This is a genomic window from Mycobacterium sp. NGS59 (assembly GCF_059812345.1).
In genome coordinates this window covers 57,672-115,342 of the sequence record NZ_JCALCN010000015.1, presented here as the reverse complement: position 1 = coordinate 115,342, position 57,671 = coordinate 57,672, and the positions used below count along the sequence as shown (strand labels likewise).

Below are 57,671 nucleotides of genomic sequence, written 5' to 3'. Positions count from 1 at the left end.
AGGCGTCAGGCGTTCTGCGCGGACAGCTTCCGGTATTCGAGAACGGTGTCGATGATCCCGTAGTCCTTGGCGTCCTCGGCGGTAAGGATCTTGTCGCGGTCGGTGTCCTTGCGGATCACCTCGGCGTCCTTGCCGGTGTGCCGGGCCAGCGTGGTCTCCATCAGCGTGCGCATCCGCTCGATCTCGGCGGCCTGGATCTCCAGATCGGAGAACTGCCCCTGGATGACACCGGACAGCGACGGCTGATGAATCAGCACCCGCGCGTTCGGCAGCGCCATCCGCTTACCCGGGGTTCCGGCGGCCAGCAGCACGGCGGCCGCCGACGCGGCCTGGCCCAGGCACACCGTCTGGATGTCGGCCCGCACGTACTGCATGGTGTCGTAGATCGCCATCAGCGACGTGAAACCGCCGCCCGGGGAGTTGATGTACATGGTGATGTCGCGGTCCGGATCGAGGGACTCCAGCACCAGCAGCTGCGCCATGATGTCGTTGGCCGACGCGTCGTCGACCTGCACCCCGAGGAAGATGATGCGTTCCTCGAACAGCTTGTTGTACGGGTTGGATTCCTTGACGCCGAAGCTGGAGTGCTCGATGAACGACGGCAGGATGTAGCGCGCCTGAGGCTGGGTCTGAGGATTCACTGGACTTCTCCGTTGCTGATGTGAGCGGCGCGGGTGATGATGTGGTCGACGAAGCCGTATTCGAGGGCTTCCTGCGCGGTGAACCAGCGGTCGCGGTCCGAGTCCGCTTCGATGCGTTCGATCGACTGGCCGGTGAATTCGGCGTTGAGCCGGAACATTTCCTTCTTGATCACGGCGAACTGCTCGGCCTGGATCGCGATGTCGGCCGCACTACCGGTGACGCCACCGAGCGGCTGGTGCATCAGGATCCGCGCGTGCGGCAGCGCGTAACGCTTGCCCTTGGTGCCCGCCGCCAACAGGAACTCGCCCATCGACGCCGCCATACCCATCGCGTAGGTGGCGATGTCGCAGGGCGCCAGCACCATCGTGTCGTAGATGGCCATGCCGGCGCTGATCGATCCGCCCGGCGAGTTGATGTAGAGGTTGATGTCCTTGTCGCCGTCCTCGGCCGCGAGCAGCAGGATCTGGGCGCACAACCGGTTGGCGACCTCATCGTTCACCTCCGAACCCAGGAAGATGATTCGCTCGGCGAGCAAGCGCTCATAGACCGAGTCCGTGAGGTTGAGACCCACCGAGTTCGAACGCATGTCAGTCATTTTGCCCACCGCGGGGACACCTACTTTCTTTTCTGCTCGTTGCACCGACACTAACCAACCGGACCCGCCCGTGGACTACTCGAGACGGGCGCGTTCGCTCACAGCGTCATGCAGTGGGGTTGTCTGCCTCGCCGGCCTCGTCGGTTTCATCCGCGTCGTCGGTTTCGTCCGCGTCGTCGGTTTCGTCCGCGTCGTCGGTTTCGTCAGCCTCGTGGTCATGGTCGTGATCGTGATCGTGGTCATGGTCGTGCCCGGCGTGCCGCTTGCCGAAGAACTCGCTGGCGTCGATCTCGTTGCCGTCCTTGTCGGTGACCGTCGCCTTCTCGATCACTGCCGCGAGGGCCAGACCGCGTCGCACGTCGGCGAACATGGCCGCCAGCTGGTTGTTCTCCTGCAGGTAGGCGAACAGCTGCTGCGGCTCGATGCCGTATTGCCGCGATGTCATCACCAACCGTTCGGTGAGGTCCTCCTGCCCGACCTGAACGTCGAGTTCGTCGGCGATGGCGTCCAGCAGCAGCTGGCGCTTGACGTTCTTCTCCGCGGCGACCCGAGCTTCGGCGTCGAACTCCTCGCGGGAGGAACCCTGCTGCTCGAGCACCTCGGCGAACTTGGCCTGATCCTGGTTGAGACCGCTCATCGCGGCCTGCAGGGTCTCCTCGATCTGGGAGCGCACCACCGCGTCCGGGACCGGCACGTCGACCCGTTCGAGCAGCGCGTCCAGCGCCGCCTCGCGGATCTGGTCGGCCTGCTGCGCCCGCTTGGTGTTGCGCACCTGCTCGCGCAGACTGTCGCGGAGTTCGTCGATGGTGTCGAATTCGCTGGCGAGCTGGGCGAATTCGTCGTCGGGCTCAGGCAGTTCGCGTTCCTTGATCGACCTGACGGTGACCGTCACCTCGGCGTCCTTGCCGGCGTGCTCGCCGGTGGCCAGCTTGGCGGTGAAGGTCTTGGACTCGTCCACCCCCAGTCCGATGACCGCGTTGTCCAGACCTGCGATGAGCCGCCCGGAACCGACTTCATGGGACAGTCCCTCGGCCGCGGCACCGGGCACGTCCTCGCCGTCCACCGTCGCCGACAGGTCGATCGAGACGAAGTCCTCCATCAACACCGTCCGGTCCACCCCGGTCAGCGTGCCGAACCGGGCGCGCAGCGAATCCAGTTCGGCCTCGACCTGGGCGTCGGTGACCTCGATCGGATCGACCGAGACGCTCAGCGCGTCCAGGTCGGGAATCTCCAGGTTGGGACGGACGTCGACCTCGGCGAAGAACTGCAGCTCCTCGCCGTACTCCTTCTTGGTCACCTGGATGTTGGGCCGACCGATCGGTTGCACGTCGGACTCGGTGAGCGCCTGGCCGTAACGGCTGGGCACCGCCTCTTCGATGACCTGGTCGAGCAGCGCTTCGCGACCGAAGCGGGCCTCCAGCAGCCGGGCCGGCGCCTTGCCGGGCCGGAAGCCGGGCAGCCGGACCTGCTTGGCCAACTCTTTGTAGGCGCGCTGGAAATCGGGTTCGAGTTCGGTGAACGGCACCTCCACGTTGATGCGAACCCGGGTGGGGCTCAACTGCTTGACGGTGCTTTTCACGGCGTGCTCCTCGATGTGTTGGTTCCGGCGCGCTGGGTGCGCTTTGTCTGGCTGGTCGGGGTGACAGGATTTGAACCTGCGGCCTTCCGCTCCCAAAGCGGATGCGCTACCAAGCTGCGCTACACCCCGCGCTGACCTCGCGATCCTACGGCCCGGCAACGCCGGGCACGCACCGACCTCCAGGCACCCAGAACCTCACGGAGCGGTCACGCGACAGCGTCGATTAGATTCGATGTCCGCCACCACGTAATGTCTTGCTCGACTGATTCACGCGGGCGTAGCTCAATGGTAGAGCCCTAGTCTTCCAAACTAGCTACGCGGGTTCGATTCCCGTCGCCCGCTCTGGGCGAATTTTTGCTTGACAGAAAGGCGCCATGAGCGACGTCGATATCAAAGGCTCATGCGCGTCGGAGTACGCCGGGGTGCGCGACGCGTTCGAGCGCAATTTCGTGCTGCGCGACGAGGTCGGCGCGGCGGTCGCGGTCTGGGTCGACGGGAATCTGGTCGTCAACCTGTGGGGCGGTTTCGCCGACGCCGCCCGCACCCGGCCGTGGCAGGTGGACACGCTCACCACGGTGCTGTCCGGCACCAAGGGTCTGACGTCCACCTGCGTGCATCAGCTCGCCGACCGCGGCGAACTGGACCTGCACGCCCCGGTGGCCCGCTACTGGCCCGAGTTCGGGCAGGCCGGCAAGCGCGACATCACGCTGGCCATGGTGATGAGCCACCGATCCGGCGTAATCGGGCCGCGTACCCGGCTGACCACCGAGCAACTGCTCGATTGGGATTACGTCTGCGAGCAGCTCGCCGTCGCCGAACCGTGGTGGGAGCCGGGCACCGCGCAGGGCTACCACATGACCACCTATGGCTTCATCCTCGGCGAGGTGTTCCGCCGCGTCACGGGCCGCACCGTCGGCCAGTACCTGCGCACCGAGATCGCCGAACCGATCGGCGCCGAGGTCCACATCGGTCTGACCGACGCCGAGCAGTCGCGTTGCGCCGAGCGGGTGAACAAGCCGACCGGTCGGCAGTTGCTGGCCGAACTGAACGCACCCGGCTACCCGACCAGCCTGCAAGAGCACCCCAAGGCGGGGATGGCGATCTCGATGGGATTCCTCGCCGACGACGACCTGGACACCGAGAACCTGCAGCTGTGGCGCCGACTGGAGTTCCCCGGCACCAACGGCCAGGTGTCCGCGCTGGGCATGGCGACGTTCTACAACGCGCTGGCCCAGGAGAAGCTGCTCAGCCGCGAGCACATGGACCTGGTCCGCGAATGCCAGGGCGGATTCGAGCCCGATCTCGTGCTGGGACCCCGCGTCGCCGACCACGGCTGGGGTCTGGGCTACATGCTCAACCAGCGCTGCATCAACGGCCCGAACCCGAAGATGTTCGGCCACGGCGGACTGGGCGGATCGTTCGCGTTCGTCGACTTAGAACACCGGATCGGATACGGGTACGTGTCCAACCGGTTCGACGCCAGCAAAGCCAACGCCGACCCGCGCAGCGTCGCCCTGAGCAACGAGGTCTACCGGGCACTCGGTGTGATCCCGAGCGGCGACTGAACGACCTGGCCGTCAGGTTTGACAGGTTGGGCACCAGAACAGATTTCGGCCTTCCAGCACCTCGGTCCGGACCGTCTCTCCGCACACCCGGCACGGATCGCCGGCGCGCCGGTACACGTAGGTGCGGGGTCGTCCGGATGCGTAGGAAGGTGCGCCGTGGTCGTGTTCCGGCCGGACCACGATGATCTTGCCGCGGCGCAACCCGACCTTCATCAAGGCCAGCAGGTCGGTCCACGCCGCGGCGAACTCCGCCTCGGAGATGTTCTGGCCGGTCCGGTGCGGGTCGATGTTGTGCCGGAACAGCAACTCGTTGCGGTAGACGTTGCCTACCCCGGCGATGACGGTCTGGTCCATCAGCAGCGCGCCAATCGGCCTGCGCGACTTGCTGATTCGTGCCCACGGCCAGGCCGGGTCGGCGTCGGCGCGCAGCGGGTCGGGACCCAGCCTGGCGACCACGTCGTCGACCTGACTCACGTCCAGCAGTTCACACACCGTCGGGCCGCGCAGGTCGGTGCCGTATTCGGACCCGACCATGCGCATCCGGACCTGCCCGACCGGTTCCGGCACCGACCCGTGGTCGGGTCGCTCCCATTCGGTGAAGGCGCCGTACAAACCCAGATGCACGTGTACCACTGAGCCGTTGGCGTAGTGGTGGAACAGGTGCTTACCCCACGCGCTGGCACGACGCAGCACTTGCCCGTCGACGACGGCGGCGTCGGTGAACCGGCCCTGCGGGCTCGATACCGCCACCGGAGCACCGCCGAACCGGCGCTGGTGCAGCCGGGCGAGCCGGTGCAGGGTATGCCCCTCGGGCACAGGCGCTCACACCTTTCAGGACGTCGAACCGGGCACCGGCGGGGCTTGGTGGGTGCGCTCGTACTCGGCGAGAATGTCGATACGTCGTTGGTGGCGTTCGACTTTCGACCACGGCGTGGACAGAAACGCGTCGACGATCGCCAGCGCCTCGTCGACGGTGTGCATGCGCCCACCGATCCCGATCAGCTGGGCGTTGTTGTGTTGGCGGGCCAGTGCCGCGGTCTCCACACTCCATGCCAGCGCGCACCGTGCTCCGGGCACCTTGTTGGCCGCGATCTGTTCACCGTTGCCGGACCCGCCGAGCACGATGCCCAAACTGTCCGGATCGGCCACCGTGCGGGCGGCGGCAGCGATGCAGAAGCCCGGGTAGTCGTCTTCGGCGTCGTAGCTGAAGGCGCCGCAGTCGATCGGCTCGTGTCCGGTCTTCTTCAGGTGCTCGATGATCTGCTGTTTGAGCTCGAATCCGGCATGGTCGGCACCCAGGTAGACGCGCATGCCGGACATTGTGCATCAGCGCGCGACCGGCGCCCGCATCGGCTAGTCGAACTGGGGCGACTCGGTGCGAGTTCGCTTGAGCTCGAAGAAATGTGGATAGGACGCGAAAATGACCGAGGCGTCCCACAACTTGCCGGCTTCCTCGCCGCGCGGGATCTTCGACATCACCGGACCGAAGAACGCCACCCCGTTGACGTGGATGGTCGGGGTGCCCACGTCAGGGCCCACCGCGTCCATGCCGGCGTGGTGGCTCTTGCGCAGGGCTTCGTCGTAGGCGTCGCTGGTGGCGGCTTCGGCCAGTTCGGCGGGTAACCCGGCGTCGGCCAGGGCCAGCTGGATGACTTCGTCGAGGTCTTTGTTGCCTTCGTTGTGGATCCGAGTGCCCATGGCGGTGTAGAGCGGGTCCAGCACCTTGGCACCGTGGGCCTGTTCGGCGGCGATCGCCACCCGCACCGGGCCCCAGGCCCTGGCCATCATCTCCCGGTACTGCTCGGGCAGGTCTTCGCGGTTCTCATTGAGCACGGCCAGGCTCATCACGTGGAAGTTCACCTCGATGTCGCGGACCTTTTCCACCTCCAGGATCCAGCGGGAGGTGATCCAGCACCACGGACACAGCGGGTCGAACCAGAAATCGGCTTTGTCTTTCGAGGCGGACTCTTCGGGCATGCTGCGGTCCTCTCCTAGGCGGTCAGGGACGGGACGGTCCGCTCAGACACAACCGTAGTCGCGGGCCGACTGTTCCCGCTCACCCGGAACGCCGCACGCCCAGCCGATATGTTGGAGCGCGTGGCACTTCCCAACCTCACCCGGGACCAGGCGGTCGAACGCGCCGCACTGGTCACCGTGCACAGCTATCAGATCAACCTCGACGTCACCGACGGTAGGGGCGCCCCCGGCGCACGCACCTTCCGCTCCAGCACCACGGTGGTGTTCGACGCACTTGCCGGTGCCGACACGGTCATCGACATCGCCGCCGACACCGTGCACAGCGCGACCCTCAACGGGCACGCCATCGACTTGTCCGGCTACGACGAATCGACCGGAATCCCGTTGCACGGGTTGGCCGATCGCAACGTCGTGGTGGTGGACGCCGACTGCCGCTATTCCAATACCGGCGAGGGACTGCACCGCTTCGTCGACCCGGTCGACGACGAAACGTATCTGTACTCCCAGTTCGAAACCGCCGACGCCAAGCGCATGTTCGCCTGCTTCGACCAGCCCGACCTCAAAGCCACCTTCGACATTCAGGTGACGGCGCCCGCGCACTGGCAGGTGGTCTCCAACGGGGCGCCCAGCAGCGTCTCGGACGCCGAGACCGCCAAAGTGCACACCTTCGCCACCACTCCACAGATGAGCACCTATCTGGTGGCATTGATCGCCGGGCCGTACGCCGTGTGGAACGACACGTACAGCGACGAGCACGGCGAAATCCCGTTGGGCATCTACTGCCGCGCCTCGCTTGCGCCGTTCATGGACGCCGAGCGGTTGTTCACCGAGACCAAACAGGGATTCGGCTTCTATCACAACAATTTCGGGCTGCCCTACGCCTTCGGTAAGTACGACCAGCTGTTCGTGCCTGAATTCAACGCCGGCGCAATGGAAAACGCCGGCGCGGTGACGTTCCTGGAGGATTACGTCTTTCGCAGCAAGGTCACCCGCGCCTCGTATGAGCGGCGCGCGGAGACGGTGCTGCACGAAATGGCCCACATGTGGTTCGGCGACCTGGTCACCATGACGTGGTGGGATGACTTGTGGCTCAACGAATCTTTCGCCACGTTCGCCTCGGTGCTGTGCCAGGCCGAGTCGACGGAGTACACCGAAGCGTGGACAACCTTTGCGACCGTGGAGAAGTCGTGGGCCTACCGCCAGGACCAGATGCCCTCCACCCATCCGATCGCCGCCGACATCCCCGACCTGCACGCGGTCGAGGTGAACTTCGACGGCATCACCTACGCCAAGGGCGCGTCGGTGCTCAAGCAGCTGGTCGCCTACGTGGGTCTGGACCATTTCCTGGCCGGCTTGCGGGACTACTTCCAGACGCACGCCTTCGGCAATGCGACTTTCAGCGATCTCGTCGCAGCGTTGGAGAAGGCGTCGGGACGCGACCTGTCCGACTGGGGGCAGCAATGGTTGCGGACCACCGGGTTGAACACCCTGCGTGCCGATTTCGACGTCGACGACGACGGCAAGTTCACCCGGTTCGCGGTCACCCAGAGCGGTGCCGCGCCGGGCGCGGGTGAGACCCGGGTACACCGGATAGCGATCGGCATCTACGACGAAGATTCTTCTCAGGGCAAGCTGGTCCGGGTCCACCGGGAGGAACTGGACGTCGACGGTCCGAGTACGGAAGTTCCTGCGCTGCTTGGTATCTCACGCGGCAAACTGGTCCTGGTCAACGACGACGACTTCACCTACTGCGCACTGCGCCTGGACCCGGAATCGTTGCGGACGGCCCTGGACCGTATCGCCGACATCGCCGAGCCGTTGCCGCGCACGCTGGTGTGGTCGGCGGCCTGGGAGATGACGCGTGAAGCCGAACTGCGCGCCCGCGATTTCGTGTCACTGGTACTGGGTGGGATCCAGGCCGAGAGCGAGGTCACGGTGCTGCAGCGGCTGCTGCTGCAGGCGCAGACGGCGGTCGGCTCCTACGCGGATCCGGGTTGGGCACGCGAGCACGGTTGGCCGCAACTTGCGGATCGGTTGCTGGAATTGGCGCGCGGCGCCGAACCCGGATCCGACCATCAGCTCGCATACGTCAACTCCCTGCTGTCGTCGGTGCTGTCACCGCGGCACACCGACGTCTTGGAAGCCCTGCTCGAGAGCGATCCCGCCGAGCAGGGACTGGCCGGTTTGGACGTCGACACCGACCTGCGGTGGCGGGTGGTGATCGCGTTGGCCGCCGCCGGCGTTATCGATGCCGACGGCCCGGAAACCCCGCGTATTGATGCTGAAGTACGGAGCGACCCGACCGCGGCCGGCAAGCGACACGGTGCGCAGGCCTCGGCGGCGCGCCCGCAGATCGGCGTCAAGGAGGACACGTTCACCACCGTCGTCGAGGACGACACCCTGGCCAATGCCCTCAGCCGGGCCATGATCGCCGGTATCGGCGCGCCGGGACAGGGCGAGTTGCTCAAGCCGTTCACCGAGCGCTATTTCGCCGCGATCGCGGGCGTCTGGGCGCGGCGGTCCAGCGAAGTCGCGCAGTCGGTGGTGATCGGCCTGTATCCCTACTCCGACATCTCCGAGGAGGCGATTGCCGCCGCCGACAGGTTCCTGGCGGACCCGGAGGTTCCTCCCGCCCTGCGCAGGCTGGTGCTGGAAGGTCAGGCCGGCGTGAAGCGATCGCTGCGCGCGCGCAAGTTCGACAGCGCGGAAAGAGATTAGGGCCGGGAGATTCCCCCGCTGAGCACCCGGATCGCGTCGACCAGCCCGTCGATCAGGTTGCCCTGCTCGAAAGCCGAGGACGCGGCTGCGACGCCGAGCGGCGCCGCGGACTCCGCCCCACGACCACGCACGTCTGCTCCGTAGACGACCTCGATCACGCTCTGGTTCGGCGACACCGCGAGCAGCACCGCATTGTTCGGTGTGGGGACCTTGGCCAGGATCTCGCGTGCCCGGGCGGCGGTGTCGCTGCCGAGGTCACCGAGGTAAACGGCGAAGCGCGCCTTGGACGCCCGCGACGCGTACACCAACGCGTCGTCCACCTTGACCAGGTCGTTGATCGGGAACGGGTAGTGCACCGAGAGCTCACCGGGTTCGGTGACCGCCGAAATCCGTCCGCTGGCGGTGATCACCGACCCCTTCGGCAGGTCGGCAGGATCGATCGTCGCAACCTCACCATGTGCCACTTGCGCCACCTCCTACCGTGAACTCCGCGCCGTGTCCGCCGTGGGCACCACCGACGGCCTCGTCGGTAGCCGCCCACAGAATCGGCGGGTGGGTCCACTTTTCCGACAGGTCATAGGTTGCGGGGTGCGGCCCTTTGCGGGTCATGTACGCCAACATCAGCAAGCCGAACAGCAACAGGGGAATCCCGACAATTATCAGGTGCATCTCCATAGAGTTCACGAGGCAAACCGTATCCCACCCGAGGCGCGACCGGCACACCTGGCGCCCAAGAAATCAGGCCGCGCCCTCACCCAGATAGCGCGCCCAGTGCGGGTCCAACTCTTTGACCGTCGACAGCAGCCGCCAGTGCTGGCCGGTGGGTGGCAACGGCGCCCGTCGCAACGACCAACCGAGTTCGGTCAACAACTTGTCGCCCTTGCGATGGTTGCACGTCGAGCAGCAAGCGACGCAGTTCTCCCAGGAGTGGCCACCGCCCCGGCTGCGGGGCACCACATGGTCGACGGTGTCGGCCTTGGCGCCGCAGTATGCGCAGCAGAACCGGTCGCGATGCATCAGCGCCGCCCGCGTCATCGGCACCCGGGCCCGATACGGCACCCGGACATAGGTCCGCAACTGAATCACCGACGGGACGGCGATCGACCTGGTCGCGGAGTGGATGACCGGGCCGGTGGGGTCGGCGTGCACCACGTCGGCCTTGCCGCAGATCACCATCACGATGGCGCGGCGCAACGGCAAGGCGGTGAGCGGCTCGTAGGTGGAGTTCAGCAGCAGCACCCGGCGGCGATTCCAGATCGAAGCGTTCTGGGTGGGGGTGGTCGCGTTTTCCGAGGTGACGCTGTGCAGACATGACGCGGTCGCTGGCCCGGTTCCATTTGCCCCGACACCGACATTGCGGTGGCCACGACGTTTGTTGCGCTGCGCCATAAATCCTCCGCCGACAGTCCACCATGATTTGCTGCCGATCGCACGACATTTGTGTCGGCCACGCCGTGTCGAGCCGGTGAACAGCGGGCGGTGTCTGTGCCTCGTCGCGGGGGTGGCCCACATCGTTTGTTCCAATGGAAGACGATGGAACAAACACCAGAGTCTTTTTACGACGCAGTCGGCGGCGCCGCGACCTTCGACGCGATCGTGGCGCGCTTCTACGAGCAGGTCGCCGAGGACGAGATCCTGCGGCCGTTGTATCCGGAGGAGGATCTCACCGGCGCCGAGGAACGCCTACGGATGTTCCTGGAGCAGTACTGGGGTGGGCCGCGCACCTATTCGGACCGGCGCGGGCATCCCCGGTTGCGGATGCGGCACATGCCGTTCCGGATCACTCCGATCGAACGCGACGCGTGGTTGCGCTGCATGCACACCGCGGTCGCGTCCATCGATTCGCAGACCTTGGACGACGAGCACCGGCGCCAGTTGCTGCAGTACCTGGAGATGGCGGCCCACTCTTTGGTCAACTCCGCGTTCTGATGACGACTCAATGGTGGCGGTCCGCGGTGTTCTACCAGGTCTATCCCCGCTCGTTCGCCGACAGCAACGGTGACGGCGTCGGCGACCTCGATGGCCTGGCCGACCGTCTGGACTACCTGCGACAGCTCGGCGTGGACGGGATCTGGGTCAACCCGGTGACCGTGTCGCCGATGGCCGACCACGGTTACGACGTCGCCGACCCCCGCGACATCGACCCGCTGTTCGGCGGGATGGCCGCCTTCGAGCGGTTGATCGCCGCGGCGCATGCCCGCGGCATCAAAGTCACCATGGACGTGGTGCCCAACCACACCAGTTCGGCGCATCCGTGGTTTCAAGCGGCGCTGGCCGCCGGGCCCGGCAGCGAGGCTCGCGACCGGTATTTCTTCCGTGACGGGCGCGGTCCCGACGGATTGTTGCCGCCCAACAACTGGGAGTCGGTGTTCGGTGGGCCGGCCTGGACCCGGGTGGTCGAACCGGACGGCAACCCCGGGCAGTGGTATCTGCACTTGTTCGACACCGAACAGCCGGATTTGAACTGGGACAACCCGGAGATCTTCGACGACTTCGAAAAGACGCTGCGGTTCTGGCTGGAACGCGGCGTGGACGGCTTCCGCATCGACGTGGCGCACGGGATGGCCAAGCCCCAGGGGCTGCCGGACTGTCCGGACGTCCCCGAGGTGCTGCGGCACACCGACGACGACCCGCGCTTCAACCGGCCGAACGTGCACGCGATCCACCGCGACATCCGCGCGGTCATGGACGACTACCCCGAAGCGGTCACCGTCGGCGAGGTGTGGGTGCACGACAACGCGCAGTGGGCCGAGTACCTCCGCCCGGACGAACTGCACCTCGGCTTCAACTTCCGGCTCACCCGCACCGAGTTCGACGCCACCGAAATCCGTGACGCCATACAGAATTCGCTGGACGCGGCCGCACTGGAAAACGCCACCCCGACCTGGACGCTGTCCAATCACGACGTCGGCCGCGAGGTCACCCGGTACGGCGGCGGCCAACGGGGACTGCGCCGTGGGCGGGCCATGGCAATGCTGATGCTCGCCCTGCCCGGCGCGGTGTTCATCTACAACGGAGAAGAGCTCGGACTGCCGGACGTGGATCTGCCCGACGAGGTACTGCAGGATCCGACGTGGGAACGCTCCGGGCACACCGAGCGCGGCCGCGACCGCTGCCGGGTGCCGATGCCGTGGTCGGGCGACGCTCCCCCGTTCGGCTTCTCGGCGAATCCGGACACCTGGCTGCCGATGCCGGCGGACTGGGCCGGGCTCACCGTCGAAGAGCAGCTCCGTGACGACGAGTCGACGTTGTCATTTTTCCGTCGAGCGATCGAATTACGCAGGGCGCGTAACGGATTCGACGGTACCCAGATCGACTGGCTGCCGGGCCCCGAGGACGCCTTGGTGTTCGCCCGCCGCCGCGGGGAGCTGATCTGCGCACTCAATGCCGGCGACAGCCCGATTTCGTTGCCGCCCGGCGAAGTCATCCTCGCCAGCGCTCCGTTGACGGACGGCCGGTTGCCGGCGGACAGCGCGGCCTGGCTGGTCGGGTAGCCGTTTCGCAATTCGTCGCCCGTGCTCTATATGTGGTGCATGGCGCGCTACGAGTGGACAGTGATCGGAGCCGGCCCGGCGGGAATCGCGGGCGTCGGACGGCTCCTCGATTACGGGATAGCGCCGGAGCAGATCGCGTGGATAGACCCAGCATTCACCGCCGGTGACCTCGGTGGCAGATGGCGGTCGGTCTCGAGCAACACCATCGCCGGTACGTTTCTGGAATACCTGAACGGTTCGGACGCCTTCCGGTTCTCCGAGGCGCCCCCGTTGCCGCTGCGGGAAGTCGATCCCGAGGAGACGTGTGCCCTTGCGCTGGTTGCGGATCCGCTGCTGTGGGTCACCGGGCACCTGCGCGACCGGGTGGCGGCGTGTCAGACGACGGCGACCGCGCTGTATCTGGAGAACCGGCAGTGGCGGATCGAGACCGACGACGGCGAAATCGTTTCCGCCAACGTCATTCTGGCGGTCGGTGCGGTTCCGACCAAGCTCGACTACCCGCAGCTGAAAGAGATTCCGGTTCAGGTCGCCCTCGATCCAGAGCTGTTGGCGCAGGAGCCGTTGGAGGGTGCGACGGTGGCGGTGTTCGGCTCGTCGCACTCGTCGATGATCGCGTTGCCGCATCTGCTGCGTCATCCGGTGGCCAAGGTGATCAACTTCTACCGAAGTCCCCTCAAATACGCTGTGTACCTGGATGATTGGATTCTGTTCGACGACACCGGACTCAAGGGCCGCGCCGCCGAATGGGCCCGGGAGAACATCGACGGCGTCTACCCGGACCGCTTGGAGCGGTATTGGGTATGCAGTGCGGAATTCGACGAGAAGCTCGCCGAATGCGACCGCGTCGTCTACACAGTCGGGTTCCAGCGCCGCGAGCTTCCGGCCACGCCTCAGTGGGGGGTGCTGGATTACAACCCGCAGAACGGCATCATCGCTCCCGGACTGTTCGGGCTCGGCATCGCGTTCCCCGAATACGCCGAGGATCCCTACGGGTACGGGCAGTATCGGGTCGGGCTGAAGAAATTCATGGACTACCTCAACTCCGTGCTGCCGCTGTGGATGGTCTACCGCACCTGAGTTGGCGGGCCGACTTTTGCGCGAGCAGACGCAAAATCACCGTGGAGCGGACGCTCCACGGTGATTTTGCGTCTGCTCGCGAGGGGGAGGTACCCCCTGCTCGCGCGTCGGCGGTCGGTCAGCGTAGCGCCAGCGCGGCATGCGCGCGCCGCCTATACACCGACCCGAACCGGGCGTCGACGCGTAACCACGCGGCCGACGCCCGTACCCGGACCAGCTCTCCCTCGTCGATCGCATCAGCCGACTGCGGTAGGAAACCCATTGCGGTCAAGGCGAATACGCAACGCATCGGCAGTCCGACGACGACGTCACCGGAGCTGACTTCGATGACTTCCTGATCGAGCAGCGATACCGGCGGCCCGTGAGCGCTGCCGTGTTCCTTGGCCAACTGGGCGCCTTCGCGCGACAGGTCCAGGATCACCCGGGCCGGGATGTCGTCGAGGTGGGTGAACCCCGATTCCGGGGGCAATCCGCCCCGCCACGCCGAGTCCATCGCGAACCCAGGGTCCACGTACCCCGTCGCGTCCACGTTGGACAGGCCGCGGGCCAACGCGTCAGCGCCGACCGACATGTCGTCCGGCCGCAACCGGCCGGCTACCACGCGACTGGCCAGCACGTCGAAACCCGTTGCCACCCAAGCGGTGAGCAGCCCCTCGGACCGGACGCGGAGCCGCACGACCGCGGCGTCGTCCAGACGCAGTGCGTGCTCGACGAACGTGGTCAGATCCGCCCGGTGTGCCGGGTCATCCAGCCACAGACCGCGCTCGGCTGCTCCCCCTAGTCCCTGAGCCACCGCTGCAAGTACTCCCGATGATGAGGGGTCAGGCGCACCAGCCGCTGCTCCTCGATGTGCACCGCGGCCAGCTGCGACTCGGCGACGACGGCCGGCTTCGAGTCCGGATCGGCGTTGACCGACCGCACTTCGTATCCCAGCGTGAAGTCCACCGCCCTCAACCTCTTGGTCCAGATGGTCACCTGCAGCGGCGAATCGACCAGCCGCAGCTGATCCTTGTAGGTGACCCGAACGTCAGCGATCAGCAGGCCGATGGTGGTGATGTCGGCGCCGAACGGCTCGGAGAGAAACGGAACCCGCGACTCTTCCAGGATCGTGACCATGGTGGCGTGGTTGACGTGCTGGTACATGTCGATGTCCGACCAGCGCACCGGCACCGGCGCGACGTAACCGATACTCACCCTGACGACCCCCGTCCGCTGGTGCGGGTCATGCGACGGATCTGACGGGCCGCCACCGACAGCGTCGCGAGATCCTTGGCGCCGCTCTCCCGGATCTCGCTGAGCGTCCGGCGAGCCCGCTCCACCCGTGAGGCGCTGATGTGCTCCCACTCGGCGATCTTCTCCTCGCCGCTCTCGTCGGGCTCCCCGACCGCCAGCACGTCGAAACACAGCGACCGCAGCGAGGCATAGATGTCGTCCCGAATTGCCAAGCGCGCCAACGAATGCCAGCGATCCATCCGTGGCAGCTCGGACACCGCCGTCAACAACGAGTCGGTGCCCAGGTGGTCCATCAACGCGAAGTAGGTGTCGGCGACCTCGGCGGTCTCGATCTCGGTGATGTCGGCGATGTCGATGATGTCGAGCAGGCTGTAGCGGTACAGACCGGCCGCGACCCGGTAGGCCAGATCGGGCGGGGCGCCCAGGTCGGTGAATTCGGCGGCTTCCTTTTCGACGATGGCTTTGTCGTCGCCGCGCAGCCACTCCGACATGCGCGGCGTCAATGCCTTGACCTTGGCGGCGAACCGGTTGATCTCGGCGCCGACCGCCAGCGGCTGCGGACGATAGTTGAGCAACCACCGTCCGGCCCGGTCGACCAACCGACGGGTGTCCAGCGTCAAGCGGTCGGACAGCGCCACCGAAAGGTTCGCCGCGCGGATGCGCCGCCAGACGTGTCCCACGCCAAAGATGGCGTCGGTGGCGGCGTAGGTGCGCACCGCGTCGAGCGGGCTGACGCCCACGTCCTCGGTGATCCGGAAGGCGTAGGTGATACCCGCGGTGTCCACCAGGTCGTTGATCAGCATCGTGGTGACGATCTCCCGGCGCAGCTGGTGGCTGCGGATCTCCGGGGTGAACCGGTCACGCAGCGGCTTGGGGAAGTAGTACGGCAGCCGCGAGGCGAAAACATCCTGGTCGGGCAGTTCGGTGGTCAGCACCTCCTCCTTCAGCGCGAGCTTGACGTGCGCCATCAGCGTTGCCAGCTCGGGCGAGGTGAGCCCGATGCCCACCTCCGAGCGCCGCGTGATCTCCTTCTCCGACGGCAGCGCCTCCAGCTCGCGGTTGAGACCGCGCTCGGCCACCAGGTACCTGATCTGGTCGGCGTGCACCGGCAACAGGCTGGCCGCATTGGCCCGGCTGGTGCCCATCAGGTCGTTCTGGTCCTCGTTGTCGGTGAGCACCAGGTGCGCGACCTCGTCCGTCATCGACTCCAGCAGCTGGGTGCGCTCCTGGGGTTCGACCTTGCCCGCGGTGACCAGTGAGTCGATCAGGATCTTGATGTTGACCTCGTGGTCGGAGCAGTCCACGCCGGCGGAGTTGTCCATCGCGTCGGTGTTGATCCGGCCGCCCGACAGGTCGAACTCGACGCGGCCCAGCGCCGTCACCCCGAGGTTGCCGCCTTCACCAATCACCTTGGCGCGCAGCTGATTCGCGTTGACCCGCACCGGGTCGTTGGCGCGGTCGCCGACGTCGGAGTCCGATTCGGATTCGGCTTTGATGTAGGTGCCGATGCCGCCGTTGAACAGCAGGTCGACCGGGGCCTGCAGGATCGCGCGGATCAGGTTGGGTGGGGACATCTCGGTGGCTTCACCCTCGATGCCGAGGGCCGCACGCACCTGCGGGCTGACCGGGATCGTCTTCTGGTCGCGGACGTAGACGCCGCCGCCCTCGCTGATCAGCGACTTGTCGTAGTCGTCCCAGCTGGAGCGGGGCAGGTCGAACATCCTCGACCGCTCGGCCCACGAGGTAGCGGCATCGGGATCGGGGTCGAGGAACACGTGGCGGTGATCGAACGCGGCGATCAACCGGATGTGCTTGGAAAGCAGCATGCCGTTGCCGAACACGTCGCCGCTCATGTCGCCGACGCCGACGACGGTGAAGTCCTCGGTCTGGGTGTCGACGCCGATCTCGCGGAAGTGGCGCTTGACGGCTTCCCAGGCGCCGCGGGCGGTGATGCCCATCGCCTTGTGGTCGTAGCCGACCGATCCGCCGGAGGCGAACGCGTCGCCCAGCCAGAATCCGTAGGACTTGGCGACGTCGTTGGCGATGTCGGAGAAGGTGGCGGTGCCCTTGTCGGCGGCGACCACCAGGTAGGCGTCGTCGCCGTCGCGGCGCACCACGTCCGACGGCGGGTTCACCGCGCCGGTGCGCTGATCGACGTTGTCGGTGACGTCGAGCAGGCCGGAGATGAACAACTGGTAGCAGGCGACGCCCTCGGCGCGACTGGCGTCGCGGTCGGCCGCGGCCTCGCCGCTGGGTAGCGGCGGGCGCTTCACCACGAACCCACCCTTCGCGCCGACCGGCACGATGACGGCGTTCTTGACCGCTTGTGCCTTGACCAGGCCCAGAATCTCGGTGCGGAAGTCGTCCCGCCGGTCCGACCAGCGCAGCCCGCCACGCGCCACCGGCCCGAAGCGCAGGTGCACGCCCTCGACCCGGGGCGAGTAGACGAAGATCTCGTACTTGGGGCGGGGCAGCGGCAGCTCGTCGATCAACTGGGCATCGAGCTTGAGCGCCAACACATTACGGCTGCGAGCCGAACCCTCCCGGGTGACGAAGTAGTTGGTGCGCAGGGTGGCCTGCACCAGGGAGGCGAATGCGCGCAGGATCCGGTCGGTGTCCAGGCTCACCAATGCGTCGATGTCGGCGGCGACGGCCGCGGCGGCGGCCTGGGCGTCCCGGCCCGACGCTTGACTGGGGTCGAAGAGCGCCTCGAACAACGCCACCAATGATCTTGCGGTCGAGGCGTGTTCGTTGAGGACCGACTCGATGTAGGACTGGCTGTAGGGGAAGTTGGCCTGCCGCAGGTATTTGGCGTACGCCCGTACCAGCGCGACCTGCTGCCAGGTCAATCCGGCGCGCATGACCAGTTCGTTAAAGCGGTCGATTTCGACGCGGCCTTGCCAGATCGCGGTGACCGCGTCGGCGAACCGCTGCGCGGTCGCGTCCCGCTCGGCCTCGCTGGAGGCCTGCCGGATGGTCTGGTCGGGCGAGATCTTGAACTGGTAGATCCACACCGGCAGGCCGTCGCGACGGGTGACGGTGAACGGCCGCTCCTCGAGCACCACCACACCCATGCTCTGCAGCATCGGCAGCAGCTGGCTCAGCGAGGCGCTGCGCCCGCCCAGGAACCAGGTCAGCTGCGCCAAACCGGACTCGTCGCCGTCGGCCTCGGAGAACACGAGTCTGACTGTGTCGTCGGCCAATTCGTTGATGACGGCGATGTCCTCGATGGCGTGGGCCGGGGTGACCGTCTGCTTGTACGCCTCGGAGAAGGCGGACGCGTAATGCTCGGCGTCGGCGGATTCGACCGCGCTCTCCGGCAGCGCCGCGGCCGCGGCGATCAGCCGGTCGGACCAGGTGCGTGCGGCTTCGCTGAGCAAACCCTGGATGCGGGTGCGGTTCGCCTCGGAGATGTCCACCGGGGGTGCGCCGCGCTCCTCCCCGTCCTGGGGCAACCGCACCATGAAATGCATGAGGGCCCAGGGTGATTCGCTGACCCGGGCGGTGAATTCCAGCCGGGTGCCGCCGAATTCGCGGACCAGGATGTCCTCGATCTGCAACCGCACGGGCGTGGTGTAGCGGTCGCGGGGCACGTAAACCAGGCAGGAGACGAAGAATTGGAGTCGGTCTGCGCGCAGGAACAGCAGCGCGCGGCGTTGCGATCCGATGTCGACGACGGCTTTAGCCATGGTCAGCAGCCGGTGAGCGCTCAGGGTGAAAAGCTCGGGTCGCGGGATGGTCTGGATGACGTCGAGCAGCAACTGGCCCGGGTGGCTCGGGTCGCTACCGGCCAGAGTGAGCGCATCCCGGACCCGGTGCGAGATCATCGGGATCTCCAGCACGTCGGCGTTCATCGCGGCAACGGTGAACAGCCCGACGAAGCGGTGCTCGATCACGCCGTCGCCGACGTTCTCCCGGACGGCGATCGCGTACGGGTAGGCGCCATAACGCAGGTAGCTGCCGACGGCGGCCTGGGCCAGGACGATCAACTTGTCGTCGTCGGTGAGGCGGGGACGGGTGCCGCTGCGGGCGCGCAACACCCCCAGACCGCTGGATCCGTCACCGATGACCAGGCCGTCCTGCACGCGACACGGCTGATAGCCCAATAGCAAGAAGTTGCCGTCGTCCAGCCAGCGCAGCAGTTCGGCGACCTCATGCCGGTCGGATGCGGCGTAGTGACCCTCGGGGTCCTCGTCGACGGCCCCGGCCAGCTCGCCGAGGGTGGCGATCATCGCCGTCGCGTCGGAGGCGACCCGCTGGACGTCGGCGAGCACCTTGGGCAGCAGCCGTTCCACCTCGGCGAGGGCCTTGCGGTCCACGGACGGGGACAGCTGCACGTGGATCCAGGCCTCGCCGATATAGGGCGACTTGTCCTGAGATTTCGGTTGGACGCGCAGCAGTTCCCCGGCCGGGTTGCGCTGCACCTCGAACACCGGGGTCATGATCGCGGTGTAGAAGACGCCCAGTCGGTGCAGCAGTACCGTCACCGAATCCATCAGCATGCTGCCGTGTTCGGTCACCACCTGCAGCGCGGGTCCGAATCCGGCCGGGTCGTCGACGGGATAGACCGCGACGCTGCTCTCCCCCGCCCGGCGGTGTCGGGCGAGCCGATACTGGGCCGCCAGCAGCGCCGGTGTCACCGACGACGGCGAACCGCCTTGGGAGCCGTCGTCCTGCGATGCCCGATAGCTGTCCGTGTAGGCCTTGGCTACCCAGTCAGGGACGTCATCGCTCTGCGTGAACGAGGTCCACGCCGCGACTTGCTCTTTGGCTCCGGGATCGATCGTCATTCCGATTGCTCCCCACTCGCGGCGGATCCATCTGAGGTGGCAGAGCTGACACTAGTCCCGTGTCAGCTTGCGGTGGGTCACCCTGTGCGGACGCGCCGCCTCAGCGCCCAACCGCTCCACCTTGTTCTCCTCGTACGCGCCAAAGTTGCCCTCGAACCAGAACCACTTCGCCTCATTGTCGGAGTCACCTTCCCAGGCCAGGATGTGCGTGCAGGTCCGGTCGAGGAACCAGCGGTCGTGGGAGATCACCACCGCACATCCCGGGAAATTCACCAGCGCGTTCTCCAGGGAACTCAGCGTCTCGACGTCCAGGTCGTTGGTCGGCTCGTCGAGCAGGATCAGGTTGCCGCCCTGTTTGAGCGTCAGCGCCAGATTCAGCCGGTTGCGTTCCCCACCGGACAGCACGCCGGCTGGTTTCTGTTGGTCGGGGCCCTTGAACCCGAATGCCGACACGTAGGCCCGCGACGGCACCTCGCTCTGGCCGACCTCGATGTAGTCCAGCCCGTCGGACACCACTTCCCACACCGTCTTCTTCGGGTCGATGCCGGCGCGGGTCTGGTCGACGTAGCTCAGCTTGACGGTCTCGCCGACCTTGACGGTGCCGCTGTCTGGTTCTTCCAGGCCCACGATGGTCTTGAAAAGCGTGGTCTTGCCGACCCCGTTGGGGCCGATGACTCCGACGATGCCGTTGCGCGGCAGGGTGAAGGACAGATCCTTGATCAGCGTGCGGCCTTCGAAGCCCTTGTCGAGGTGGTCGACTTCGACCACGACGGAGCCCAGCCGCGGCCCGACCGGGATCTGGATCTCCTCGAAGTCGAGCTTGCGGGTCTTCTCCGCCTCGGCGGCCATCTCCTCGTAGCGCTGCAGCCGCGCCTTGCTCTTGGCCTGGCGGGCTTTGGCGCCGGAGCGAACCCAGGCCAACTCCTCCTGCAGCCGCTTCTGCAGCTTGGCGTCCTTGCGGCCCTGCACCGCGATCCGCTCGGCCTTCTTCTCCAGGTAGGTCGAGTAATTGCCTTCGTAGGGGTAGGCGCGACCGCGGTCGAGTTCCAGGATCCATTCGGCGACGTTGTCCAGGAAGTAACGGTCGTGGGTGACCGCCAGGATCGCCCCGGCGTAGCTGGCCAGGTGCTGCTCGAGCCACTGCACGCTTTCGGCGTCCAGATGGTTGGTCGGCTCGTCGAGCAGCAGCAGGTCGGGCTTGGACAACAGCAACTTGCACAGCGCGACGCGGCGACGCTCACCGCCGGACAGGTTGGTGACCGGTTCGTCCGGCGGCGGACAGCGCAGCGCGTCCATGGCCTGTTCCAGCTGGGAGTCGAGATCCCAGGCGTCGGCGTGGTCCAGGTCCTCCTGCAGCCGGCCCATCTCCTCCATCAACTCGTCGGAGTAGTCGGTGGCCATCAGCTCGGCGACCTCGTTGAAGCGGTCGAGCTTGACCTTGATCTCGCCCAGCCCCTCTTCGACGTTGCCGCGGACGGTCTTGTCCTCGTTCAGCGGCGGCTCCTGCAACAGGATGCCGACGGTCGCGTTGTTGGCCAGGAAGGCGTCACCGTTGTTCGGCTTGTCCAATCCGGCCATGATCCGCAAGACGCTCGACTTTCCGGCCCCGTTGGGGCCGACGACGCCGATCTTGGCGCCGGGGTAAAAGCTCAACGTGACGTCGTCGAGGATGACCTTGTCGCCGTGCGCCTTGCGGACCTTCTTCATCGTGTAGATGAACTCAGCCATGCCGCGGTGTTGCCTTTCTGGTCTGCAGGAAGTTCTCCGTGAAATATCCGCGGACCATCCTATGCACCGCGAGCGAACGCTAGGCCGACAGTGGCAACGGAGTGCGCCCGGCCTCGACGTCGGCCGGCGGCTCCGCGTTCTCGGTTTCCGCGACGACTTCGGTCGGAGCCTCGGTTGGCGCCGGACCGGTGTAACTGGGCCTCTCGATGCGCACGATCGAGCGCGCCAGATCCGGGCCCACCGCCGTCGCACGCATCTCGGTGGAGGAACGGCGATTGCCCTCTTTGTCCTCGTACTCGCTGGTGTAGAGGTGACCGACCACGATCACCGGGGCGCCCTTGGCCAGCGCGGCACCGACACCGGTGACCAGCCGGCCCCAGCAGTTGACGGTGACGAACAGCGAGTTCCCCGGCTCCCACGCGCCGTCGGCGGTCCGTCGGCGCGAATTGCTCGCCACCCGGAACTTGATGAACTCCTCGTTGCCTGCTCGCCGGCGGACCGGCTCGTTGACGATGTGACCGACGATGGTCAGCGTTGTCTCGAACATTGCTCGACATCCCTCCATGTGCATTCCGTGTTCTGGCGACTGGTTGGTCGCATCCGTGCTGAAGACCATTCAGCTCGCTGCCACCGACGAAATCGCGCCGACGGACACGGGGACTGCGTCAGGCTGTGGAGAAAGTCGCGACTGTGGACAACTTCCCTAGGCGGTGTCTCGCTGCGCTGCCAGCCGCTGCTGCCGGGCCTTGACTTCCCGCTCGACGAACCGGGCGCGAGCGATCTGCCCCACGTAGCTGAAGTCCCGAAGGATGTTGCGCAATTCGCGCCGGAACGCTTCGCGCCGTTCTGTCAGGTCTGGCCCGCGCGCGATCAGACCCTGGTCGGCGACGACTTGGCGGGCCGTGGCGAACAACAGCGTCGACACCGACTCGCTGCTGCGCACCCGTCCCTGCGCCACATACTGCCGACCCACTCCCAGCGCCAGGTCCGTCAGTTCCTGCGCGCCGATGTCGGCCGGGGCGTCGCGCAAGACGTCGGCGACGATCTCGTAGGCCTCGAAGAACACCCGCAGCATCGCGTCCGACATCAGCGGCCGCTTGGCATAGAGGATCTTCTCGATCTTCTCACCGCCCGCCGCGACGTGCGCCTCCCAATCCTGGTGCCAGGCAAGCTCTTCGGCGATGTTGTCGCGGAAGGCAGCCGAATCGGCGAAATAGAAATCGAACTTCAACAGGTCGCGCAACCGCATCGCCTGCGCCCAAAACGCCTCCACCCGATCGCCGTCGGTGTGCCGGGCGTGCGCAAGCGCCAGTTCGACGATCGAAGTCTCCAGGAAAGCGTGGATCACCGAGTTGCGGTAGAAAGCGCCGGCGTGCTCGTCCTCGGGTGCGATGTACCACACCGGTTCCCGGCCGCTGTCGATGCGAGTCACCGGGTGCCGGTTGGACAACGCGTCGACGGCGGCGCGCACACCGTCGCGCGAACGCAGCCGCAGCGCACTGGTGGAGACCGGCGTCTGCTTGCGGTCCAGGTAGTCCAGCGAGTCCTGCAAGGTGTGGTGCAACTGATCCAGCGTGAGCGCCAAACCCCGGGTGGTCAGCAGCAAGGCCGACACCAGGCCGGTCGCGGTCACCGGAGTGGACTGCAAGATCCGCCAGGCCACCTCAAACGACATCTTCTGCAGCGCAAGACGTTTGGCCGACTCGTCATGGGCCATCGGGCCGTGCGGCTCGCCGAGATACTGCCGCATCGACACCGCTTCGGGGAAGCGGACGTAGATCTTGCCGTAGTTGCGCTCGCCCTGCGCCTTGATGAAGTTGTACAGCCAGCTGAAACCTTCAGGCGTCTTCTCCGCGCCCTGGGCGTAGGCCGCGTATTCGGCGATCTCGTGAAGTTGATCGAAACAGATCGAGACGCCTTGCAACAAGATGTCGTCGCTGCGTCCATCCAGGTAGGCATCGGCCACATAACTCATCAGACCGAGCTTGGGCGGCAACATCTTTCCAGTGCGGGAGCGGGTGCCCTCGATGGACCAGCTGAGGTTGAACCGCTTCTCGACGATGTAGCCCACGTACTCCTTGAGCACATACTTGTAGAGCTTGTTGTCGCCGATGTTGCGCCGGATGAAGATCGTGCCCGAGCGGCGCATCAACGGCCCCATCACACCGAAGGACAGGTTGATGCCACCGAACATGTGGACCGGCGGTAATCGGTTGTCCTGCATCGCTACCGGCACCACCACGCCGTCGATATAGGACCGGTGCGAGAACAGCAGCACCGCCGGATGGGCTTCCAGCGCGGCACGCATGGCCGCGACCTGGTACTCGTCGTAGTCGAACTCGGGGTCGAATCCTCGACTGAGCAACCGGCCCAGCACCGAGATCACGTCTACCGATGCCTGGCTCCATCCGGTCGCCAGTTCGTCGAGCATCTTGCCGGCTTCCTCGACCGTAGCGCCGGGGATCGCCTCGAGTCCGGCGCGAAAGCGCGCTGACGCCAACATCTCCGGCTTCACCAGCCGAGGCGACTTGTATTGCGGCCCCAGAATCCGGTACTCGGCGCGGGCCAGTGCCAATACCGCGCGTCGGGCGACGAACTGCGCGAATCCTTCGGAGCTCTCGGCGACAGTGGTTTCGTGCCACTGCTGGCGAAGTGCGGACACCCTGGCCGACTCGCCGGCCACCACACGCGCGCGCCACGGCTCGGTCCGCAAGATGCGTCGCTGCTGACGTTGGTTGGGATGGTAGGGATCTCGGCCCGGCAGCAGTGCCGTCACCTTGGCAATCCGGCCGCGGTCGGCGGCCGGCAACCAGAACACCCGCACCGGCACGATCGACCGGTCATCCCCAGATTCGAGCTTTTCTACCAGTGCACCCAATGCCGACGGCTGAGCGTTGTCCGGAGGCAACTGCAGCACGTCGAAGTCGGTCTCCGGACAGCGGTCCCGCTGCTGGCCCAGCCAGTCCATGACCAGCTGCGTCTCGACCGGCGTATCCATCGATGCGAGCACCAATGCGTCTTCGGCGGTCAGGACTGCGCTGGTGTCGGCGGCCGGTTTGGTCACGGCAGTCCTCAGATGGAATCCGACGAGTCGTTGACGGCGTCAGCCTGACCGGAGTCCGACTGTTGTGTCGCAACACCTTTGAGGTCGACTGTGGATTCGTGCACGGTGATATCGGGTGTTGCTCTCGGAACCGGTGCGCGTTTGGCAGGTGCCTTTTTCGCGGACGTTTTCTTCGGCGAGGCCTTCTTTGGCGAGGCCTTCTTGGCGGCAGCCTTTTTCACCGCGGCCTTTTCCGCCGAAGCCTTCTCGGCGGGAGCCTTCTTCACCGGCGCTTTTTTGGCCGGTGCTTTCTTGGCGGGAGCTTTCTTGGCGGGCGCCTTTTTGGCGGGAGCTTTCTTGGCGGGAGCCTTCTTCGCCGCCTTCTTGACCGCAGGCGGCGCAGCCTTCTTCGTCGGCTTGCTGTACAAGTCGGGTACGGGCAACTCGTCGACGGGCCAGTCCGCCAGCGTGTCGAGGTAAAGCTGCCGGATTTCGGCGATTCGGTCGGGCAGCGTGTCCAGAGTCCAGTCGTCGACCGGGATCGGCGGAAAGACCGCGACGTCCACCTTGCCTGGATTGATCACCGAGGAGTTTCGCGACGCGACGAACTCCGCATTGCGAATGACGATGGGGACGATCGGAATCCCCACCTTCATCGCGATGCGGAACGGTCCCTTCTTGAAGGGTCCGACCTCGGTGGTGTCCAGTCGGGTGCCCTCGGGCGCCATCAGGATCGAGAGTCCGTTCCTGGCACGGTCTTCCACCGTCTGCAATGTCTCAATCGCCGCGGCGGAGTCGTCGCGGTCGATGAAGACTCCGTCCAGCAGCTTGCCCAACGGCCCCATGATCGGGTCTTTTTCGAGTTCCTTCTTGGCCACCGCGACCCAGTTGTCGCGGATCAGCGCACCCGAGATGATCGGGTCAACCTGGTTGCGGTGATTGAAGATAAAGACTGCGGGACGTTGGGCGGTGAGGTTCTCTCTACCGATCACATTGACGTGCACTCCGGTGGCCGTGAGGACCGCCTGGGAGAAGTTGGAGGTGAAGAAGTTGACACCCCGCCGTCGGTTCCGGGTCAGCAAACCCAACCCGAAGGCCCCCGCGGCGACGGGAACCATTGAACCGAAGCCGGCGAGCGTGCGGATTTGCCGCCGCAGACCCACACCTCCGCGACTGTCGAATTTCAGGATCGGCCACCCGCGCCGCTTGGCCACCGCGGCCATCTTGCCCTCGGGGTTGGTGGGTCGCGGATTGCCGACCAGATACATCAGCGCGACGTCCTCGTCACCGTCGGCGTAGAAGTAACTGTCCTTCAGATCGATATCGTGCTCGGCGGCAAAGCGTTGCACCGCAGCGGCTTTGCCCGGCCCCCACAGGATCGGCTTGATCACCCCGCCGGTGAGCAACCCGTCGTCGTTGGTCTCGAACTTGTTGGTCAGCGTGTTAGTGATACCCAGGAACCGGGCGACCGGATTGACCTGGATGGTCAGCGCCGACGAACTCAGCACCACGGTGTGGCCGCGGGTCACGTGGGCGCGGACCAATTCCCGCATCTCCGGGTAGATCCGGGACTCGATGCGCTGGTTGAACAGGCGCTCGCCGACTTCGTCCAGATCCGTCAGCAGCCGTCCGGCCAGCGCCATGGAGGCCCGGCTGATCAGCTCTTCGAACTCGATGCGACCCAGGCTGTGGTTCAACGCCCCCTGCACCATGCTCAGCAGCTCGCCCACGCCCATGTCGCGGCGACGCAACCGCTCCTGGGTGAGGATGACGGCCGTGAACCCGGCCACCAACGTGCCGTCGAGGTCGAAGAACGCGCCGACTTTCGGCCCGGATGGGCTGGCCATGATCTCGGCCACCGATCCGGGCAGCCGCAGATCCTTGGAACGTCCCTCGTCCTTCTCGTCCGCGGCGCTCACGACGACACCGCCTGCTGCGCTTCGAACGACGCGGCGACCGCGCGCGGGGCCGGATCACCGGCCAGCGCAAGGATTTCGTCGAATGCCTCGAGCAGGCACTGAGCGAACAGGTCGTCTTTTTGCACCGAGGCCCGGTCGTAGCGCACGGTGATGGTGCACCAGCCGCCCCGCGAGATCAGTACCACCATCATCGCCACGCCGGGCAGTGGTCCAATGCCGTACTGCCGCAACACTTTCGCGCCGGCGATGTAGGTATCGCCGGGATAGACGGGCACATTGCTGGCCTGTACGTCCGATCCGATCACCGAGCCGGTGATACCTTCCAGCACCGCGGTGGGCAGCACGCTGAGCACCGGCGCGATGGATCCCACGATGTTCATCGCAGGTTCGTCACGACGCTGGGTCATCTGCGCGCGGATCTTCTTGACCCGAGCCACCGGGTCGGCGGTGCCCACCGGCGCCGCGAGATTGACGCCGGTGAAGTTGTTGCCGCCGGCAGCGTCGCCGGCGGCCCGCAGGTTCACCGGCACTGCCATCGGCAACGTACTGACCGGCACCCCGAGCGCTTCGTGGTAACGCCCCAGTGCGCCACACAGACCCGCCAGATAGGCGTCGTTGATGGAACCGCCGGCGGCCTTCGCGGCTTTGTGCAGGTCGGCAAGCCGGATGTCGATGGACTCGGTGCGGGTGGTCAGGCTGCGCCGGCGCAGCAACGGCGACGGTTCGGCGGCGCGGTTCAACACCCGCGCCCCCGACACCGCGTAGCCCACCACCCCCGACACCGTCGACAACGGATCCATGACCGCTCGACCGGCCGCCGAAACCGCGCCGGACAACGCGCCCAGCGCACCGCCGACAATCGCGATGGGCAGGTGGTTAATCCCTTGGCGCATCAGGTCGTTCGGGGACAGGTCCTCCGGCACCGGTTGCGGTGGCATCGGCCGTGGCGGCGGGTCGCGCTCCAAGTCGTAGATCTCGGCGAACATCTCGACGCTGCCGACACCGTCGGTGACCGCATGGCTCAGGTGCAGCAGGGTCGCTGCGGTGCCGTCGGCCAGACCCTCGACCAGGGTGGCCGTCCACAGCGGACGCGAGATGTCCAGCGGCGATTGCAGCATCACCTCGGCGAGGTCCAGGATTTCGCGCAACGTCCCGGGTTGGGAGACCCGAACCCGGCGCACATGGAAGTCCAGGTTGAAGTCGGGGTCGACGACCCAGCGCGGCGCAGCCGTCGGCAACGTCGGCACAACGACCTTCTGCCGCAGCCGCAACACCTTTCGGGAGGCGGTCTCGAAACGGGACCTGAATCGGTCCCAGTCCGGCGTGCTGTCCAGCAGCTCCAGCGCCATGATTCCCGACCGGGTTCGCGGGTTCGCCTCCCCACGGTGCATCAGATAGTCGACGGGCCCGAGCTCCTCGGACAACCCGACCGCGCCGGCGGATTCAGTCATGGTCACGATCCCCCGCGAGCCGGAATTCTCGACACCTCACCGCTGATCGAACCTCCTGCTGTCACCCGCCACCGACGCAAACACAACGCTAGTCCGGTTGACGCGGCGGTGAAAGTGAGGTTGCACGCGCGCAAGCCGGCCGGAAGCAGTGAACTGCGAAGTCCGAGGGGTCAGCTGGCCGAATTCGCCGACAACGCCAGCGAATCCAGCAGCGAGCTCTCCCGTCGCCCATAGACGACGCCGAGAAAATCGGCGACGGCGTTGGCAGCCAGCCGGGAGCGGACCGTCGGGGTGATGTCGAATGCGTGGTGGGCGTTGCTCAGCTCGGCGTAGGACACCGTGGCCGCGCCGGCCTGACGCAACGCCGCGCAGAACGCACGTGCCTGGCCACTGGGGACCAGCTCGTCCTTGTCACCGTGCATGACGAAGAACGGCGGGGCTTCGCTGTGGACGTAGGAGATCGGCGAAGCCGCCGCGAACCGTTCCGGCTCGTCGGCGAAGCGGGCCTTCATCACGAACTGTTCGAGGAACGGCAGCATCAGGTCGTGCATGTTGTCGAAGTCGGTGAAGTCGTAGACGCCGTAGTAGGGCGCCACCGCCTGAACGGTGGTGTCGGCGCGCTCGAAGCCGGGCTGAAACGTCGGGTCGTTGGGGGTGAGTGCGGCCAGCGAAGCCAGGTGGCCGCCGGCCGAGCCGCCGGTGATCGCGATGAAGTCCGAGTCGCCACCGTAGTCGCCGATGTTCTCGCGCACCCAGGCGATCGCTCGCTTGACGTCGACGATGTGCGCCGGGAATTTGGCGCGCGGGCTCTTGCTGTAGTTGATCGAGACGCAGATCCAGCCCAGTTCGACCATCCGACTCATCAAGGTGTAGGCCTGCGGCCGCTTGCCGTTGACGCTCCACGCCCCGCCGGGGACCTGGATCAACACCGGAGCGCGGTGGCCCGGCGCCAGGTCGGGACGACGCCAGATGTCGAGCAGATGCTCGGTACCGCCGGGTCCGTAGGAGATGTTGGAGGTCTTGGCCGCGTAACGGCGGTGGGGGCCGGGCCTGGGCAGCAAACCGCGACGCGACAACAGCGCCTGATTTGTGGTCGGGTGATACACCAGGTCGCGGAAGTCCGTTCCGAAGGAGTGCTCCAGCGCGGCGGTCAGTGCCTCGCCGGCGCGTTGCGCGGCCCACGCGGAACCAACCCGGTTGAACGAGGTGGGTGCAACCCGGGACAACGCGTGCCCGGTCACCACGTGAGGCGGAAATTCGGTGGCCAGCCAGCCGGCCACCCAGCCGACGGCGAATGGGGATCCGCGGAGTAACAGGGCACCGGCCCGGTAGGTGTCCTTAGCGCCAGCCGCCAGCTGCGCGCCCTGTCGCAACGCCTCGTTGCTCACCTGGGAGCACCGCGAAGTCACACTGGCCAAGCACATAACCAAGCCCACCCCTCGACGTCAGGCACACGCCTCGTTGCGGTTAACGACCGATTACCGGCCGATGTTGTACGTGTGTCGAGGCTCACACCATAACCGATTCCTAGCTGCTTTAAACATCTTTCGGGAAGGTTGTGTCGCCTGTGCCGCTTGCTTTTTCGCGATTCGATAGACTGACCTGCGCATTGCCTCCGTAGCTCAGGTGGATAGAGCAAGGGCCTTCTAATCCCTAGGTCGCACGTTCGAGTCGTGCCGGGGGCGCCGGGGAAGACCAGTACGAATATGAAACTGCGCCCTACCGTATGAGGCTGACGCGGGAACCGTCGTCAAGCGGCCGCTTCCGAACTCCGCACATGTCAGCGCCTCGCCGTAAACTGAGGTCGTCATGATGGGCAGCCTGGCGCGCTAGTCTCCCGCAGTACCGATAACCCAATACCCCGGACACCCCGTCCAAGAGCCGGCGCAGGTGCGATGCAACTCGTACTAAAAGACGCCTATCAATGCGGGATGATTGCGGTGGAGGTAGACGCGATGAGCGTGATGAGTGAGGGTGCAGTAGAGGCGCCGCGATCGAGGCTGTCGTACTCGGCGATCGCGACGTACGCCGAGCAGATCGCACATCAACACAAAGTCATCAACGAACATGGCTATGTCGATGTGCATGCACTGCTCAAGAAGCTTGGTGGTGAGATCGAGGTCGACAACCGCGCAGAATCGCTCGAAGTGCGGGAGCCAGGCGACTTCACCGTAATCATCCCTACGCACACCTCGCGGCTGCGTGACAGGTTCACGATTGCCCATGAGCTCGGGCACTACTTCCTGCACTACCGAGCCCCCAAAAGTCATCGCATCGGTGAGCGGACATCCACGTTCGCCCGGCTAGGCCGCAACGTCGCCGAGACTCAGGCAAACGTGTTTGCATCGAACCTCCTGATGCCTGCGAACCACTTCAAGGATGTGTTCGTCCGGCAGGACTGCAACCTGGTGACGGTCGCTGAGCACTTCGGGGTGTCAGTCCCGGCGGCGAAGGTCCGCGCCGAGTATCTCGGCCTTCTCACCTGATGGCGGCTGGCCTCAATCAAGACGGATCCATACTTTTCCTCTCCTGCGATCTGCAGAACTCGACCCAGTTCAAGCAGAAGAGCGAGGGCGGATGGATTGCGACCTTCCTCGCCTTCTACAGCGAGTTCCCCTCGCTACTGGCAAACAAGATCAACGAGTCATATCCGGTTCTGAGGGACCGTCTCTCGCTGTGGAAGGCCATTGGCGACGAGTTGATCTTCTCGGTCAGAATCCAGTCAGAGCAAGAGTGCAGCGACGCCATCGACGCGTGGACAGCCACGATGCTCGAGTTCGAGATCCAACACTTGCTGGGGAAGACACCAATGACGCTTAAGGGCGGCGCGTTCTTAGCGACCGTCCCTGCACCAGACCGCCGGGTTGCGATCCCCCGCACCATCCAGACCTCCGACGAAGGATCGCAGATCGACGTGGAGGAGACGAACGAAGCGACGCTCAACAGCGCCGATACAACTGGGGACTTCGCGATCAACTTCGCAACGGACTTCGTCGGTCCGAGCATCGACACTGGATTCCGCGTCCTCAAGTTCGCGGCGCGGAGCTACTTCGTGCTGACCGTCGAGGTCGCTCACCTGCTGTTCAAGCACTACAACGATGACAAGGCCCAGCGCGGCCGTGCGGCATATCTCCTCGGAACGCACTCTCTCAAGGGCGTCTGGGGCGGCAGGCCGTACCCGGTGTTCGCGATCGCGCGGTCATTGGAGGCGGCCACTCCTGAACAACTGTTGGCCAAAGCATTTGGGGACGGCGACAACCCCGGCCTAGTCACCGATGAGTACCCGCACCGCACACCCAGTGAGGTGCTCGCGGCTATCGAGGCATACCGCAGCGCTGATGCATGGCAGGGCGCGATTCATGCCCCGGACGCGCATGAGCCGGACTTCAGGGAGCATGAAGCAGTCATCGCCGTTCGGCATTACCTCGACAACCTCAACGACACGTCCGAAGATCCTCTCGATAGTGCGGAGGATCGGGGCGAGGAGGACGCGGTCGGCGACGACCTACCTCGCGACTGAGGACCACCACGAACTTCGTCTGGCCCACTGCCGGTGTGGTATCGGACCGGGGGCGCAGGCATTCAATCAACACGGGGCACGGTCCGGCGGGTCAGAAAACCTGGTGGACAACAAGTTCACCAAGGGCCATAAGTGGCCCAGAATCCTCTGGAAACCCGCGACAGTCAGTAGTTGTCGGGAATGGTGACACCATTGCACATGGGGTTGTCGTGATAGCGGACTGAGCCGAACGCCTTCTTCACTAGATCATTGGCCTGGTTGTACGTCATATCCGGATACCGCGTAAGCATGTTGAGGGCGTATTGATCGCTCGGATTATAGGGATCAACGCCTGCGGCCATCACGGCTAGGCAGACCTCCCGATTGATGTCAGCGTGTGCCCTCGGCGCGAGCCCTACGGCGAGACCTGCAGCTACTACCGCTGCGGTGATCATCTTCTTGCTCATGTTCGGTTCCCGTCTGTGCTCTTCCCACATTGGTAGGGGCAGTCAGAGCGTGTCAACGACCTTTCCGCCGCTGTACCGGAACACCGATTGCTGCCCCTCAGTAAACCGCCCGCGCCCGCGCCGGGTCCACACGGCTCGCAAAGTTGCTGGCCTTTCGCGCCACCTTGGCAAACGGCGAATCGCTCTCCTGTACCGATTTGCCGTTTCAGCAGCGTAGAAGCGCACGGACAATACAGCCTCGGCAACGCTTCGGGTAGGCAATACAGCCTTTACTGGAGGTCCGCCAACCCCGCTACGTGCTTCTAATCCCTAGGTCGCACGTTCGAGTCGTGCCGGGGGCGCTGATTCACCGTCGCAGTTCAGAAGTGCTGACTGATGCGCGGAACCAGTTGTCCGCCTCAATGGACTAGCTGCGCAATAGGACCAGTGGCGCCAGTGGCACCCGGCATCTATTCGCACCCGATTCCGTTGCCGTCTCTATCAAGTTTGTAGATGTCGCGCCCGACGACCCTTACAGGACCAGAAACATAGGCCGGACCGTTACCGCCCCCACCTGCACAGTCGACATCGCTGGCGACCGGGACGCAGGCGCCCGAGTAGTTGGGGTCACATCTAGAACCCGGTTCCCGTGGGATGGGCGCCAAGTACGCGCCCGATGATTCAGCAAACGACCTATCCCCTGAGTCGGCGTTTGCTGTGGGAATCAAGACGAACCCCACGGCAAAGCCAGCCGCCAGTACCGTTGACATTCTCACGTTGGCGAATCGTATTGGAGCAAGTGCGGTCTTTGGCCGTTATCGCCAAAATGCAGACGCGGCGCACCACACTCTCAGTTGCCCGCGCGAATCAGCTGCGTCTGGGAGAAAATTTGTTCTCCGTTTGCCAGCTACCCCGGCACGGTCTTGGTAAGTTCTGGTACGTGCGTATCATTTCAGTCGTCCAGGCCGGCGTCGTCGTGGCCGGCGGCCTCATCGGGTGCTTCGGCGCGCCAATCGCCCATGCCGACTGCCAGACCGGGGCAATCAGGCCTGACTCGGGCGGGACCTATTCGATGTGCACTGCGGGCCAGTGGACACATGTCGACCGGCAACTGTGCGTGGACTATCCGCAGTCGCAGTACTGCGCTGCGACGACTACACCCACTACGTCGACGTCTGCCAGTACTACTGCCACTACGCCGACGCCGACTGGTGCGCCTCAGCCTGGCGGCATCGACTTGCCCAACCCTCCTAATGTGAACGCGCCCAACGTCGGTTGCACGTGGGTGAACGGTTACACGAAGAAGAACGGGACTCACGTCAACGGCTATTGGCGCTGCTGACGGACTCGTCCACGGCGGCAGCCGAAGGACACGAAGTTTTTCGAATGCACTTCGTGTCTCCCGACGGTCAACTACCGCTCACGAAAACCACGCGTCAGCCGCGCCGGCCGGCGCGGTCGGCGAAAGCGTCGAGCGCCGCGAGCACTTCCGGCGACCGCCACACTCGGTTGCGGGGTCCGTTTGTCGTCTCGACGAGGATCCCCGCCTGGGTGAGCGGGTTCAGATAGCGGTGAGCATTCGTGGAGTCGATGCCCAACTCTTGTGCCAGCAGCACAGCGTTCACCACCGGTCGGCGGATCAACAAATCGGCGACTTTCCACACCGCCGAATCGGACCGCGCGGTGATCACGTCGTTCCACGACTGCCGGATACTGCGAAGTTCCGCGACCAGTTGTCGTCCGTTGGCGATAGCTAGAACGGTCGCCTGCGAGAAGCGTCTGACAATCGGCGCGGCGTCACCAGCTCGATAGCTCGTCAAAGCGGCGAAGTATGCGTCCGTGTCGGCCAGCAACCCAGCTGAAATCGGCGCGGTCACCTGGCGGGCGAGGCCCTTGTTGCGCAGCATGGCCTGTACCAAAGCCCGGCCCGTACGTCCATTCCCATCGGTGAAGGGGTGAATGGTCTCGAACTGGGCATGACTGACGGCGATCTGGGGCAACGCCGGCACGTCGGCCCGCTGCGCGAAGGCGATCAAGTCGCCGATCGCGTCGGGGATCTTCTGGTAAGACGGGCCGACGAAGGTCGCGCCGATGGGAGACGAGCCGCCGCCGATCCACACCGGCTCGGTGCGAAACTTTCCCGGCGTGTGGCGCGGCTCGTCAACCATCAACGCGCGATGCATCGCCAGGATCGCGTCGGCGTCGATGTTGTCGGAGAGGGCGACCGCCGCTTGCATCGCTGCGGTGTTGGCGACGATAATCCCGGCGCTGCGCTCTGCCTTCGCGCCGGATAGTTCGGCCTCGGCGATAGCCCGCGCTGATGCGGTCAAGTTTTCGATCTGCGAGCTGGCGGCGGACTCCGACCGCAGCAGAACGGCGGCAAATGGCGCGATTTCACTTCCGAATTCGGCATCGAATCGGGTGATTTCGCGGCCGGCGGACTCGGCGTCTGCCAGAACCGACGGCGGTAGGTCCAAGACCAGTTCGGCAATGCCAGCGGGCACAGCTGGGTGGTAGATGCCGAGTTTGGGCAGCACGGCGCTCGCGTACCGCCTCGTCTCCGGCACCCAACGAACGTCCTCGTAACTGACGGGACGAAGTGAAGTCACCACTTCAGATTAGCTTCATTTAAATCCACAAGTGAAGTTAATAAGAATATTGACTTCAGCTATGTCGTGGCGAGCGAGGAACGTCGCGACCCCCGCCGACAAACGAAATATTCGGGCTCTGCAAGCGTCGACGCGGTTTACCGCACCTCGTCAGCCGTACGGATCCCGAATACCGCATGATCTTCGGCATGAACGACAAATCGACTGAGCCGTTCGTGCAATTAGGTTCCTGGATCGCCGTAGCGACCATGGTCGGGTTATTCCTGTACTGGCTACTCCAGGCGGGGGTCGCAGCGGTCGTGGCCAGTGAGAAAAATCGCAGTGGCGTCGGCTACTTCTTCGCGACCTTCTTCTTCCTAGGTCCACTCGGACTCGCCGTGGCCATGCTCGTCGAACCCGGGGAACCGCCAGAGGAGAACGACAGCGAAGACTACTTGACCGAAAGCGAGGATGAATCGTCCTCGTCAGAGCCATCAGGACGGGGCCCATGGTTCGTTCGAGGTCTGATCGGTAAGTGGGATTAATACCTACCGCGGGGCCGAGTTGCGTGCTGGTGCGCCGGTGCCGCAGTGACCGGCTCGCTGGTGCTGCTAACGAGGTATTGGCGCTGCTGACGGACTCGTCCCACGGCGGCAGCCGAAGGACACCGAGTTTTCGAATGCCGTCGGCCCGGGGGTGCTCTCGCCGCAGAGAACACATTTGGGACGTGTCCCGAGGGTTAAGTCACGCCAAGAGCGGCGCTAACGCCACTCCATAGTCCTGTTCACCAGTGTCGCCAGAATGCCGCGCGAGTTTGCTGTGGCCCGCCTTGTCTCGTCCCCACCGGTGCCGGACGCGTGCAATCGCAGCGCGTTGCCGGGGCAGCGCCTGGTGCGGCCGGAGGATCACCTCCGACAACCGGCTTTAGCAGCACCTTTGTCCCGCTCAGGGCCCAACTCGAATAGTCGCGCGCGTCAATACTCCGGCGCATCGAATCGACGTGAACGCCCGGCGTCTCGGCGAACGAACCCCAGGTGAACTTCAGTCGTGGCGTTTTTGCTCCAGCCGGTGGTGATGGTCGCTATCATCCCTGCATCGCTTCCGGTGAAGTGTGGGCTGGGGAGAGTCCGATGACTGCGGTGGGGCTGGCATGTCGAGGGAGCCGCAATGTCATCTTTTGTGATCGTGTCGCCAGAGGTGGCAATAGCCGCCGCGCAGAATCTGTCCGACATCGGCTCGGCGCTCCGAGCGGCCCACGCGGAGGCGGCGGGCGTGACGACCTCGGTGACAGCAGCCGCGCAGGACGAGGTGTCGGTAGCGATCGCATCGTTGTTCGGGGGTTATGCTGAGCAGTTTCAGGCATTCAATGCGCAGGCTGCACTTTTTCATGCCGACTTCGTGCGGACGCTGAACTCGGGTGCCGCCAGCTACGCGGCCGCTGAAGCATTTTCGGCGGAGACGCTGGAGCAGACCATTCTCGACGTGATCAATGCCCCCACCAATTTGCTGCTGGGGCGTCCCCTGATCGGCGACGGCGCCAACGGCGCGCCCGGCACCGGCCAGCCCGGCGGTGCGGGCGGAATCCTGTGGGGCAACGGCGGCAACGGTGGTTCCGGCGGCGTCGGGCAGGCCGGCGGGGCTGGCGGTGAGGCCGGTCTCTGGGGCAACGGCGGATCTGGCGGGGCCGGTGGGGCGGCTGACGCCGCCGGCGCCGGTGGCGCAGCCGGTGGCAATGGCGGTGCGGGCGGCTGGTTGGGCGGTTTCGGCGGGCACGGTGGTGTCGGCGGTACCGGCGGGACGGGCACCGCGACCCAAAACGGCGGCACCGGCGGAGTCGGTGGGGCCGGCGGCCTGAACCGGGCGACGTCCTACAGCGGCGGGGCCGGCGGGATGGGTGGAACCGGCGGCGACGGTTGGTCCGGCGGCGCGGCCGGACCCGGATTGACCGGCGCCTCCGGGACCGGCGGCGGCAACGGCGGGGCTGGTGGTGCCGGCGGCGGCAACATCGGACTGTTGGGCACTGGCGGGGCCGGCGGACTCGGCGGCGCTGGTGGGGCGGGTGGCAGCGGCGCGACGGGCGGTTCCGGACTGGATTCGGTCACCCCTGGCGGACTAGGGGGCAACGGCGGCGCGGGTGGTAACGCAGGGGCGGGTGGCGCGGGCGGTTCGGGCGGAATATTCGGGATCGACGGCGCCACCGGCGCCACCGGCACCGGCGGAAATGGCGGCGCCGGCGGGCAGGGCGGTGCGGGATACGACGCGTCCGCGGTGGCGGGCACTGCCGGCGGGCAGGGCGGTAAAGGCGGCACCGGCGGGGTAGGCGGCGCTGGCGCCATCAATGGCGACGGCGGCAAAGGCGGCCAGGGCGGCGACGGCGGCGCCGGGTTCGACGCGAAGGGTCTGACCACGGGCGTCGACGGCAAAAACGGCGGACTAGGTGGTAACGGCGGGACCGGCGGGGCGGCCGGAAGCGGTGGCACCGGCGGCACCGACGGCCAAGGTGGCGCCGCGGGTGCCGGCGGCGTGGGTGGTGGCGGCGCGGACAATGCGACGCCCGGCGGCACCGGCGGTGCCGGCGGCAATGGCGGCGACGGCGGGACCGGCGGTGCGGGTGCCGGTCCGGGCGGCGCGAAGGGTGCCGACGGGGTCGGCGGTGACGCTGGTGACGGCGGTGCTGGCGGCACCGGTACCGGAGGCACCGAGACCAGCGCAGGCGGCAAGGGCGGTCAAGGCGGGGCCGGCGGTATTGGCGGCAAGGCCGGCGGTGACGGTGTGGCAGCCGGCGACGGCGGCGACGGCGGCAAAGGCGGTACGGGCGGCGCCGGGTTCAGCCAGCCTGGAACCGGGGGTGCGGACGGCGGTAACGGCGGGACCGGCGGGACCGGCGGGACCGGCGGGGCGGCCGGCAGCGGTGGCACCGGCGGCGCCGACGGCAAGGGCGGCGATGCCGGGGCCGGTGGTGTGGGTGGTCGCGGTGCCGAGGGTCGTGCCGGCTATCACGACGACATCGATCCCGAAATCGGCGGCAACGGCGGCCAGGGCGGTACCGGCGGGACCGGTGGCACCGGCGGCGCGGGCGGAGGACTGACCGGCGCCAAGGGCGCCGACGGCGCTGGGGGTAAGGGCGGCAACGGTGGCGACGGTGGCGCCGGCGTGAACGGCTTCCTCAACGACGGTGCCGGGAACGCCGGCCACGGCGGCGCCGGCGGGACCGGCGGGAACGCCGGCGGCGATCTAGCGGCGGCAGGCGACGGTGGCACCGGCGGCAGGGGCGGCAAGGGCGGCGCCGGGTCTGACTGGTCGTTCACTGATTTCGGCCGCAACGGTGGTGACGGCGGCATAGGCGGTAATGGCGGTACCGGCGGGGCGGCCGGCACTGGCGGCCTCGGCGGCGCCTTCGGTGATGGTGGAGACGGCGGAGCTGGTGGCGCCGGAGGCGGCGGCGCGTCTGGGCTCGACCCGTTGAGTCCCGCAGAAAGCAATGGTGGTTCCGGCGGTAACGGGGGCGCAGGTGGAGTTGGCGGTGCCGCGCTTGGGAAAGGCGCCACGGCTGGTACCGGCGGTGCGGGTGGCGGCGGCGCTAACGGCGGTGTGGGCGGCAGCTATAGCAACGTGTCCGGCAACGGTGGTAACGGTGGAAACGGCGGCACCGGCGGCAACGGAGGCACCGCCACCGGAGGCGCAACCAACGGCGACGGCGGCAAGGGCGGCGCCGGTGGCGCGGCCGCCGGAGGCTTTGACGCGCAGTTGCTGACCACCGGCCAAGCCGGTGGTAATGGTGGTGCGGGCGGTCACGGCGGTACCGGCGGGTCGGCTGGCGGTGTCGGTGGCAACTACGGCGATGGTGGCAACGGTGGCGCGGGTGGGGTCGGAGGCGGTGGCGCCGCCGGTAAGACACCGGTCGCCTCCGATAACCCGGGAAACGGCGGTGCTGGCGGTAACGGCGGCGACGGGGGCGCGGGCGGCGACGTGGTCGGTGCGGGCGCCAAGTCCGGTGCCGGCGCCCAGGGCGGCGCCGCCGGGGATGGCGGTGACGGCGCCTCTACCGTCAACGGACAACCCGGCGGCCAGGGGGGTAACGGCGGCCGCGGCGGGGCCGGCGGCAATGGCGGTGCCGCCCCGGCGGGCGGGATCAACGGTGACGGCGCGAAGGCCGGCGACGGCGGCGACGGCGGCAACGGGGGTAATGCCGCGCGCGGCCAGGGCAATCCCGACGATGGACCGGCTCACGGCGGTGGTGGCGGCGGTGGCGGCGCCGGCGGCAAGGGCGGTAGCGGCGGCGCCGGCATGGGCGCCGCTGGCACCGGCAACTCCGGCGGGTCGGGTGGCGCCGGCGGTAACGGTGGCACCGCGAACTTCGGCGGAGGGTTCTTCGACCTGACCACCGCAAACGGTGGGGACGGTGGGGGTGGCGGTGCCGGCGCCGCCACTAGCACCGCAACCGGCGGCAAGGGCGGCGGCGGGGGCGGGGGCGGGGCCGGCGGTTTCGCAGCAGAAGGCGAGGCGGCCACCGGCGGTGGCGGTGGCGGCGGCGGTGCCGGGTCATCGAGCGGTGTCGCCGGCAAGGGCGGCGACGGCGGCGACGCCAGCGACGGATTCACTGGTGGCGCCGGCGCTACAGGCGCGGGTGGTGTCGGCGGTGGAGGCGGAGGCGGCGTCTACGATGCCAACGGTTCGCCCGGCGCCGTGCCGGCAGGTGGCGCGGGCATCGCCCCTCTTGACAACAACGGGGGCAACGGCGGCGCAGTCGGCGGGACCGGCGGCCAGGGCGGTTTCGGCACCTCATTCAGTCCGAACGACAACGGCAGCGACGGGCAGACCGCGCTCTAACCGGTCAGCCACCCAGCTCGCGCGCCACCGCATCGAACGCCCGCAGTGTGTCCAACAGCATCGGTTCCTCAGAGGACTCCGACTGGCTGGAAACCTTGGCGGCCACCACCTCTGCGGCGCGGTTGATGTAGATGACCTGACCGCACATGCCCAGACACAACACGACGCTGCTGCCCGGATAGGGAAACCACACCTGGTTGCGGTACATCCCGCCGGGCATCTCGTTGTCGTCGGGGCTGGCGGCGAACGCCTCCCGTGAGTCGGGCCCACCTTGCAGGGTGTCGGCGATCCACGCCGCCGGCACCACTTGCCGGCCGGTCAACGAGACGCCGTCGCGCAGGAACAGCGACCCGAACCGAATCATGTCGGTCAGACATGCGCTGATGCCGCCGTCGAACAATCCGGTGCCCTCGCTGTCGACGCCGATCGTGGCGTCGCACTGGGCCCCGATGCGGCTCCACAGCAGATCCGACATCAGCTCCGGCATCCGCTGGCCGGCTACGACCTCGCAGATCCAGCCGAGGACGTCGGTTTCACAGGAGCGATATTGGAACGGCCCGCCGTGCGCTGACTTTTGCCGCAGGGTGAGCAGGAAATCCCGCAGCGTGGTGGGGCCGTCCGGCCCACTGCGGGGCGCCCACCCGAGGGCCTGGTCGAGCTGGTGTATCTCGGCCGTTGGGTGCAGGTAGTTGTCCGAGAAGGCGATACCTGAGCGCATATCCAGCAGATGACGCATGGTTGCCCCGACGTAGCCGCAATCCCCCAGTGCGGGAACGTAATCGGTGACCGGCGCGTCGAGATCGATGGCCCCGGCGCCGTGCAACGCGCCCGCGACCGCTCCCACCAGCGACTTGCTCACCGAGAACAACAGGTGCCGGGTCTGTTGTCCCATGCCGCCCAGGTACTCCTCGGCCACCAACGAACCGCGGTGCGCGACGGCCCATCCGTCGGTGGCGGTGGTCGCCATGACGGTGCCGACCCGGGTGGCCACCCCGTCCGTCCGGTTCACCCGGACCTCGGCCAACCCCGTGTCGACCGCCGGTAACTCCGCGACCGGCCCGTCCCCGCGCGCGATCAAAGCAGTCGGCACGAAGTCTTCGACGTGCTGAAAAGACCATTGCGCGTAGGGCTCCGACAGCCAGTTGGCCAGTGAAATGCCGGCCGGGCGGCTCACGCTCGTGCTACGAGTCGAGAGACGATCGCTGCAGTCGGCGTCAGGGGTGTCGAGACGAACTTGGACTTGATGCCCTTCACCCAGCGCTGACAGCGCTCGGTCAGCTGGTAGTCGGGGGTCTGCAGGTGCCCGCGGGTGAACAGCACGCCGAGTTGAGCTCCCTCACAACGCAAGTCGCCGGGCGCCGCCACCCGCATGTAGAACGCCTCGGACCCGTCGAGCAGCGTGGCCCAATCGTTGGCGGGGCGCGCAAACGAGACTCGTCCGTCGTCGTCGATGCGCCACACACCGGTACGTGGCGTCGCGGTGAAGATCTCCAGATCCGGCGCGGTCTCGTTGATGATCAGCTGACTCCAGACCTCGTCTTCGCCGTAGCCGCGCTCCCAGCGCGAGTTGATCGCGTCGATGTCGAGCTCGTACTCCACGTCCATGTATTCGAGCAGGTGGAACAGGAACAGCGGCATGTCGGCGTAGGCCTCGGTGGTCAGGTTCGTCATCGGGCTCGCGCCGCTCAGCCGCGGGTTCACCTCGCCGAGGTAGAGCTCGTCGGAGTCCAGGTCATGCAGCAGGTCAACCTCGAAGTAGCCGCGGTAGCCCTCGCGGCCCAGGACATCGCCCAGCTTGCGCACCATTTCCCGCGCGGCGTGCGTCTGCGCGGGCGGCAGGACCTCACGCCAGATGTCGTTGCCGCACCAGCCGCCCTTGGCCGGCGTCAGCTCCGGATACCCGACGAGACTCGTCATGGCCGGGCCGATCACGGTGCCGTGCCGCGTCACGGTGCCTTCGATGCACACCTCGACGTTGCGGATGCGCTTCATCACCTTGACTTCCTGACCGGCCAGGTCAGCGGCGTGATCGTCCCAGTCGCGCTGGCCACGGACGAAGAACGTGCCTGACCCGGCGGCGCCGTAGGCGGCGTTGACGACGAGGTCATCACCGAGACCCGCCTGCTGGGCCAGCGCCGACAGCTCTTCATACGAACCGGCTCGCGCGATCACGTTCGGGACACTCCGAACGCCCGCCTCGTCGGCCAGGCGGGTCATGACGATCTTGGAGCCCAGCCGATGGCGCAACTCGACCGGAGCGTGCATGACTTCCAGCCCGGCCTGGCGCGCGAGGGCCTGTGTCTCCTCGTCCATCATCACGAAGCAGGCCTTGCCGCCGGGCCCCCTGCCGGCGATGAACTCGAGTGTCTCGGAGTCACGCAGCAGGTGGTTGCACACATCCCCCATCGAGTCGAAGTCGATGCGGTCGCGCCGCCGCGGCACGAACACGCGCGAGTGCACGCCCTCGAAGGAGTCAAAGTAGGTCAGGTAGAAGAAGTTTCGAACCCAGCGGTCGATCCCGAGCAGATTGAAGGGGGTCGGCGAGATGAAGTACAGCGGCACGGTGTTGGTGTGAAAGAAGGCACGTACGTCTGAGATGCCGTTCAACTTGCGGCGCGGTTCGGGCCCGCCTGAGTGGGCGGTCACGCCAGCCACGGTGACGTCGGGGGCAGGGGCCTAGCGGTGACCGCGGTGATCTCACATGCGTCCATGCCCACAAGTGTGCACGTGCCTACGGCGCCTTGAAAGCGTGGATTGCCATAGCACTGACTCTCTTGATCATCGTCGCAGCCCCTCGATCACGGACGGCAAGTGTTGATCCTGCGCTGAGGGCGGGGTTTTGCGAGTAGACGTCGCCCTCAGCGCAGACTGAATGCAGTCAGCCCAAACTCAGACCGGAAGGGCTTCCCGGCTGGGCACGTCAGCCGAACTCGTCAGTTGCAACGCCGGGTCGACGACGGCGTCGTTGCGCAGCAGTTTGACGTCGGCGTGGTAACTCATCGACGTCAACCACGGCTGGCTGGCACCCTGGCGGGGCAGCTGGTTGACCGCGCGCCGAACATAGCCGGCCGAAAAGTCCAGCAGCGGGCGGGTTTCCATGTCCGGGTCGTCGAGCACCGGGCGCGCGGTGTCGTAGCCGTTGGCGTCCATGTGCGCCAGCAGCCGGCAGAAGTGCTCGCACAGCAGGCCGACCTTCAGCGTCCACGAGGAGTTGGTGTAGCCGATCGCGTAGGCGAAATTCGGTACGTCGGACAGCATCATCCCCTTGTAGGCGACCCGCTCGGGCAACTCGACCGGCTCGCCGTCGACCACCAGCGACATGCCGCCGAACGCTTGAAGATTCAAACCCGTTGCGGTGACGATGATGTCGGCGTCGAGTTCGCGGCCGGATTCCAGCTGGATCCCGGTCTCGGTGAACGTCACGATGCGGTCGGTGACCACCGATGCGCTGCCGTTGCTGATCGCCCGGAACAGGTCGGAGTCGGGTACCGCGCACAGCCGCTGGTCCCACGGGTTGTACGCGGGGCTGAAGTGCTCCTCGACCGGATAGCCCTTGGGCAACCGTTTGGCGTTGACGCTGCGGATGATCTTCTTGGCCGGGCCCGGATACTTCTGGCAGAACTGGTACACGGCGCGCTGCTGACCGATGTTCTTACGACGGGCCAGCGCGTAACCGAGCCTGTCGCCGAACAGCTTTCGTGCCGTGTTGGCGAAGACGTCTTTGGACGGCACCGGCATGATGTAGGTCGGCGAACGCTGCAGCATGGTGACGTGCCCCGCCCGTTCGGCCATTGCCGGCAACATGGTGACGGCCGTTGCGCCACTGCCGATGATGACCACCTTCTTGCCCGCGTAGTCGAGGTCCTCGGGCCAGTGCTGCGGGTGCACGATCTGCCCGGCGAACCGCTCGCGGCCCTCGAAGTGCGGGGTGAAGCCCTCGTCGTAGCGGTAATAGCCGCCGGCGCAGAACAACCAATTGGCGCTGATCTGCGTCGTCTCACCGGTGTCGGTGCGCTCGACATCGACGACCCACCGTGCGTCGGAACTCGACCACGCGGCGCCGCGCACCTTGTGGTGGAAACGGATGTTGCCGTCGATGCCGTTCTCGGCGGAGGTCTCGCGCAGATACGTCAGGATCTTGTCGGCGGTGGCGATGGCGTCCTCGTCGCGCCACGGCTTGAACTCATAGCCGAAGGTGTGCAGATCGGAGTCCGAACGAATCCCGGGATAGCGGAACAGATCCCAGGTGCCGCCGGTCGCATCGCGCGCCTCGAGGATCGCGTAGCTGCGACCGGGATGCTCGCGCTGCAGGTAGTAGGCGGCACCGATGCCCGAGATACCGGCGCCGACGATGAGGACGTCGACGTGCTCGACCTCGGTGGTTGTAGATGTGCGGGACATGACCTGGCTCCTGACGCCGGATGCGTGTACTGCGTTCCATGGTCTCGGTCCCGGTCGCCGCGACCAAGATGGGATCTGACCATCCTGGCGGCTTCGTGGTGCAATTTGCACCACTGACTTATGGTGGCTGCATGTCCTGGAAGCGTCCGTCGGAGCCGGTCAGGGAGCTGATCCGGCAGTGTGCGCAGATCACCGTCAATCCGCGTGCCGAGTGGCTCGACGAACTCGACGCCGAAGTGCTTGCGGCCAGCCCGGCGTTGGCGGCCGACCCCGAGCTGGCCGCCGCGGTCGGTCGCAGCAACCGGGCCAACATGTACTTCTGGGGCGCGGCCAACGTGCGCGACCCCGGCGCGCCGGTGCCCCCGAACAGCGGGCCGGAGCCGATGAATATCGCCCGCGAGGTCGCCCGGCGCGGACTGACCCCGTTCACCCTCGACGCCTACCGGATCGGGGAGGCAGTGGCGTGGCGCCGGCTGATGGAGATCGCATTCTCGCTGACGTCGGATCCGGCCGAATTGCACGAGTTGCTCGACGTCTGCTCCCGCTCGATCAGCGCTTTCATCGACGGAACCCTGGCGGGCATCGCCGCACAGATCGAGCAGGAACGCGACGATCTCACCCGCGGGACCCATGCCGAACGACTCGAGACCGTCGCCCTGATCCTCGACGGGGCCCCCATCACCCGAAAGCGCGCCGAGGCACGACTCGGGTACGCCCTGACCGGCCCGCACGTCGCCGCCGTGATCTGGAGCGACGATCCGGCGGGCGACATGGCCGGACTGGATTCGGCCGCCGAGTCGTTCGGACACGCCGCCGGGGTGCGACCGCTCACCGTCCTCGCTTCCACGGCCACCCGCTGGGTATGGATACCGGCGAGATCGATAGACATTGCCGCGCTGCGTGATTCGATCGAAGCCCGGCCGGATATCCGTGTCGCGGTAGGACCCTGCGCCGAGGGCATCGACGGTTTCCGCCGCAGTCACTTCGACGCCATCACCACCCAACAGATGTTGGCGCGCCTGCAATCACCGCGACGTGTCGCGCGGTTCGCCGACGTCGAACTGGTCGCCTTGATCACCGCCGACACCGACCGCGCCACCGAGTTCGTCCGCCACACCCTGGGCGCACTGGAACAAGCGGGACACGAACTACAGGAGACGGTAAGGGTTTTCGTGCATGAGCAGTGCAATGCGTCGCGCGCCGCGACACGGCTCTATACCCATCGCAACACGCTGCTGCGGCGCCTGGCCCGCGCCGACGAACTGTTGCCCCGTCCGCTGGCCGAGTGCAGCGTCAATGTGGCGGTCGCACTCGACGTGCTGCGCTGGCGCGGCAAGTAGGTAATCCAGGCAGGCGGACATCACGATCGTCGATCAATCCGGTGACGGGCCGCGCCGCCGATCCGAGTGAGGACACCAGGTGCCCCAGAATGCGGGCATGACGGTAGCTGGCGAACCGACGGCACAGTTCTCGCGGCAGACGTTTCTGCGGGCTGCCGTCGGGACCTTGGCCGCCGGGGCGGTCTTCGGGACCGCCCGCGCCGGTGCCGCACCGAACAGCGCCGACTGGGGCAGTCTGTCGGGAGCCATCGGCGGGCAGGTCATTGAACCGGAGAACGGACAATTCGGTTCGGCCAAGCAGGTTTTCAACACCAACTACAACGGTTCGACACCGGCGGCGGTCGTGAACGTGACGTCGGCCGCGGACGTGCAGAAAGCGATGGCGTTCGCGGCTACCCGAAAGCTCAAGGTCGCCGCGCGCAGCGGCGGGCACTCCTACATCGGAGCGTCCACGGCAGACGGAGCCCTGGTAATCGACCTGCGCGGGTTACCCGCAAATCCCAAATACGACCCCGCCAGCGGACAGATCACCGTCACGCCCGCAACGCATCTGTTTGCGATGCACCAGACGCTGGCCGCCGCGGGCCGGGGCATCCCGACGGGTACCTGCCCGACCGTCGGTGCCGCGGGGCACACCTTGGGTGGCGGCATCGGTGCACAGTCGCGGCACGCCGGACTGCTCTGCGACCAGCTGGCGTCGGCGAACGTGGTACTGCCCGGCGGGCAGGCGGTCACCGCGTCGGCCACTAGCAACCCCGACCTGTTCTGGGCGTTGCGGGGTGGCGGCGGCGGCAACTTCGGGGTGACAACTTCGTTGACCTACACCACGTTTGCCAGCGAGGACGTCGACGTCGTCAACATCTTCTTTCCGCCGCAGACGTTCGCGCAGGTTCTGCTCGGCTGGCAGAGCTGGCTGCGTACCGTCGACCGCAAGTTCTGGGCGCTGGCCGACGCCACCGTCGACGGGATGGGCACGCAGTGCCGCATCATGGCGACGTCCCCGGTCGGGACCGCCAACAGCGTTGCGGGCGCGATTGTTTCGGCGGTCGGTGTACAACCGACCAGGACCGAGAACCTGACGCTCAACTATCTGGACCTGGTGAAGTATCTGGCCGTGGAGAACCTCAACCCGTCCCCGCTGGGATACGTCGGTGGTTCCGATGTCTTCCCGACGATCAACGCCGGTGCCGCCAAGGGAATCGCTTCGGCGCTCGACACATTTCCACGTGGGGCCGGGCGAGGTCTGGTGATCATGCATGCCCTCGACGGCGCGCTGGCCAGTGTGGCCGGCGACGCCACGGCCTTCCCGTACCGGCGGCACTCCGCGATGGTGCAGTGGTACGTCGAAACGGCCGGTTCCCCGTCGGCGGCCGCCGGCTGGCTCACCACCGCACATCAAGCGGTGCAACCGTATTCGGCTGGTGGCTACGTGAACTACATCGAACCCAACCAGCCGCCGTCGCGGTACTTCGGCGCCAACCTGGCCCGGCTCAGCGCCGTCCGCCAGAAGTACGATCCGGGGCGGATGATGTTCTCCGGCATGAACTTTTGATTCCGCGCCAAGGGATTTTCTGCGATGATGCAGCGTCATGGGCATCACTCGCACGCTGACGATCCTCACCGTTCTCGGCTACGCCACGCTGGCCACGTCGGGCGTCGCCGCAGCCGACGACAGCCTCAACGGCCACTACCGGGCCGTCGTCGACGGCTCCCCTTCCAATCAGCTCGGTGACATCCTGCTGATCAACACCACCTGCGACCCTTCGGGCAACTGCAGTGGTTGGGTGTCGACACCCAAGACCTGGGGCGCCGCGATCAACAAAACCCCGGGCGGCCCATGGACGATCAACCGCACCGACAGCCAGGGCTGGACCTGCCCGGACGGGACCAAGGCAGCGGCGGATCTCGTCTACACGTTCGCCGTAGGAAGTCTGGCCGGTTCGATCACGTCGACAAAAGTGGCCGGCGGATGCGGTGATCCGTCAACGCCCAGCACCACCCACGCGCTTCAGGTCCAGCAGTGCGTCGACAGCCCCACTCGGGGAGTGTGCCCCTGAGCGACGGCTAGTCGGGGTCGACATCGGCGACACATCGCACCGGATAAAGCTCGTACGTACCGCGGAAGCCCTTGAGTTCGACCTCGCGGGGTGCGTCCAGCGCGATATCGGACGCCCCTGAAACCGCCTCCCGAATCGGCGCACTGACCAACACTTCCCCACCCTCGGCCTCGCCCGCGACCCGCGCAGCCATCGCCACATTGCGGCCGAACAGATCGTCGCCGCGCCGCACTGAGCTGCCCATGTGCAGACCGATGCGGACCCGGATGCGTTCCCACCGTTCGGGTTCGGACCGTAGCGCGCGTTGCACGGCCATACTGCAGCGCACGGCCTTGACGGGATCGGAGAAGGCGATCATGAAACCGTCGCCCTGAGTTTTGACGACGTGTCCGCCGTTGTCGCCGACCTGCTTGCTGATCAACTTGTTGTGGCGTTCCAGCAGCTTCACCCAACCTCGATCGCCGAGTTCCTCGTTGAGTTCGGTGGAACCCTCGATGTCCGAGAAGGCGATCACCACGTTGCCGTCGGCTGTCATCCTGGCCAGGTCGGGTCGTTCAACCCGCGCCCAACCCGCCAAGTCCTCCACCGAGTTGCGGACGGTGGCACCTAGGCCCCTGTTGATCAATGAATCCGCGGTGCGCCAAACGGTCCTGACCGCAAGAGGAGCCACCCCGGGCGGCCGTCTACGACGCGGTCGGTCTTGGCGCAGCCGCGCCAGCGCCTTTCGGGCTCCAGTCAATTGCCGCCGCGACACGATCAGCACGATTCCCACCGCGATGAGGCCCGCGAATTCGACGAGAGCGACGATGGCCCACAGCAGTTCCGCGCTCACGGTCAGGTTGCGGATTCCCCAGCGCGTCGCAGCATGCTTTCCGCGTGCCGCAGCACCGGGGAGTCGACCATCTGCCCTTCGAACGCGAACACTCCGCGCTCGGTCTTGGCCGCCGCCAGCACGCGCCGGGCCCAGTCCAGCTTGTCGTCGCTGGGCCGGTAAGCGCTGCGCACCACCGGAACCTGACTGGGGTGGATGCATGCGGTCACGTCGAACCCGACGGTGGCGGCGTCGACGGCCTCATCCCGCAAACCGTCGATGTCGCGGATGTCGAGGTGCACGGCGTCCAGCGCGAGCCGGCCGAAGGCGGAGGCCGCCAGCAGGATCGTCGACCGGACGTGCCGGTCGACGTCGCGGTAATGTCCGTCGGGCCACCGGCTGGAACTGCCACCCAGCGAGACGGTCAGATCCTCCGCGCCCCACATCATCGCTACCACGCCGTCTGCGGCGGCGATTTCGGTGGCGAACACCGCACCCCGCGCACTTTCGACCAACGCGATGACGTCGCGCGGCGCCAGCGCTGTGATCTGCGCGGCTGACTCCGTCTTGGGCAGCATCACCGTGGTGTACGGCGTCTCAGCCAGGACTTCGAGGTCGCGAGCGTACTCGTCGGTGCCTGCGGCGTTGATCCGGACGACGGTGCGCGCGGGGTCAAGTGGTGTGTCGCGCAACGCATTACGGGCGGCCGGCTTGTCCGGCTCGGCCACACCGTCTTCGAGATCGAGGATCACCACGTCGGCCGCGGCGGCGGCTTTCGCGAAGCGCTCGGGCCGGTCAGCCGGACAGAACAGCCAGCCCGGTCCGGCATCGCGCAGGCTCATTGCCCCGCCTCGCTCGGCCGCTTCTGCACCAGCGTGGTGCGCACTGCCCGTGCCACGACGTCGCCGTGCTGGTTACGACCGGTGTGCTGCAAGGTGACAATGCCTTCTCCAGGACGGCTTTTCGACTCGCGCTTGTCGGTGCACACCGTCTCGGCGTACAAGGTGTCGCCGTGGAAGACGGGTTTGGGGAACGACACCTCGGCGAAACCGAGGTTGGCGACGATGGTGCCCAACGTCAGCTGCGCGACGGAAAGACCGACCAGCGTGGACAGGGTGAACATCGAATTCACCAGTCGCTCACCGCGAAAGCCCGGCTGTTCGGCGGCCCACGCGGCGTCCAGATGCAGCGACTGGGTATTCATCGTCAGCGTGGTGAACAACACGTTGTCGGCCTCGGTGACGGTACGGCCGGGCCGGTGCAGATAGATGGTGCCGACCTCGAACTCCTCGAACCACAAACCGCGCTGGACGATCCTTGCCCCGACTGTGACATCTGCGACGCGACTCGCCGAGGCTGTGTCGTCAGATTCACCCTCGGAAGGGGCGGCGGCGTCGGTGTCGCTCATGACAACCCCAGCGACCGTGCGATCAACATCAACTGCACCTCCGTTGTGCCTTCACCGATTTCGAGGATCTTGCTGTCGCGGTAGTGGCGAGCCACCGGGTACTCGTTCATGAACCCGTATCCACCGTGGATCTGGGTGGCGTCCCGCGCGTTGTCCATCGCGGCTTCCGACGAGATCATCTTCGCGATCGCCGCTTCCTTCTTGAATGGCTTGCCGGCCAACATCTTTGCCGCGGCGTCGTAGTAGGCGGTGCGGGCGGCGTGGGCACGGGCTTCCATGCGCGCGATCTTGAAGCTGATGGCCTGGTAGGAGCCGATCGGCTGGCCGAAGGACTGACGTTCCTTGGCGTACTTGACGCTTTCGTCGACGCAGCCCTGCGCCACCCCCGTCGCGAGCGCGGCGATCGCGATCCGGCCCTCGTCGAGGATGGACAGGAAGTTCGCGTAACCCTTGGCGCGGGTGCCCAGCAGGTTCTCTTCGGGGACCCGGGCGTCGTCGAAGGTCAGCGGATGGGTGTCCGAGGCGTTCCAGCCGACTTTGTTGTAGACGGGCTCGACGATGAAACCCGGTGTGCCGTTGGGCACGATGATCGTCGAGATCTCCTTCTTGCCGTCGGCGATGGTGCCCGTCACCGCGGTGACGGTGACCAGCGAGGTGATGTCGGTGCCGGAGTTGGTGATGAACTGCTTGCTGCCGTTGATGATCCATTCGCCGCCGTCGAGGCGGGCGGTGGTGCGGGTGCCACCGGCGTCCGAGCCCGCACCGGGTTCGGTGAGCCCGAAGCCGGCCAGCGCGCGGCCGGCGACCAGGTCGGGCAGCCACTGCTGTTTCTGCTCCTCGGTGCCGAACCGGTAAATGGGCATGGCCCCCAGACCGACACCGGCTTCCAAAGTGATCGCCACCGATTGATCGACCTTGCCGAGTTCCTCCAAAGCCAATGCCAGCGCGAAGTAGTCCCCGCCCATGCCGCCGTACTCTTCCGGGAACGGCAGCCCGAACAGGCCCATCTCGGCCATCTTCGCGACGACCTCGTACGGAAAGCTGTGCTCCTCATCGTGTTTGGCCGACACCGGCGCCACCACGGAGCGCGCGAAGTCGGCCACCGTGTCGCGTAGGTCCTCGTATTCCTTGGGCAGGGTCCCCGCCGGGATCGTCGTCGTCATGATCAGTCCTTGCCTTCTTGTTCTGTCTCCGGGACCAGCCGGGCCAGCACCTGCTCGACCTTCACCTGATCGCCGACGCCCACCAGCACCTGCACCCGTCCCGAAATCGGTGCGGCCAGTGAATGTTCCATCTTCATCGCCTCGACCACGACCACCACGTCGCCCTCGGACACCTCACTACCCGACTCGACCTGCACGGCGATCACGCTGCCCGGCATCGGGCTGAGGATCTCGGCCGGTCGCTCGCCGCCGGTGCGGTCGATCTTGTGTTCCTCGGCTTCGCGGATATGCCAGGTGCCGCGTTCGTCGGCGATCCACAGATGTTGATCGGCCTCGGCCCAGTGATAGTCCTGGCGCAGCCCATCGATCGTCACGCTCAGCTGGTGCTCACCGACCTGCACGGTCGCCGGCTTGACCTCGCCGTCGCCGACCTGCACGCCCGCCGCGTCGGGCAGCCCCCACACCGACACCGTCTCGGTGCGCAGCGGGGTCTGCACCTCGGTGCGCACCGGAGCCACCAGACTGACGGGCCGCCACCCGGTCGGTTGAGCCCACAGCTCGCTCCCGGCGCGGTCGGTCAGTGCCCATTGACGGTAGAGGCCGCCCGCGGCAAGCACGTCATCGGGCGCGGGTGCCGGCTCGAAGTCCGCCAACCGCTCGTCCAGCAGGGCAGTGTCCAAATCCCCGGCACGCACCCGTTCGTCGGCGAGCAGGAATCGCAGAAACTCGACGTTGGTCTGTACCCCGAGCACCGCAGTCTGCGAGAGCGCCCGGTCGAGCCGGGCTAGTGCCTCGGCGCGGTCGGCGCCGTGCGCGATCACCTTGCTCAGCATCGGGTCGTAATCGCTGCCCACCACGGTGCCGGACAACAGCGACGAATCGACCCGCACGCCGTCGCCGGAGGGTTCCCGCACATGCAGTACCCGACCTCCCGTCGGCAGGAATCCCCGAGCTGGATCCTCGGCGTAAACCCTTGCCTCGATGGCGTGTCCGGTGAGCTCGATGTCATCCTGAGCGAACCCCAGCTTCTCCCCCGCGGCGACCCGCAGCTGCCACTCGACGAGGTCGCGGCCGGTGATCTCTTCGGTGACCGGATGTTCCACCTGCAGACGGGTGTTCATCTCCATGAAGAAGAACTCGTCGGGCCGGTCACCGGAGACGATGAATTCCACCGTGCCGGCGCCGACGTAGTCGACGCTGCGGGCGGTGCTGCACGCCGCAGCTCCGATCCGCGCCCGGGTCTCGGGGTCCAGCAGCGGCGAGGGCGCCTCCTCGATCACCTTCTGGTGGCGTCGTTGCAGACTGCACTCGCGCTCACCCAGGTGCACCACGTTGCCGTGCGTGTCGGCGAGCACCTGCACCTCAATGTGCCTGGGCCGCAGCACGAACCGCTCCAGGAACAGCGTGTCATCGCCGAACGCCGAGGCGGCTTCGCGCCGGGCGCTGACCAACGCGGCACGTAGCTTCGTCGGCTCTTCGACCAGCCGCATGCCCTTGCCGCCGCCACCGGCAGACGGCTTGACCAACACCGGGTAGCCGACTTCGTCCGCCGCGCTGACCAACTCGTCGTCCGTCAGCCCCGGCCGAGCCACCCCCGGCACCACCGGCACGTCGAACGCGGCGACCGCGTTCTTGGCGGTGATCTTGTCGCCCATCACCTCGATGGCGCGCGCCGGTGGGCCGACGAACGCCACCCCGGCTCGCTCGCATTCTGCGGCGAAAGCGGCGTTCTCGGAAAGGAATCCGTAACCCGGGTGGATCGCTTCGGCACCGGTCCGCGCCGCCGCCCGCAGCACGCGCTGCATGTTCAAGTAACTCTCGCGCGCCGGCGCCGGCCCCAGCCGCACCGCCGTGTCGGCCTCGAGCACGTGCCGCGCTCCGGCGTCGGCGTCGCTGTAGACCGCAGCCGCACGAATGCCCAGCCGGCGCAGCGTCCTGATCACCCGCACGGCGATCTCGCCGCGGTTCGCCACCAATACCGTCTCAAACATGAGTCACATCCGGAAGACGCCGTAGGATACCGGCTCCAGTGGCGCCTGGGCGCACACCGAAAGAGCCAGTCCGACAACCGTTCTGGTGTCGGCAGGGTCGATGATCCCGTCGTCCCACAGGCGGGCGGTCGAATAATAGGGGTTGCCCTGGTCCTCGTACTGCTCGCGGATGGGCGCCTTGAACGCGTCTTCCTCCTCCGGCGACCACGGCTTGCCGTTGGCGGAAAGTTGCTCGCCGCGCACGGTGGCCAGCACGGACGCGGCCTGCTCACCGCCCATCACCGAGATCCGCGCATTCGGCCACATCCACAGGAAGCGTGGCGAATAGGCTCGACCGCACATCGAATAGTTGCCCGCGCCATACGATCCGCCGATCACCACGGTCAGCTTCGGCACCCTCGCGCACGCCACGGCCGTCACCATCTTCGCGCCGTGCTTGGCGATGCCGCTCGCCTCGTAGTCACGGCCGACCATGAATCCCGCGATGTTCTGCAGGAACAGCAACGGAATCCGACGCTTGTCGCACAGCTCGATGAAATGAGCTCCCTTGACCGCGGATTCGCCGAACAGCACGCCGTTGTTGGCGATGATCCCCACCGGGTGGCCGTGAATGCGCGCGAACGCGGTGACCAGCGATTTACCGTAATTGGCTTTGAATTCACTGAATTCGCTACCGTCGACCAGTCGCAGGATCACCTCGTGCACGTCGTAGGGCACCCGCGGATCCGGGGGTACCACGTCGTAGAGCTCGGTCTGCGCATGCCTGGGTTCGACGGTCGGTATGACCTCCCAGGGCGCGGGCTCGCGCGGACCGAAGGTGGCAGCGATCCCCCGCACGATTCGCAGCGCATCCTCGTCGTCCTCGGCCAGATGGTCGGTCACCCCGGAAACTCTCGAGTGCAGATCGCCGCCGCCCAGTTCTTCGGCGGTGACGATCTCCCCGGTGGCCGCCTTGACCAACGGAGGGCCGCCCAGGAAGATCGTGCCCTGCTCGCGGACGATGACGGCTTCGTCGCTCATCGCCGGCACGTAGGCACCGCCGGCGGTGCAGGAACCGAGGACGGCGGCCACCTGCGGGATTCCCTTGGCGCTCATGGTCGCCTGGTTGTAGAAGATCCGCCCGAAGTGTTCGCGGTCGGGGAACACTTCGTCCTGTTTGGGCAGGAAGGCGCCGCCGGAGTCGACGAGGTAGATGCAGGGCAGCAGGTTCTGCAGCGCCACCTCCTGCGCGCGCAGATGCTTCTTGACCGTGATCGGGTAATAGGTGCCGCCCTTGACCGTTGCGTCGTTGGCGACGATCACGCATTCGCGTCCGGCTACCCGTCCGATCCCGGTGATGATTCCCGCGCCCGGGGATTCATCGCCGTACATGCCGTTGGCGGCCAGGGCGGCCAGTTCCAGGAACGGGCTGCCCGGGTCGAGCAGCCGGTCCACCCGTTCGCGCGGGAGCAATTTGCCGCGGCTGACGTGGCGCTCCCTGGCACGTTCGTTGCCGCCCAGGGCGACAGTGGAGAGCTTTTCCCGTAGTTCCGTCACCAGCCGGTGGTGTTCGTCGGCGAACGACGGGGCCGTCACTGTGGTCACTGTGTCACCAGATCCGAAAGGTTCAGCGGCGGCTGCGTTTTCGCGACGACCTCTTCGACCGACACGTCCGGGGCGGTCTCGATCAGGTGCAGGCCGTCGTCGCGGACGTCGATGACCGCGAGTTCGGTGACGATCCGGTTGACACACCCGATGCCGGTCAACGGCAGCGTGCACCGCTCCAGGATCTTGGGGCTGCCGTCCTTGGCGGCGTGTTCCATCATCACGATCACCTTGCGGGCGCCGTGCACCAGGTCCATCGCGCCGCCCATGCCCTTGACCATCTTGCCGGGGATCATCCAGTTCGCCAGGTCGCCGGTGACCGAAACTTGCATGGCGCCAAGGACTGCCACGTCCAGGTGCCCGCCGCGGATGATCCCGAACGAGGTGGACGAGCCGAAGAACGAGGCGCCGGGCAGCGTGGTGACGGTTTCCTTGCCGGCGTTGATCAGGTCGGCGTCGACGTCCTCGCGACGCGGGTAGGGACCGACGCCGAGGATCCCGTTCTCCGAGTGCAGCACGACATGCACGCCGTCGGGGATGTGGTTGGGGATCAGGGTGGGCATCCCGATCCCCAGGTTGACGTATTGCCCGTCCTCGAACTCCGATGCCACCCGGGCGGCCATGCCGTCTCTGCTCCAGGTCATTTGGCGCCGCCTCCTTCGGCGTCCGTCACGCTAGCGTGACGTTCGGCGCCGAGCGTCACGCCAGCGCAGCGCTCGGCAAAGTCATGGACGCTCACCGCACCGTCTCCTTCTCGATTCGCTTCTCGGGATCAGGCACATGCACCACGCGCTGCACGAAAACGCCCGGCGTGTGCACCGTCGCTGGATCGATCTCCCCAGGCTCGACGAGTTCCTCGACCTCGGCGATGGTGATCCGGCCGGCGACCGCGCACTCGGGGTTGAAGTTGCCCGCGGCGTAGCGGTACACCAGGTTGCCCAGCCGGTCACCCTTCCACGCGTGCACCAGGGCGAAGTCGGTCCGGATCCCCCGCTCGAGAACGTAAGTCACGCCGTCGAACTCACGGGTCTCTTTGGGTGGTGACACCACCGCCACCTCGCCGGACGAGTCGTAGCGCCAGGGCAGTCCACCGTCGGCGATCTGGGTGCCGACCCCGGCCGGCGTATAGAAGCCGGGAATGCCCATCCCCCCGGCGCGAAGACGTTCGGCCAACGTACCCTGCGGGGTCAGCTCGACTTCGAGTTCGCCGGACAGGAATTGGCGGGCGAATTCCTTGTTCTCCCCGACATAGGACGAGACGGTGCGGCGAATCCTCCTGTTCGCCAACAGAATCCCCAACCCGATGCCGTCGACGCCGCAGTTGTTGGACACCGTCTCCAGATCGGTCACACTGCTGTCGGCCAAGGCTGCGATCAGCGCCTCCGGAATGCCACACAACCCGAATCCGCCGACGGCCAGCGACGACCCATCGGCTATGTCTGCCACCGCCTCGGCAGCGGTCGCCACCACCTTGTCCATATACCGCAGCGCCCTCCGGTTTCAGTTAATAATCATTAACTAAACGGTGAGAATACCATTTCCCTGCGCAGCGGGTAAAGGCAGGGCAGGGGCTATTCCCGCTCACTGAGGTGCTCGATCGCACGCTGCCGCATCTCGACTTTGCGGACTTTGCCGGTGACCGTCATCGGGAACTCGTCGACGACCCAGACATAGCGGGGAATCTTGAACTTCGCAATGCTGCCGACGCAGAACTCCCGCAGAGGGTCGGCGGTCAGCTCCGGGGCGCCGACCCGCAACTTGACCACCGCCATGAGTTCTTCGCCGTAGCGCTCGTCGGGCACCCCGATGACGTGGGCGTCGAGGATGTCCGGATGCGTGTGCAGGAACTCCTCGATCTCGCGCGGAGAGATGTTCTCCCCGCCACGCACCACGATGTCCTTGATCCGGCCCGTGATCCGCACATATCCGGCGGAGTCCATGGACGCCAGGTCGCCGGTGTGCATCCACCCGTCCGCGTCGATGACTTCTGCGGTCTTCTGCGGGTCATTCCAATAGCCCGACATCACCGAGTAGCCGCGTGTGCAGAACTCCCCCGCCTCCCCACGGGGGACCGTCACACCGGTCATCGGGTCGATCACCTTGATCTCCAGATGCGGCCCCACCCTCCCGACCGTCGCGACGCGCCGCTCCAACGAATCGTCGGTGCGCGTCTGAGTCGACACCGGGGCCGTTTCGGTCATGCCGTAACAGATCGACACCCCGGGCATGTGCATGCGCTCGATCACCATGCGCATCACCTCGACCGGACAAGGGGATCCGGCCATGATCCCGGTGCGCAGACTGTCCAGCCGGTAGTCGGCGAAGTCCGGCAACCCAAGCTCGGCAATGTACATCGTCGGCACCCCGTAGAGGCTGGTGCACCGTTCGTCCTGCACCGCACGCAAGGTTGCGGCGGGATCGAAGCCGGGCGCCGGGATCACCATGCAGGCACCGTGACTGGTGGCCGCCAGGTTGCCCATCACCATTCCGAAGCAGTGATAGAACGGCACCGGGATACAGATCCGATCGTGTTCGGTGTACTCCAGTAGCTCACCGACCAGGTAGCCGTTGTTGAGGATGTTGCGATGGCTGAGCGTAACGCCTTTCGGGTATCCCGTTGTGCCCGAGGTGTATTGAATGTTGATCGGATCGGAAGCTGTCAGCAGCGCGGTCCTCGCGTCCAGCGCGGCCGGGTCGGCTTGGGCACCAACCAACTCGTCCCAGCGATCACTGCCCATGATGGTGACGACACAGTCGGGCGCTACGTCGGCCAGCATCTGCGCGTAGTCCGCACCCTTGAAACCCGCTGCGGCAACTACCATCCGCACCCCGGACTGCTTCAACGCATACTCCAGTTCGCGCGCTTGGTAGGCGGGATTAACGGTCACCAGGATCGCGCCGATGTGAGCAGTCGCGTATTGCACCAGCACCCATTCCCACCGGTTGGGCGCCCAGATGCCGACCCGATCACCCGCTTCGATGCCGGCTTGCAACAGTCCCGTCGCCAAACCCCGTACGGCGTCCGATAGTTCGGCGTAGGTCCACCGCCGGCCCGCGGCGACGTCGACGAGCGCTTCACGACTCGCGAAGGCGTCCGCGGTAGCCGCGAGATTGGCGCCGATGGTGGTCCCGAGCAATGCGGGTGTGTTCGGGCCACGTTCGTAGGAAAGCGGATTGCGGTCTGCGGCGTCGGTGGCTGTCACGGTCCCTCCGGCCGGTAATCGGGTGTTACGTTAGTGACGATTAACCGACATGTCCAGGAGGGCCGTCATGGCAGCATCCGCCCCGGACGGCGAGCCCGGCCCACCTGAGGCGCCAAATCGTCGCAGCCAGTTGAAATCCGACCGTCGGCTGCAACTGCTCGCCGCCGCCGAGAGACTGATCGCCGAACGAGGTTTCCTCGCGGTGCGCCTGGAAGACATCGGCGCAGCTGCCGGCGTCAGCGGTCCGGCGATCTATCGTCACTTCCCCAACAAGGAGTCGCTGCTGGTCGAGTTGTTGGTCGGGATCAGCGCCCGACTGCTTGCCGGTGCCCGCGCGGTGGCGGACCGCGGCGCCGATGCCACGGCGACGCTGGACGGTCTGATCGACTTCCATCTGGACTTCGCCCTGGGCGAGCCGGACCTGATCCGTATCCAGGACCGTGATCTCGCCCACCTGCCGGCCACAGCGGAGCGGCAGGTGCGCAGAGCCCAGCGGCAGTACGTGGAGATCTGGGTGGGTGTGCTGCGCGAGTTGAACC

At 66.4% G+C, this 57,671-nt stretch carries 45 protein-coding genes and 3 tRNA genes (1 of these 48 only partly in view); 15 read left to right on the top strand and 33 right to left on the bottom strand.

Annotated features, from left to right (window positions below; all coding sequences use genetic code 11):
- Nucleotides 1-5: 5 nt before the first annotated feature.
- From clpP2 to AC5Y46_RS17285, 4 genes are all read right to left on the bottom strand, one after another.
- Nucleotides 6-641: an ATP-dependent CLP protease proteolytic subunit ClpP2 gene (clpP2, locus tag AC5Y46_RS17300; protein WP_499946470.1), complete on the bottom strand. Its 636-nt coding sequence runs from the start codon at nucleotides 639-641 to the stop codon at nucleotides 6-8.
- Nucleotides 638-1,246 (bottom strand): ATP-dependent Clp protease proteolytic subunit, encoded by a 609-nt coding sequence (locus tag AC5Y46_RS17295; RefSeq protein WP_499946471.1) that lies wholly within the window; start codon nucleotides 1,244-1,246, stop codon nucleotides 638-640. The genes clpP2 and AC5Y46_RS17295 overlap by 4 nt, the downstream gene beginning before the upstream one ends.
- Before the next feature lie 97 nt (nucleotides 1,247-1,343).
- Nucleotides 1,344-2,816, bottom strand: a complete 1,473-nt coding sequence (gene tig / locus AC5Y46_RS17290) for a trigger factor (RefSeq protein WP_499992365.1) — start codon at nucleotides 2,814-2,816, stop codon at nucleotides 1,344-1,346.
- A 52-nt stretch (nucleotides 2,817-2,868) separates the two neighbouring features.
- Nucleotides 2,869-2,945, bottom strand: a tRNA-Pro gene (locus AC5Y46_RS17285).
- Between the two features lie 142 nt (nucleotides 2,946-3,087).
- On the opposite strand from AC5Y46_RS17285, the gene AC5Y46_RS17280 reads away from it, so the two are divergent.
- Together AC5Y46_RS17280 and AC5Y46_RS17275 are read left to right on the top strand one after the other, a co-directional pair.
- Nucleotides 3,088-3,158, top strand: a tRNA-Gly gene (locus AC5Y46_RS17280).
- A 32-nt stretch (nucleotides 3,159-3,190) separates the two neighbouring features.
- Complete coding sequence (locus tag AC5Y46_RS17275) at nucleotides 3,191-4,381, top strand: serine hydrolase domain-containing protein (RefSeq protein ID WP_499992364.1); 1,191 nt, start codon at nucleotides 3,191-3,193, stop codon at nucleotides 4,379-4,381.
- Nucleotides 4,382-4,393: 12 nt separating this feature from the next.
- On the opposite strand, the gene AC5Y46_RS17270 is transcribed toward AC5Y46_RS17275, so the two are convergent.
- Genes AC5Y46_RS17270 through AC5Y46_RS17260 form a run of 3 tightly spaced genes read right to left on the bottom strand, consistent with a single transcriptional unit; the run spans nucleotide 4,394 to nucleotide 6,358 of the window.
- Nucleotides 4,394-5,197 (bottom strand): Fpg/Nei family DNA glycosylase, encoded by an 804-nt coding sequence (locus AC5Y46_RS17270; protein ID WP_499992363.1) that lies wholly within the window; start codon nucleotides 5,195-5,197, stop codon nucleotides 4,394-4,396.
- Between the two features lie 15 nt (nucleotides 5,198-5,212).
- Nucleotides 5,213-5,692 (bottom strand): ribose-5-phosphate isomerase, encoded by a 480-nt coding sequence (locus tag AC5Y46_RS17265; RefSeq protein WP_499946474.1) that lies wholly within the window; start codon nucleotides 5,690-5,692, stop codon nucleotides 5,213-5,215.
- Between the two features lie 42 nt (nucleotides 5,693-5,734).
- Nucleotides 5,735-6,358, bottom strand: a complete 624-nt coding sequence (locus tag AC5Y46_RS17260; protein ID WP_499992362.1) for an Rv2466c family mycothiol-dependent reductase — start codon at nucleotides 6,356-6,358, stop codon at nucleotides 5,735-5,737.
- Between the two features lie 120 nt (nucleotides 6,359-6,478).
- Here AC5Y46_RS17260 and pepN point away from each other — a divergent pair, with 120 nt between their 5' ends.
- Entirely contained in the window at nucleotides 6,479-9,076 is a 2,598-nt protein-coding gene (gene pepN, locus AC5Y46_RS17255) for an aminopeptidase N (protein WP_499992361.1), read from the top strand.
- Here pepN and AC5Y46_RS17250 read toward each other — a convergent pair.
- The 3 genes from AC5Y46_RS17250 to AC5Y46_RS17240 all read right to left on the bottom strand — a co-directional run bounded on the left by AC5Y46_RS17250 (nucleotide 9,073) and on the right by AC5Y46_RS17240 (nucleotide 10,465).
- On the bottom strand, nucleotides 9,073-9,540 hold the full coding sequence (locus AC5Y46_RS17250) for a DUF5130 domain-containing protein (protein ID WP_499946477.1): 468 nt from the start codon (nucleotides 9,538-9,540) through the stop codon (nucleotides 9,073-9,075). The two genes, pepN and AC5Y46_RS17250, sit on opposite strands and share 4 nt — an antisense overlap.
- The gene (gene ctaJ / locus AC5Y46_RS17245) at nucleotides 9,527-9,751 is read right to left on the bottom strand and encodes an aa3-type cytochrome oxidase subunit CtaJ (RefSeq protein WP_499946481.1); all 225 of its coding nucleotides are present in this window, start codon (nucleotides 9,749-9,751) and stop codon (nucleotides 9,527-9,529) included. Before ctaJ ends, AC5Y46_RS17250 begins: the two co-directional genes overlap by 14 nt.
- 63 nt (nucleotides 9,752-9,814) lie before the next feature.
- Nucleotides 9,815-10,465 (bottom strand): HNH endonuclease, encoded by a 651-nt coding sequence (locus AC5Y46_RS17240; protein ID WP_499946478.1) that lies wholly within the window; start codon nucleotides 10,463-10,465, stop codon nucleotides 9,815-9,817.
- 144 nt (nucleotides 10,466-10,609) lie between these two features.
- Here AC5Y46_RS17240 and AC5Y46_RS17235 point away from each other — a divergent pair, with 144 nt between their 5' ends.
- Genes AC5Y46_RS17235 through AC5Y46_RS17225 form a run of 3 tightly spaced genes read left to right on the top strand, consistent with a single transcriptional unit; the run spans nucleotide 10,610 to nucleotide 13,647 of the window.
- Nucleotides 10,610-11,005, top strand: a complete 396-nt coding sequence (locus AC5Y46_RS17235; protein WP_499946479.1) for a globin — start codon at nucleotides 10,610-10,612, stop codon at nucleotides 11,003-11,005.
- Nucleotides 11,005-12,570, top strand: coding sequence for a glycoside hydrolase family 13 protein (locus AC5Y46_RS17230; RefSeq protein WP_499946480.1), 1,566 nt, complete (start codon nucleotides 11,005-11,007; stop codon nucleotides 12,568-12,570). The genes AC5Y46_RS17235 and AC5Y46_RS17230 overlap by 1 nt, the downstream gene beginning before the upstream one ends.
- Nucleotides 12,571-12,630: 60 nt before the next feature.
- Nucleotides 12,631-13,647 (top strand): pyridine nucleotide-disulfide oxidoreductase, encoded by a 1,017-nt coding sequence (locus tag AC5Y46_RS17225; protein WP_499946482.1) that lies wholly within the window; start codon nucleotides 12,631-12,633, stop codon nucleotides 13,645-13,647.
- A gap of 118 nt (nucleotides 13,648-13,765) precedes the next feature.
- Here the strand turns inward: AC5Y46_RS17225 and AC5Y46_RS17220 are convergent, their stop codons facing one another.
- The 9 genes from AC5Y46_RS17220 to lipQ form a co-directional block, all read right to left on the bottom strand.
- Nucleotides 13,766-14,440 carry a DUF8010 domain-containing protein gene (locus AC5Y46_RS17220; protein WP_499992360.1) on the bottom strand — a complete coding sequence of 225 codons (675 nt, stop codon included), beginning with the start codon at nucleotides 14,438-14,440 and terminating at the stop codon, nucleotides 13,766-13,768.
- Nucleotides 14,425-14,841: an acyl-CoA thioesterase gene (locus AC5Y46_RS17215; protein WP_499946841.1), complete on the bottom strand. Its 417-nt coding sequence runs from the start codon at nucleotides 14,839-14,841 to the stop codon at nucleotides 14,425-14,427. Before AC5Y46_RS17215 ends, AC5Y46_RS17220 begins: the two co-directional genes overlap by 16 nt.
- Nucleotides 14,838-19,670 carry an NAD-glutamate dehydrogenase gene (locus tag AC5Y46_RS17210; RefSeq protein WP_499992359.1) on the bottom strand — a complete coding sequence of 1,611 codons (4,833 nt, stop codon included), beginning with the start codon at nucleotides 19,668-19,670 and terminating at the stop codon, nucleotides 14,838-14,840. The genes AC5Y46_RS17215 and AC5Y46_RS17210 overlap by 4 nt, the downstream gene beginning before the upstream one ends.
- 51 nt (nucleotides 19,671-19,721) lie before the next feature.
- Nucleotides 19,722-21,398, bottom strand: a complete 1,677-nt coding sequence (gene ettA, locus AC5Y46_RS17205; protein ID WP_499946839.1) for an energy-dependent translational throttle protein EttA — start codon at nucleotides 21,396-21,398, stop codon at nucleotides 19,722-19,724.
- 79 nt (nucleotides 21,399-21,477) lie between these two features.
- Entirely contained in the window at nucleotides 21,478-21,945 is a 468-nt protein-coding gene (locus AC5Y46_RS17200) for a single-stranded DNA-binding protein (protein ID WP_499946838.1), read from the bottom strand.
- A 156-nt stretch (nucleotides 21,946-22,101) separates the two neighbouring features.
- Nucleotides 22,102-24,462, bottom strand: coding sequence for a glycerol-3-phosphate 1-O-acyltransferase (locus AC5Y46_RS17195; RefSeq protein WP_499992358.1), 2,361 nt, complete (start codon nucleotides 24,460-24,462; stop codon nucleotides 22,102-22,104).
- A gap of 8 nt (nucleotides 24,463-24,470) precedes the next feature.
- Nucleotides 24,471-26,360: an HAD-IB family hydrolase gene (locus AC5Y46_RS17190; protein ID WP_499992357.1), complete on the bottom strand. Its 1,890-nt coding sequence runs from the start codon at nucleotides 26,358-26,360 to the stop codon at nucleotides 24,471-24,473.
- Nucleotides 26,357-27,811: a WS/DGAT/MGAT family O-acyltransferase gene (locus AC5Y46_RS17185; protein WP_499992356.1), complete on the bottom strand. Its 1,455-nt coding sequence runs from the start codon at nucleotides 27,809-27,811 to the stop codon at nucleotides 26,357-26,359. Before AC5Y46_RS17185 ends, AC5Y46_RS17190 begins: the two co-directional genes overlap by 4 nt.
- 170 nt (nucleotides 27,812-27,981) lie before the next feature.
- The gene (gene lipQ / locus AC5Y46_RS17180) at nucleotides 27,982-29,235 is read right to left on the bottom strand and encodes an esterase LipQ (RefSeq protein ID WP_499992355.1); all 1,254 of its coding nucleotides are present in this window, start codon (nucleotides 29,233-29,235) and stop codon (nucleotides 27,982-27,984) included.
- A 187-nt stretch (nucleotides 29,236-29,422) separates the two neighbouring features.
- On the opposite strand from lipQ, the gene AC5Y46_RS17175 reads away from it, so the two are divergent.
- The 3 genes from AC5Y46_RS17175 (at nucleotide 29,423) to AC5Y46_RS17165 (ending at nucleotide 31,331) form a co-directional block, all read left to right on the top strand.
- Nucleotides 29,423-29,496, top strand: a tRNA-Arg gene (locus tag AC5Y46_RS17175).
- Between the two features lie 246 nt (nucleotides 29,497-29,742).
- Nucleotides 29,743-30,297, top strand: coding sequence for an ImmA/IrrE family metallo-endopeptidase (locus AC5Y46_RS17170; protein ID WP_499992354.1), 555 nt, complete (start codon nucleotides 29,743-29,745; stop codon nucleotides 30,295-30,297).
- A complete protein-coding gene (locus AC5Y46_RS17165) occupies nucleotides 30,297-31,331 on the top strand; it encodes a hypothetical protein (RefSeq protein ID WP_499992353.1) in 1,035 nt (344 codons plus the stop codon). The genes AC5Y46_RS17170 and AC5Y46_RS17165 overlap by 1 nt, the downstream gene beginning before the upstream one ends.
- A 164-nt stretch (nucleotides 31,332-31,495) precedes the next feature.
- Here AC5Y46_RS17165 and AC5Y46_RS17160 read toward each other — a convergent pair whose 3' ends face one another.
- Both AC5Y46_RS17160 and AC5Y46_RS17155 read right to left on the bottom strand, forming a co-directional pair.
- Nucleotides 31,496-31,777 (bottom strand): hypothetical protein, encoded by a 282-nt coding sequence (locus tag AC5Y46_RS17160; RefSeq protein WP_499992352.1) that lies wholly within the window; start codon nucleotides 31,775-31,777, stop codon nucleotides 31,496-31,498.
- A gap of 1,415 nt (nucleotides 31,778-33,192) precedes the next feature.
- The gene (locus AC5Y46_RS17155) at nucleotides 33,193-34,365 is read right to left on the bottom strand and encodes a Fic family protein (protein WP_499992351.1); all 1,173 of its coding nucleotides are present in this window, start codon (nucleotides 34,363-34,365) and stop codon (nucleotides 33,193-33,195) included.
- Between the two features lie 188 nt (nucleotides 34,366-34,553).
- Here AC5Y46_RS17155 and AC5Y46_RS17150 point away from each other — a divergent pair, with 188 nt between their 5' ends.
- On the top strand, nucleotides 34,554-34,889 hold the full coding sequence (locus tag AC5Y46_RS17150) for a hypothetical protein (RefSeq protein ID WP_499992350.1): 336 nt from the start codon (nucleotides 34,554-34,556) through the stop codon (nucleotides 34,887-34,889).
- Nucleotides 34,890-35,511: 622 nt separating this feature from the next.
- Nucleotides 35,512-39,174 (top strand): PE family protein, encoded by a 3,663-nt coding sequence (locus tag AC5Y46_RS17145; protein ID WP_499992349.1) that lies wholly within the window; start codon nucleotides 35,512-35,514, stop codon nucleotides 39,172-39,174.
- A 4-nt stretch (nucleotides 39,175-39,178) separates the two neighbouring features.
- Here AC5Y46_RS17145 and AC5Y46_RS17140 read toward each other — a convergent pair whose 3' ends face one another.
- The 3 genes from AC5Y46_RS17140 to AC5Y46_RS17130 form a co-directional block, all read right to left on the bottom strand.
- Nucleotides 39,179-40,348, bottom strand: coding sequence for a serine hydrolase domain-containing protein (locus AC5Y46_RS17140; protein WP_499992348.1), 1,170 nt, complete (start codon nucleotides 40,346-40,348; stop codon nucleotides 39,179-39,181).
- Nucleotides 40,345-41,820: a biotin carboxylase gene (locus AC5Y46_RS17135; RefSeq protein ID WP_499992347.1), complete on the bottom strand. Its 1,476-nt coding sequence runs from the start codon at nucleotides 41,818-41,820 to the stop codon at nucleotides 40,345-40,347. The genes AC5Y46_RS17140 and AC5Y46_RS17135 overlap by 4 nt, the downstream gene beginning before the upstream one ends.
- A 243-nt stretch (nucleotides 41,821-42,063) precedes the next feature.
- Entirely contained in the window at nucleotides 42,064-43,575 is a 1,512-nt protein-coding gene (locus tag AC5Y46_RS17130) for a flavin-containing monooxygenase (protein ID WP_499992346.1), read from the bottom strand.
- 131 nt (nucleotides 43,576-43,706) lie between these two features.
- Between AC5Y46_RS17130 and AC5Y46_RS17125 the strand changes: the two genes are divergently transcribed.
- The 3 genes from AC5Y46_RS17125 to AC5Y46_RS17115 all read left to right on the top strand — a co-directional run bounded on the left by AC5Y46_RS17125 (nucleotide 43,707) and on the right by AC5Y46_RS17115 (nucleotide 46,972).
- Nucleotides 43,707-44,915, top strand: a complete 1,209-nt coding sequence (locus AC5Y46_RS17125; protein WP_499992345.1) for an Rv1453 family transcriptional regulator — start codon at nucleotides 43,707-43,709, stop codon at nucleotides 44,913-44,915.
- Nucleotides 44,916-45,012: 97 nt separating this feature from the next.
- On the top strand, nucleotides 45,013-46,467 hold the full coding sequence (locus tag AC5Y46_RS17120) for an FAD-dependent oxidoreductase (RefSeq protein ID WP_499992344.1): 1,455 nt from the start codon (nucleotides 45,013-45,015) through the stop codon (nucleotides 46,465-46,467).
- Nucleotides 46,468-46,504: 37 nt separating this feature from the next.
- Nucleotides 46,505-46,972 (top strand): hypothetical protein, encoded by a 468-nt coding sequence (locus tag AC5Y46_RS17115; protein ID WP_499945616.1) that lies wholly within the window; start codon nucleotides 46,505-46,507, stop codon nucleotides 46,970-46,972.
- Between the two features lie 7 nt (nucleotides 46,973-46,979).
- On the opposite strand, the gene AC5Y46_RS17110 is transcribed toward AC5Y46_RS17115, so the two are convergent.
- From AC5Y46_RS17110 to AC5Y46_RS17070, 9 genes are all read right to left on the bottom strand, one after another.
- Nucleotides 46,980-47,810 (bottom strand): adenylate/guanylate cyclase domain-containing protein, encoded by an 831-nt coding sequence (locus AC5Y46_RS17110; protein ID WP_499945670.1) that lies wholly within the window; start codon nucleotides 47,808-47,810, stop codon nucleotides 46,980-46,982.
- Nucleotides 47,807-48,625, bottom strand: coding sequence for an HpcH/HpaI aldolase/citrate lyase family protein (locus AC5Y46_RS17105; RefSeq protein WP_499992343.1), 819 nt, complete (start codon nucleotides 48,623-48,625; stop codon nucleotides 47,807-47,809). Before AC5Y46_RS17105 ends, AC5Y46_RS17110 begins: the two co-directional genes overlap by 4 nt.
- Entirely contained in the window at nucleotides 48,622-49,191 is a 570-nt protein-coding gene (locus AC5Y46_RS17100) for a MaoC family dehydratase (protein WP_499945618.1), read from the bottom strand. The genes AC5Y46_RS17105 and AC5Y46_RS17100 overlap by 4 nt, the downstream gene beginning before the upstream one ends.
- Nucleotides 49,188-50,354 carry an acyl-CoA dehydrogenase family protein gene (locus AC5Y46_RS17095; RefSeq protein ID WP_499945619.1) on the bottom strand — a complete coding sequence of 389 codons (1,167 nt, stop codon included), beginning with the start codon at nucleotides 50,352-50,354 and terminating at the stop codon, nucleotides 49,188-49,190. Before AC5Y46_RS17095 ends, AC5Y46_RS17100 begins: the two co-directional genes overlap by 4 nt.
- A gap of 2 nt (nucleotides 50,355-50,356) precedes the next feature.
- Nucleotides 50,357-52,345: an acetyl/propionyl/methylcrotonyl-CoA carboxylase subunit alpha gene (locus AC5Y46_RS17090; RefSeq protein WP_499945620.1), complete on the bottom strand. Its 1,989-nt coding sequence runs from the start codon at nucleotides 52,343-52,345 to the stop codon at nucleotides 50,357-50,359.
- A gap of 3 nt (nucleotides 52,346-52,348) precedes the next feature.
- Nucleotides 52,349-53,929, bottom strand: a complete 1,581-nt coding sequence (locus AC5Y46_RS17085; RefSeq protein ID WP_499992339.1) for a carboxyl transferase domain-containing protein — start codon at nucleotides 53,927-53,929, stop codon at nucleotides 52,349-52,351.
- Entirely contained in the window at nucleotides 53,926-54,573 is a 648-nt protein-coding gene (locus AC5Y46_RS17080) for a CoA transferase subunit B (protein ID WP_499992337.1), read from the bottom strand. The genes AC5Y46_RS17085 and AC5Y46_RS17080 overlap by 4 nt, the downstream gene beginning before the upstream one ends.
- Nucleotides 54,574-54,664: 91 nt before the next feature.
- Entirely contained in the window at nucleotides 54,665-55,408 is a 744-nt protein-coding gene (locus tag AC5Y46_RS17075; protein ID WP_499945623.1) for a CoA transferase subunit A, read from the bottom strand.
- Between the two features lie 92 nt (nucleotides 55,409-55,500).
- Entirely contained in the window at nucleotides 55,501-57,132 is a 1,632-nt protein-coding gene (locus tag AC5Y46_RS17070; protein WP_499992336.1) for an AMP-binding protein, read from the bottom strand.
- 67 nt (nucleotides 57,133-57,199) lie between these two features.
- Between AC5Y46_RS17070 and AC5Y46_RS17065 the strand changes: the two genes are divergently transcribed.
- On the top strand, nucleotides 57,200-57,671 hold the 5' portion of the coding sequence (locus AC5Y46_RS17065; protein WP_499992335.1) for an SACE_7040 family transcriptional regulator. Its footprint extends 170 nt past the window's final position; the window shows 472 of its 642 coding nt (coding positions 1-472); the start codon lies at nucleotides 57,200-57,202; its stop codon lies off the right edge, out of view.

Bases quoted from the DNA above. Each gene is read 5' to 3' on its own strand.
- AC5Y46_RS17105 (WP_499992343.1), bottom strand. From the start codon at position 48,625: ATGAGCCTGCGCGATGCCGGACCGGGCTGGCTGTTCTGTCCGGCTGAC.
- AC5Y46_RS17240 (WP_499946478.1), bottom strand. From the start codon at position 10,465: ATGGCGCAGCGCAACAAACGTCGTGGCCACCGCAATGTCGGTGTCGGG.
- AC5Y46_RS17130 (WP_499992346.1), bottom strand. From the start codon at position 43,575: ATGTCCCGCACATCTACAACCACCGAGGTCGAGCACGTCGACGTCCTC.
- AC5Y46_RS17120 (WP_499992344.1), top strand. From the start codon at position 45,013: ATGACGGTAGCTGGCGAACCGACGGCACAGTTCTCGCGGCAGACGTTT.
- AC5Y46_RS17260 (WP_499992362.1), bottom strand. From the start codon at position 6,358: ATGCCCGAAGAGTCCGCCTCGAAAGACAAAGCCGATTTCTGGTTCGAC.
- AC5Y46_RS17095 (WP_499945619.1), bottom strand. From the start codon at position 50,354: ATGACGACGACGATCCCGGCGGGGACCCTGCCCAAGGAATACGAGGAC.
- AC5Y46_RS17200 (WP_499946838.1), bottom strand. From the start codon at position 21,945: ATGTTCGAGACAACGCTGACCATCGTCGGTCACATCGTCAACGAGCCG.
- AC5Y46_RS17165 (WP_499992353.1), top strand. From the start codon at position 30,297: ATGGCGGCTGGCCTCAATCAAGACGGATCCATACTTTTCCTCTCCTGC.
- AC5Y46_RS17275 (WP_499992364.1), top strand. From the start codon at position 3,191: ATGAGCGACGTCGATATCAAAGGCTCATGCGCGTCGGAGTACGCCGGG.
- lipQ (WP_499992355.1), bottom strand. From the start codon at position 29,235: ATGTGCTTGGCCAGTGTGACTTCGCGGTGCTCCCAGGTGAGCAACGAG.
- AC5Y46_RS17145 (WP_499992349.1), top strand. From the start codon at position 35,512: ATGTCATCTTTTGTGATCGTGTCGCCAGAGGTGGCAATAGCCGCCGCG.
- AC5Y46_RS17090 (WP_499945620.1), bottom strand. From the start codon at position 52,345: ATGTTTGAGACGGTATTGGTGGCGAACCGCGGCGAGATCGCCGTGCGG.
- ettA (WP_499946839.1), bottom strand. From the start codon at position 21,398: ATGGCTGAGTTCATCTACACGATGAAGAAGGTCCGCAAGGCGCACGGC.
- AC5Y46_RS17185 (WP_499992356.1), bottom strand. From the start codon at position 27,811: ATGACTGAATCCGCCGGCGCGGTCGGGTTGTCCGAGGAGCTCGGGCCC.
- AC5Y46_RS17235 (WP_499946479.1), top strand. From the start codon at position 10,610: ATGGAACAAACACCAGAGTCTTTTTACGACGCAGTCGGCGGCGCCGCG.
- AC5Y46_RS17265 (WP_499946474.1), bottom strand. From the start codon at position 5,692: ATGCGCGTCTACCTGGGTGCCGACCATGCCGGATTCGAGCTCAAACAG.
- ctaJ (WP_499946481.1), bottom strand. From the start codon at position 9,751: ATGGAGATGCACCTGATAATTGTCGGGATTCCCCTGTTGCTGTTCGGC.
- AC5Y46_RS17125 (WP_499992345.1), top strand. From the start codon at position 43,707: ATGTCCTGGAAGCGTCCGTCGGAGCCGGTCAGGGAGCTGATCCGGCAG.
- AC5Y46_RS17115 (WP_499945616.1), top strand. From the start codon at position 46,505: ATGGGCATCACTCGCACGCTGACGATCCTCACCGTTCTCGGCTACGCC.
- AC5Y46_RS17080 (WP_499992337.1), bottom strand. From the start codon at position 54,573: ATGACCTGGAGCAGAGACGGCATGGCCGCCCGGGTGGCATCGGAGTTC.
- AC5Y46_RS17150 (WP_499992350.1), top strand. From the start codon at position 34,554: ATGAACGACAAATCGACTGAGCCGTTCGTGCAATTAGGTTCCTGGATC.
- AC5Y46_RS17230 (WP_499946480.1), top strand. From the start codon at position 11,005: ATGACGACTCAATGGTGGCGGTCCGCGGTGTTCTACCAGGTCTATCCC.
- AC5Y46_RS17075 (WP_499945623.1), bottom strand. From the start codon at position 55,408: ATGGACAAGGTGGTGGCGACCGCTGCCGAGGCGGTGGCAGACATAGCC.
- AC5Y46_RS17170 (WP_499992354.1), top strand. From the start codon at position 29,743: ATGATTGCGGTGGAGGTAGACGCGATGAGCGTGATGAGTGAGGGTGCA.
- AC5Y46_RS17210 (WP_499992359.1), bottom strand. From the start codon at position 19,670: ATGACGATCGATCCCGGAGCCAAAGAGCAAGTCGCGGCGTGGACCTCG.
- AC5Y46_RS17160 (WP_499992352.1), bottom strand. From the start codon at position 31,777: ATGAGCAAGAAGATGATCACCGCAGCGGTAGTAGCTGCAGGTCTCGCC.
- AC5Y46_RS17100 (WP_499945618.1), bottom strand. From the start codon at position 49,191: ATGAGCGACACCGACGCCGCCGCCCCTTCCGAGGGTGAATCTGACGAC.